Annotated in this window: 50 protein-coding genes and 2 pseudogenes (2 of these 52 only partly in view); 19 read left to right on the forward strand and 33 right to left on the reverse strand. The window is 72.0% G+C overall.

Annotated elements, in window-relative coordinates:
• Positions 1-1,328, reverse strand: partial view of an SMI1/KNR4 family protein gene (locus tag ACIO9J_RS39205; RefSeq protein WP_402009949.1) — the 5' portion only. 553 nt of this gene lie to the left of the window's left edge; only the first 1,328 of its 1,881 coding nucleotides appear in the window; it begins with the start codon at positions 1,326-1,328; its stop codon lies off the left edge, out of view.
• 184 nt (positions 1,329-1,512) lie between these two features.
• Here ACIO9J_RS39205 and ACIO9J_RS39210 point away from each other — a divergent pair, with 184 nt between their 5' ends.
• Positions 1,513-2,319: an ATP nucleotide 3'-pyrophosphokinase gene (locus ACIO9J_RS39210; protein WP_402009951.1), complete on the forward strand. Its 807-nt coding sequence runs from the start codon at positions 1,513-1,515 to the stop codon at positions 2,317-2,319.
• Positions 2,320-2,378: 59 nt separating this feature from the next.
• Here the strand turns inward: ACIO9J_RS39210 and ACIO9J_RS39215 are convergent, their stop codons facing one another.
• A complete protein-coding gene (locus ACIO9J_RS39215) occupies positions 2,379-2,945 on the reverse strand; it encodes a TetR/AcrR family transcriptional regulator (RefSeq protein WP_402009952.1) in 567 nt (188 codons plus the stop codon).
• 92 nt (positions 2,946-3,037) lie between these two features.
• On the opposite strand from ACIO9J_RS39215, the gene ACIO9J_RS39220 reads away from it, so the two are divergent.
• Together ACIO9J_RS39220 and ACIO9J_RS39225 are read left to right on the forward strand one after the other, a co-directional pair.
• A complete protein-coding gene (locus ACIO9J_RS39220; protein ID WP_402009953.1) occupies positions 3,038-4,528 on the forward strand; it encodes an MFS transporter in 1,491 nt (496 codons plus the stop codon).
• 58 nt (positions 4,529-4,586) lie between these two features.
• The gene (locus ACIO9J_RS39225; protein WP_402009955.1) at positions 4,587-5,783 is read left to right on the forward strand and encodes an FAD-dependent monooxygenase; all 1,197 of its coding nucleotides are present in this window, start codon (positions 4,587-4,589) and stop codon (positions 5,781-5,783) included.
• Here ACIO9J_RS39225 and ACIO9J_RS39230 read toward each other — a convergent pair.
• Positions 5,773-5,910 (reverse strand): hypothetical protein, encoded by a 138-nt coding sequence (locus ACIO9J_RS39230; RefSeq protein ID WP_402009957.1) that lies wholly within the window; start codon positions 5,908-5,910, stop codon positions 5,773-5,775. The two genes, ACIO9J_RS39225 and ACIO9J_RS39230, sit on opposite strands and share 11 nt — an antisense overlap.
• A 539-nt stretch (positions 5,911-6,449) precedes the next feature.
• On the opposite strand from ACIO9J_RS39230, the gene ACIO9J_RS39235 reads away from it, so the two are divergent.
• Positions 6,450-6,602, forward strand: a complete 153-nt coding sequence (locus tag ACIO9J_RS39235; protein ID WP_402009959.1) for a hypothetical protein — start codon at positions 6,450-6,452, stop codon at positions 6,600-6,602.
• Positions 6,603-6,672: 70 nt separating this feature from the next.
• On the opposite strand, the gene ACIO9J_RS39240 is transcribed toward ACIO9J_RS39235, so the two are convergent.
• Positions 6,673-7,572 (reverse strand): LysR substrate-binding domain-containing protein, encoded by a 900-nt coding sequence (locus tag ACIO9J_RS39240; RefSeq protein ID WP_402009960.1) that lies wholly within the window; start codon positions 7,570-7,572, stop codon positions 6,673-6,675.
• Positions 7,573-7,713: 141 nt separating this feature from the next.
• Between ACIO9J_RS39240 and ACIO9J_RS39245 the strand changes: the two genes are divergently transcribed.
• On the forward strand, positions 7,714-8,127 hold the full coding sequence (locus ACIO9J_RS39245; RefSeq protein WP_402009961.1) for a nuclear transport factor 2 family protein: 414 nt from the start codon (positions 7,714-7,716) through the stop codon (positions 8,125-8,127).
• Between the two features lie 35 nt (positions 8,128-8,162).
• Positions 8,163-9,101, forward strand: a complete 939-nt coding sequence (locus ACIO9J_RS39250) for a zinc-binding dehydrogenase (RefSeq protein WP_402009962.1) — start codon at positions 8,163-8,165, stop codon at positions 9,099-9,101.
• Positions 9,102-9,141: 40 nt separating this feature from the next.
• Here the strand turns inward: ACIO9J_RS39250 and ACIO9J_RS39255 are convergent, their stop codons facing one another.
• Positions 9,142-9,552 (reverse strand): VOC family protein, encoded by a 411-nt coding sequence (locus ACIO9J_RS39255; protein ID WP_402009964.1) that lies wholly within the window; start codon positions 9,550-9,552, stop codon positions 9,142-9,144.
• 122 nt (positions 9,553-9,674) lie between these two features.
• Between ACIO9J_RS39255 and ACIO9J_RS39260 the strand changes: the two genes are divergently transcribed.
• Complete coding sequence (locus tag ACIO9J_RS39260; RefSeq protein WP_402009966.1) at positions 9,675-11,249, forward strand: amidase family protein; 1,575 nt, start codon at positions 9,675-9,677, stop codon at positions 11,247-11,249.
• A 143-nt stretch (positions 11,250-11,392) separates the two neighbouring features.
• Positions 11,393-11,773, forward strand: coding sequence for a VOC family protein (locus ACIO9J_RS39265; RefSeq protein WP_402009967.1), 381 nt, complete (start codon positions 11,393-11,395; stop codon positions 11,771-11,773).
• A 68-nt stretch (positions 11,774-11,841) separates the two neighbouring features.
• Here ACIO9J_RS39265 and acnA read toward each other — a convergent pair whose 3' ends face one another.
• On the reverse strand, positions 11,842-14,556 hold the full coding sequence (acnA, locus tag ACIO9J_RS39270; protein WP_402009969.1) for an aconitate hydratase AcnA: 2,715 nt from the start codon (positions 14,554-14,556) through the stop codon (positions 11,842-11,844).
• 186 nt (positions 14,557-14,742) lie between these two features.
• A complete protein-coding gene (locus ACIO9J_RS39275; protein WP_402009971.1) occupies positions 14,743-15,804 on the reverse strand; it encodes a LacI family DNA-binding transcriptional regulator in 1,062 nt (353 codons plus the stop codon).
• 95 nt (positions 15,805-15,899) lie between these two features.
• Here ACIO9J_RS39275 and ACIO9J_RS39280 point away from each other — a divergent pair, with 95 nt between their 5' ends.
• Positions 15,900-17,831 (forward strand): amidohydrolase, encoded by a 1,932-nt coding sequence (locus tag ACIO9J_RS39280; RefSeq protein ID WP_402009972.1) that lies wholly within the window; start codon positions 15,900-15,902, stop codon positions 17,829-17,831.
• Positions 17,832-17,924: 93 nt separating this feature from the next.
• Entirely contained in the window at positions 17,925-19,454 is a 1,530-nt protein-coding gene (locus ACIO9J_RS39285; protein ID WP_402009974.1) for a helix-turn-helix domain-containing protein, read from the forward strand.
• Positions 19,455-19,536: 82 nt separating this feature from the next.
• Here the strand turns inward: ACIO9J_RS39285 and ACIO9J_RS39290 are convergent, their stop codons facing one another.
• The 3 genes from ACIO9J_RS39290 to ACIO9J_RS39300 all read right to left on the reverse strand — a co-directional run bounded on the left by ACIO9J_RS39290 (position 19,537) and on the right by ACIO9J_RS39300 (position 22,009).
• Complete coding sequence (locus tag ACIO9J_RS39290) at positions 19,537-20,277, reverse strand: hypothetical protein (protein ID WP_402009976.1); 741 nt, start codon at positions 20,275-20,277, stop codon at positions 19,537-19,539.
• 105 nt (positions 20,278-20,382) lie between these two features.
• Entirely contained in the window at positions 20,383-20,781 is a 399-nt protein-coding gene (locus tag ACIO9J_RS39295; protein WP_402009978.1) for a RidA family protein, read from the reverse strand.
• A 112-nt stretch (positions 20,782-20,893) separates the two neighbouring features.
• On the reverse strand, positions 20,894-22,009 hold the full coding sequence (locus ACIO9J_RS39300) for an acyl-CoA dehydrogenase family protein (RefSeq protein ID WP_402009980.1): 1,116 nt from the start codon (positions 22,007-22,009) through the stop codon (positions 20,894-20,896).
• Positions 22,010-22,118: 109 nt separating this feature from the next.
• Here ACIO9J_RS39300 and ACIO9J_RS39305 point away from each other — a divergent pair, with 109 nt between their 5' ends.
• Both ACIO9J_RS39305 and ACIO9J_RS39310 read left to right on the forward strand, forming a co-directional pair.
• Entirely contained in the window at positions 22,119-23,804 is a 1,686-nt protein-coding gene (locus tag ACIO9J_RS39305) for an AMP-binding protein (protein WP_402009981.1), read from the forward strand.
• A gap of 9 nt (positions 23,805-23,813) precedes the next feature.
• Positions 23,814-24,635 (forward strand): PaaX family transcriptional regulator C-terminal domain-containing protein, encoded by an 822-nt coding sequence (locus ACIO9J_RS39310; protein WP_402009983.1) that lies wholly within the window; start codon positions 23,814-23,816, stop codon positions 24,633-24,635.
• Positions 24,636-24,639: 4 nt separating this feature from the next.
• Here the strand turns inward: ACIO9J_RS39310 and ACIO9J_RS39315 are convergent, their stop codons facing one another.
• Complete coding sequence (locus ACIO9J_RS39315; RefSeq protein ID WP_402009984.1) at positions 24,640-26,949, reverse strand: bifunctional salicylyl-CoA 5-hydroxylase/oxidoreductase; 2,310 nt, start codon at positions 26,947-26,949, stop codon at positions 24,640-24,642.
• A complete protein-coding gene (locus ACIO9J_RS39320; RefSeq protein ID WP_402009986.1) occupies positions 26,934-27,761 on the reverse strand; it encodes an enoyl-CoA hydratase family protein in 828 nt (275 codons plus the stop codon). The genes ACIO9J_RS39315 and ACIO9J_RS39320 overlap by 16 nt, the downstream gene beginning before the upstream one ends.
• 387 nt (positions 27,762-28,148) lie before the next feature.
• Between ACIO9J_RS39320 and ACIO9J_RS39325 the strand changes: the two genes are divergently transcribed.
• On the forward strand, positions 28,149-28,586 hold the full coding sequence (locus ACIO9J_RS39325; RefSeq protein ID WP_402010038.1) for an ATP-binding protein: 438 nt from the start codon (positions 28,149-28,151) through the stop codon (positions 28,584-28,586).
• Here the strand turns inward: ACIO9J_RS39325 and ACIO9J_RS39330 are convergent.
• The 17 genes and pseudogenes from ACIO9J_RS39330 to ACIO9J_RS39410 form a co-directional block, all read right to left on the reverse strand.
• Complete coding sequence (locus ACIO9J_RS39330; protein ID WP_402009988.1) at positions 28,558-30,006, reverse strand: amino acid permease; 1,449 nt, start codon at positions 30,004-30,006, stop codon at positions 28,558-28,560. The two genes, ACIO9J_RS39325 and ACIO9J_RS39330, sit on opposite strands and share 29 nt — an antisense overlap.
• Before the next feature lie 117 nt (positions 30,007-30,123).
• A complete protein-coding gene (gene argF, locus ACIO9J_RS39335) occupies positions 30,124-31,122 on the reverse strand; it encodes an ornithine carbamoyltransferase (RefSeq protein ID WP_402009990.1) in 999 nt (332 codons plus the stop codon).
• Positions 31,123-31,277: 155 nt separating this feature from the next.
• The gene (locus tag ACIO9J_RS39340; RefSeq protein ID WP_402009992.1) at positions 31,278-32,510 is read right to left on the reverse strand and encodes an arginine deiminase; all 1,233 of its coding nucleotides are present in this window, start codon (positions 32,508-32,510) and stop codon (positions 31,278-31,280) included.
• 62 nt (positions 32,511-32,572) lie between these two features.
• Positions 32,573-35,185 (reverse strand): polynucleotide kinase-phosphatase, encoded by a 2,613-nt coding sequence (locus ACIO9J_RS39345; protein WP_402009994.1) that lies wholly within the window; start codon positions 35,183-35,185, stop codon positions 32,573-32,575.
• Positions 35,182-36,657, reverse strand: coding sequence for a 3' terminal RNA ribose 2'-O-methyltransferase Hen1 (locus ACIO9J_RS39350; protein ID WP_402009996.1), 1,476 nt, complete (start codon positions 36,655-36,657; stop codon positions 35,182-35,184). The genes ACIO9J_RS39345 and ACIO9J_RS39350 overlap by 4 nt, the downstream gene beginning before the upstream one ends.
• 189 nt (positions 36,658-36,846) lie before the next feature.
• Entirely contained in the window at positions 36,847-38,091 is a 1,245-nt protein-coding gene (aroA, locus tag ACIO9J_RS39355) for a 3-phosphoshikimate 1-carboxyvinyltransferase (RefSeq protein ID WP_402009998.1), read from the reverse strand.
• Entirely contained in the window at positions 38,088-38,828 is a 741-nt protein-coding gene (locus ACIO9J_RS39360) for an HAD-IB family hydrolase (protein ID WP_402010000.1), read from the reverse strand. The genes aroA and ACIO9J_RS39360 overlap by 4 nt, the downstream gene beginning before the upstream one ends.
• Positions 38,829-38,915: 87 nt before the next feature.
• Entirely contained in the window at positions 38,916-39,194 is a 279-nt protein-coding gene (locus ACIO9J_RS39365; protein ID WP_402010001.1) for an acyl carrier protein, read from the reverse strand.
• A 90-nt stretch (positions 39,195-39,284) separates the two neighbouring features.
• Positions 39,285-40,304, reverse strand: coding sequence for a beta-ketoacyl-ACP synthase III (locus ACIO9J_RS39370; protein ID WP_402010003.1), 1,020 nt, complete (start codon positions 40,302-40,304; stop codon positions 39,285-39,287).
• 40 nt (positions 40,305-40,344) lie between these two features.
• The gene (locus ACIO9J_RS39375) at positions 40,345-41,370 is read right to left on the reverse strand and encodes an AvrD family protein (protein ID WP_402010005.1); all 1,026 of its coding nucleotides are present in this window, start codon (positions 41,368-41,370) and stop codon (positions 40,345-40,347) included.
• A 96-nt stretch (positions 41,371-41,466) separates the two neighbouring features.
• Complete coding sequence (locus tag ACIO9J_RS39380; protein WP_402010007.1) at positions 41,467-41,850, reverse strand: nuclear transport factor 2 family protein; 384 nt, start codon at positions 41,848-41,850, stop codon at positions 41,467-41,469.
• A gap of 127 nt (positions 41,851-41,977) precedes the next feature.
• Entirely contained in the window at positions 41,978-43,414 is a 1,437-nt protein-coding gene (locus ACIO9J_RS39385; RefSeq protein ID WP_402010009.1) for an FAD-dependent oxidoreductase, read from the reverse strand.
• On the reverse strand, positions 43,411-44,337 hold the full coding sequence (locus tag ACIO9J_RS39390) for a DMT family transporter (RefSeq protein ID WP_402010010.1): 927 nt from the start codon (positions 44,335-44,337) through the stop codon (positions 43,411-43,413). Before ACIO9J_RS39390 ends, ACIO9J_RS39385 begins: the two co-directional genes overlap by 4 nt.
• Before the next feature lie 57 nt (positions 44,338-44,394).
• Positions 44,395-44,823 carry a nuclear transport factor 2 family protein gene (locus ACIO9J_RS39395; protein WP_402010040.1) on the reverse strand — a complete coding sequence of 143 codons (429 nt, stop codon included), beginning with the start codon at positions 44,821-44,823 and terminating at the stop codon, positions 44,395-44,397.
• A pseudogene (locus ACIO9J_RS39400) lies at positions 44,800-45,381 on the reverse strand (flavodoxin family protein); the annotation flags it as partial. The pseudogene ACIO9J_RS39400 and the gene ACIO9J_RS39395, both read right to left, overlap by 24 nt.
• Before the next feature lie 87 nt (positions 45,382-45,468).
• Positions 45,469-46,176 carry an ATP-binding protein gene (locus ACIO9J_RS39405; protein WP_402010012.1) on the reverse strand — a complete coding sequence of 236 codons (708 nt, stop codon included), beginning with the start codon at positions 46,174-46,176 and terminating at the stop codon, positions 45,469-45,471.
• A 485-nt stretch (positions 46,177-46,661) separates the two neighbouring features.
• Positions 46,662-47,324 carry a ScbR family autoregulator-binding transcription factor gene (locus ACIO9J_RS39410; protein ID WP_402010013.1) on the reverse strand — a complete coding sequence of 221 codons (663 nt, stop codon included), beginning with the start codon at positions 47,322-47,324 and terminating at the stop codon, positions 46,662-46,664.
• Between the two features lie 392 nt (positions 47,325-47,716).
• Between ACIO9J_RS39410 and ACIO9J_RS39415 the strand changes: the two genes are divergently transcribed.
• The 5 genes from ACIO9J_RS39415 (at position 47,717) to ACIO9J_RS39435 (ending at position 52,930) form a co-directional block, all read left to right on the forward strand.
• Positions 47,717-48,844 (forward strand): AfsA-related hotdog domain-containing protein, encoded by a 1,128-nt coding sequence (locus ACIO9J_RS39415; RefSeq protein WP_402010015.1) that lies wholly within the window; start codon positions 47,717-47,719, stop codon positions 48,842-48,844.
• The gene (locus ACIO9J_RS39420) at positions 48,838-49,974 is read left to right on the forward strand and encodes an acyl-CoA dehydrogenase family protein (RefSeq protein ID WP_402010017.1); all 1,137 of its coding nucleotides are present in this window, start codon (positions 48,838-48,840) and stop codon (positions 49,972-49,974) included. The genes ACIO9J_RS39415 and ACIO9J_RS39420 overlap by 7 nt, the downstream gene beginning before the upstream one ends.
• Positions 49,971-50,795 carry an HAD family hydrolase gene (locus ACIO9J_RS39425; protein ID WP_402010019.1) on the forward strand — a complete coding sequence of 275 codons (825 nt, stop codon included), beginning with the start codon at positions 49,971-49,973 and terminating at the stop codon, positions 50,793-50,795. The genes ACIO9J_RS39420 and ACIO9J_RS39425 overlap by 4 nt, the downstream gene beginning before the upstream one ends.
• A gap of 209 nt (positions 50,796-51,004) precedes the next feature.
• The gene (locus ACIO9J_RS39430) at positions 51,005-51,649 is read left to right on the forward strand and encodes a TetR family transcriptional regulator (protein ID WP_402010021.1); all 645 of its coding nucleotides are present in this window, start codon (positions 51,005-51,007) and stop codon (positions 51,647-51,649) included.
• A gap of 165 nt (positions 51,650-51,814) precedes the next feature.
• On the forward strand, positions 51,815-52,930 hold the full coding sequence (locus ACIO9J_RS39435) for a hypothetical protein (protein ID WP_402010022.1): 1,116 nt from the start codon (positions 51,815-51,817) through the stop codon (positions 52,928-52,930).
• A gap of 129 nt (positions 52,931-53,059) precedes the next feature.
• On the opposite strand, the gene ACIO9J_RS39440 is transcribed toward ACIO9J_RS39435, so the two are convergent.
• Entirely contained in the window at positions 53,060-53,983 is a 924-nt protein-coding gene (locus ACIO9J_RS39440; RefSeq protein ID WP_402010024.1) for an LLM class F420-dependent oxidoreductase, read from the reverse strand.
• Between the two features lie 248 nt (positions 53,984-54,231).
• On the opposite strand from ACIO9J_RS39440, the pseudogene ACIO9J_RS39445 reads away from it, so the two are divergent.
• Positions 54,232-54,417 (forward strand): annotated as a pseudogene (locus ACIO9J_RS39445) (hypothetical protein); the annotation flags it as partial.
• Positions 54,418-54,572: 155 nt separating this feature from the next.
• On the opposite strand, the gene ACIO9J_RS39450 reads toward ACIO9J_RS39445, so the two are convergent.
• The 3 genes from ACIO9J_RS39450 to ACIO9J_RS39460 all read right to left on the reverse strand — a co-directional run.
• Complete coding sequence (locus tag ACIO9J_RS39450) at positions 54,573-55,055, reverse strand: DUF6099 family protein (RefSeq protein ID WP_402010026.1); 483 nt, start codon at positions 55,053-55,055, stop codon at positions 54,573-54,575.
• Positions 55,056-55,236: 181 nt separating this feature from the next.
• Positions 55,237-55,569 carry a nucleotide pyrophosphohydrolase gene (locus ACIO9J_RS39455; RefSeq protein ID WP_402010027.1) on the reverse strand — a complete coding sequence of 111 codons (333 nt, stop codon included), beginning with the start codon at positions 55,567-55,569 and terminating at the stop codon, positions 55,237-55,239.
• On the reverse strand, positions 55,566-56,691 hold the 3' portion of the coding sequence (locus tag ACIO9J_RS39460) for an ATP-binding protein (RefSeq protein WP_402010029.1). It continues 44 nt past the right edge of the window; the window shows 1,126 of its 1,170 coding nt (coding positions 45-1,170); its start codon lies beyond the right edge, outside the window; the stop codon is at positions 55,566-55,568. The genes ACIO9J_RS39455 and ACIO9J_RS39460 overlap by 4 nt, the downstream gene beginning before the upstream one ends.

The raw sequence follows: 56,691 nt of genomic DNA on the forward strand, positions 1-56,691 counted from the left end.
AGCTCCTCGGGACCTACGCCCTCCACCAGCACGAACCGGTACATGCCGCGCCGGACCGCGCCCCGGGGGTGCTCGTCGGCCAGCCATCCGAGCCCGTCGCGCCCCGGCCGGCGGGCGGGGGCGGGGGCGGGGCCGGTCTCCGGCGGGGCGTGTCCGGCCCGGGGCTTGGTCAGCAACCGCCGCGCCCGCTCCGGCGTGACGAGCGGCCCGAGCAGTGGATCCCCGAGCAGGCCGAATGGCGCCACGTGGTCGTCCCGGTAGGGCTCCCAGCGCGGGACCGCCGCCGCGACGACCCGCCAGGCACCCTCCGTGTCACCCCAGCGCGCCAGCCCCCTGGCCTCCTCGACGGCCCGCCCGAAGGCGCCGGGCGCCGCGTACTCGTACGTCGCCGCTCTGATCTCCCGCACTACGGCCTCGGCGCGCTCCCTGTCCGTCGAGCCTTCGCCCGCGCCGGAGCCCCCCGACGGGGCCCCGGCGTCCTCGGGCCGGTTCACCTGTCCGCGCACCTTCAGGGGCAGCACCTCGGCGGCGTACAGCGGATCGCTCATGTCCGGGTCGACCGGCACCCAGCCCTGCCCGCCGTCGAGCAGCACGCTCAACTGCGAGGCGAGCAGCCGGGCGCGCGGCCTGCCGAACCGCCAGGCCTCGGCGAAGACGTCGAGCGCGTGCTCCAACTCCCCGCGCAGGCAGGCGATCCTGGCCCGCTCCACCCGGGCGTCGAGGTCACGCGTCACCGCGTTCACGAACCCGGGGCGGTCGCCGCCCAGGCTGTAGAACTCCTCGTACATGCCCTCCATGAACGCCCGGAACGAGGCGTACCGCGTCGGTTCCTGGCCGCCCCACCCGTGGTACACGTACACCGCCCACTCCCCGTCGGCGGCCACGTCGCCCGGGTCGAGCAGCACATCGGTCATGTCCGAGTCGAGCGACAGCTGGAGCGCCCGTCCCCACATCCCGGCCAGCAGCACTTCCTCGGCGGCCGAGTCCTCCGTCAACTCCTCCTCGTACACGTCCCGCAGGTCGAACGGGTCTCCGTACGGCTCGATGCCCGCCGCGCCGGCCAGGAGCTGGACGAACCCGCCCGCGTGGCGCCAGCCGTCCGTCGTCCGCAGGAAGGCGCGCAGGGACGGCGGCAGCGGCGCCGCTATCCCCCACTCCGCAAGCCGCCCCTCCAGATCCGCGAGGCGCGCGGGGTCCGCCGGGCCGAAGCCGAGCCAGCGCTCCCGCACGGACTCCTCGTCCGCCTCGGCGAACCCCTCGGCGGTCCCCGCCTCCACCCACTCCTCGCTCCACCGCTTGAGGAACGGCCCCCACGCCACGTTGTCCATGCTCCCCATCGTGGCACCCACCACTGACAAACGATCATGAACTCCGCCCCGGCCGGGTGCACCACCCGCACCAGCGCCACCCGCACCTCCCCTTCTCCGTCGCCGTTGTACCGGCGACATGCCCCACCTGCGCCGTCGCGCCGCATCGGTGCCGGCGCACCCCGAGAAGGGACACCTCCCGCACATGACCCCGCAGTTCCGAACGGGCCGTGGCGCCGCCGTACTGGCCGCCGCCCTCGCCGCAGTCGTCCTCCCGAGCGGGATCGCCTCGTACGCCGTCGAGAAGCCGAGCACGCACGCCGCCGCCACCCCCACGCGTGCGGACGAGCCGGGCGACTGGACCGGTGACGGGCTCCACCTGAACGCGGCCGACAACAAGAAGGTGGACGCCTATCTCGTCCGGGCCCGCCGGGCGGAGCGGACCATCAGCCCCCAGGTGCGGGCCGCGGCCAGGATCAGCGACGCCGAACTGGTCGCCTTCGACCATCGCCTGAAGTCCCCCGACTCGCTCAAGCGGAAGGTCGCGACGGACCTCAAGGAGCACCCGCAACAGCGCGTCGAGGACGCCCTCGCCCACCTCAACGACGCGGTCCGCTACACCTTCCAGTGGCCCGACGGCGACTACACCAGGGGCGTCACCATCGCCTCCGACACGCTGGCCCTGTGGGGCAACGCGAACACGAAGTGGACCAACACCTGGGGCCGCGAGCTCGGTTACAAGGGGCTCAACACGGGCTGGCGCGAGCCGCGTCTCGGGCAGAAGTACGAGGTGCAGTTCCACACGCCGTCGAGCAAGCACGCCCAGGAAGTGACCCACAAGCTGTACGAGGAGCTGCGCCTGCCGACCACCACCGCGCGGCGCAAGGCGGAACTCCAGCGGGAGCAGCAGGAGATCTTCGCCTCGGTGCCCGTCCCTGAAGGCGCCGCCGGGCTCGCCCCGCCCGCCGGGGCCCCGGAAGCGGGCGACGGCGCACTCCAGGACGCCGCGTAACGCGCACCGGAGACGCCGCGTAACGCGCACAGGACCCGCCGGCGGACCAGCGGCCCCGGCTAGCGGACCAGCGGCAGGAAGATCGTGTCGACGATCTCCTCGATCACCTCGGGCGGGACCGGCCGCATCGTCATCATCGCCTCGCCCCGCAGCAGGTCGAACGGGAGCGAGGCGATCCGGGGCGTGAGCCTGGCCGGGTCGATCTCGCCGCGGGCGATGGCGCGGTCCATGATCTCGTCGCGTCCCGAGCGGCGTCCGGCGAGGATCATCTCGCGCAGCTCCGCGTAGCTGGAGTCGGTCTCGGCGAAGTAGCCCGCGAGCAGCAGGCTGAGCTGGGCGAGGAACGGCCCGCGCCGCTCGCCCAGTTCACCGAGCGTGGCGATCAGGTCGCCACGCAGGGACCCGGTGTCGGCCGGGGGGATCTGCTGGATGACGTTGCGGCGCACGACCGCCGCCTCGACCAGCTTCTGCTTGTCCGCCCAGCGCCGGTAGAGCACCGGCTTGCTGGTGCCCGCCCGCCGGGCGACGGAGTCGACGGTCAGGTTCGCGTAGCCCCGCTCGCTCAACTCGTCCCAGGCCGCTTCGAGGATGGCCGCCTCGAGCGCTTCGCCGCGCCGTCGCTCCACAACACTCCTAAGAACCTTTGACGTTTCTTATCGGCACAGCTTACTCTGACGAATAAGAAACCAATCCGTTTCCTACGAGTCAAGGAGTTCCCATGCGGCAGAGCGGGATCGGAAGCACGGACATCGGACCGCACTCAAGATGGAGCGGGCGGCTCATCGGCCTGGTGGCCGTCCTGGCCCTGGTGAACTTCGTGGTCGACTCGGCCATCACCGCGCCGCTGGTCGTACTCCCCGAGATGCTCGACCACTTCGGCACCCACCAGACCGCGTGGCTCAACGCCACCGCGATGCTCGCCGGAGTGATGTGGGCGCCCCTGCTCGGCAGGAGCGCGGACATCTACGGGAAGCGCCGGGTGCTCGTGGCGACGCTGCTCCTCAGCTGCGCGGGCGCCCTGTTATGCGCGGTGGCGCCGAGCCTCTGGCTGTTCGTGCCGGGGCGCATGCTCCAAGGAGCGTCGCTGGCCGCCGTGTTCCTCTCCGTGGCCATCGTGCGCGGTGCCTGCGCGCCGCGGATCGGGATGATCGTCGTGGGCATCGTGACCTCGGGATCCGCCGTGCTCAACATCGCGTCGCGCTTCGTCATCGAGAAGCTGGCCACGCAGTTCGGCTTCCAGATCCTCTTCCTCCTGTCGGCCTTCGTCGCGGCCGTGATGGCGCTCTGCGTGCGCCGCTTCATCCCCGAGTCGCCGGTCAGGACGCCGGGCAGGATCGACGTCAGCGGCGCCGTGCTGCTCGGCGTGGGCCTCGGCGGGGTGCTCGGCTACGTGAGCCTGGCGTCGGACCTCGGCTGGGTCGCCGCCGGTCCGCTGGCCCTCCTCGTCGTCGGCGGCGCGGCACTGGCCAGGTGGTTCCTGGTGTCGAGCCGGAAGCCCGAACCGCTGATCGACATACGGGACATCGGCAGGCCACTGCTGCTCACGCTGCTCGTCGTCTTCCTCGCCGCCGGTTCGTACCAGAGCATGCTCCAGCTCATCCCGCTCATCGGTGACGTCTCGGCGGGCGACGACCTCGGGTACGGCCTCGCCGACCAGGGGTCGGTGGCCCTGCTCCTCGCGGCGCCCGGACTCGGCGTCACGCTCGGCGGACCGGCGTCCGGCTGGCTCGCCGCGCGCATCGGACCGGCCCGCACGCTGGCCGGGGCCGTCACGCTCGGCACGGTGGTGACTCTCGGGATGTTCCTCGGGGCCTCCCAACTGCCCGCCGCGCTCTGCTGCGGCTTTCTCCTCGGCGTCACCGTGGGCGCGCTCGGCACGTCCGGCTTCAACATGGCGGGGAGCCTGGCCTCCCCCGAACGGCAGGGCATCGTGTCCAGCCTGGTCATGGTGATGGTCTCGATCGGCTCCGTGGTCCTGGACTTCGTGGGCGCGGCCGTACTGAAGTCGACCAGCGTGGTCGTCGACGGCGACACCGCCAACTCGGCCACGGGCGTGTTCAGTTACATCGGCATCGCCTCCGGCGCGTTCGCGATCGCCCTGACGCTGGCCGTCGTCCTCGTACGGACGACCCGCTCCGGCGGCGACCCCGCCCCGCCGGGACCGCGACACGAGGCGCCGTCGCCCGGCCTCCAGCGCGACAGAGCGTGACGGTTCACCGAACGCCTCATATCACCTACCTCACAACGGACTTGGGAGCTGACGACACATGGACATGAGAAGTACGACGCAGCGAACGGCGCTGATCTCCGGCGCGAGCATCGCGGGCCCTGCCCTCGCCTTCTGGCTGCGGCGCTACGGCTTCGCGGTGACGGTGGTGGAGAAGTCCCCCGCCCCGCGCGGCGGCGGATACCCGATCGACATACGCGGCACGGCGGTCGAGGTGGTCCGCCGGATGGGCATCCTGCCGCGCCTGCGGGAGGCGCACATCGACTCGCGCCGCCTCACCTTCCTGGACGCCGACGGCGGTACGACGGCGGTGCTCCCTCCGCACGTGATGGCGGGCGGGGCCGAGGGACACGACGTCGAGGTGCCCCGCGGGGTGCTTGCGGACATCCTCCACGGGGCCGTCCGGGACGACGTGGAGTTCCTGTTCGACGACTCCATCGACACGCTCACCGACCACGAGCACGGTGTCGACGTCACCTTCCGCGGCGGCACCCGGCGCACCTTCGACGTGGTGCTCGGCGCGGACGGGCTGCACTCGCACACCCGGGGGCTCGTCCTCGGTCCCGAGCGGCGCTTCCACCGCTATCTCGGCTACTGCTTCACCATCTTCACCATGCCCAACACCCTGGGCCTCTCCCACGAAGTACTCATCTGGAACACCCCGGGAAGAGCCGCCGCGCTCTACGCGGTGGGCGACAGCCCGGAGCTGTACGCGTTCCTCAACTTCGCCCGCCCCGAACCGACTTGCGAACTCCTACGCGACCCCGAGGCCCAACGCGACCTGGTGGCCGCCACGTTCGCCGACGACGGCTGGGAGATCCCCGCCATGGTCGCCGCGATGCGCGGCGCGGCCGACCCGTTCTTCGACACGGTGAGCCAGATCCACCTGCCGCGCTGGTCCAGCGGCCGGGTCGCGCTCGCGGGCGACGCCGCCCACGCCCCGTCGTTCCTGACCGGGCAGGGGTCAAGCCTCGCCCTCGTCGGCGCCTACATGCTCGCCCGCTCGCTCGCGGCCCACCGCGACCACGCCACGGCCTTCGCCGCCTACGAGAGCGACACCCGAGGCTTCGTCGAACTGAACCAGGCCCAGGTCGGCAAGGGCGACGCGGCCCTCTTCCCGACCACCGCGGAGGCCCTCGAACGACGCAACACCAGACTCCGCACCCTCATCGCCTCACCCCCGCGCACGGGCCGCCCCGCCCACACGGCGCTGACCCTGCCCGCCCCTACACGGTGAAGCCGTTGACCCGCTCCGGGGCGACCCGGACGACCAGACGGACCTCCGACGCCTTCTCGTCCGGCGGATCCTCCCCCGGATAGCGCTGCGAAAGCCGCTTCGGCAGCGCCTTGTCGGGGTCGGGCAACAGCTCGGCGGTGCCCCGGATCTCCGCGGAGCGGTAGGGGTTGGCCAGAGAGTGTCATGTCGCGTGACAACGGTGGACCGTCGCGACATCTTCCCGGCGCCGGACGCGCTGCCCCCCGTATGCCGTGGCCCCGCTCTGCGCCGGCGCCTCGCGGGTGCCTCGCTGCTACTGCGCCTCACGCTCGCGACTGGGCAGCGCGTCCGCGCCATGCACGTCTACGTCCCCCTGACGTGGGGACGGCGCGGCGCCTCGGCCGGCGCGACGGCGCGCGGGGTCTCGCCTCCAGCGCTACTACCTGCACACCGGCGGCGCCTGCCCCGAGGCACACCGCCGGTGAACTGCCCTGCGGCACACCGCCGGTGACCTGCCTTCTACGGCGCGCCGACCAGAGTGCCAAAAACCGCAGACGGTGTTGAACAGGTGCGCGCCATGACGGCTAGGGGGTCGGCGGTTCCAGGGTTACGTCGCGCAACGGCGCGCGACGGGAGTCATGGATGCGTACGGCCCCGATGCCGCCTGATCAGAGAGGGACACGCACCATGACGACGCCCCACACGACTCGCAGCGGTCATCCGCAGTTCGAACTGCGGTGCGGTGGGCTGCACATCACGGTCCAGCCCATCCCCGCACGGCTGATCGGGCTCATCACCACTACAGGTGGCGCGGCCGTGACGTGGTGGACCAGCCACTAGTCAACTGGTGTCTCAAGCCCCACTCGGCGGACACCTTCAAGCTATCGACGGACCCGCTGTAGACACTGGTTCAGGCGCGTAGCCAGCCCTGTTCGCGGGCCGCTGCCGTGGTCGCGCGCAGCAGGTGGGACACGGCGGGGCGCGGTGCGTTGCCGCGGGTGAGCAGATGGATCTCGATCGTCTCGGCCGGGACGAGGGGACGCCAGACGAGGCCCGCAGGGAGGCCCGGCAGGGTGGAGGCGCCGACGACGGTGACGGCCTGGCCCTGGGACACCGGTGTGTGCGCGATGTCGAAGAGGCGACGCGGGCGCAGATCGGGGCTGATGCCGGCACGCGCGAAGATGGCGGTGATCGCGTCGTAGTGGCCGGGGTTGGCCTCTCGGGGATGCAGCAGGACCGTCTCCCCGGCCAGTGCGGACGCCCGCAGCTCGCCCTCGGCGGCGAGCGGATGCCCGGCGTGCATGAGGACGCCTTGCGGCTCCAGGCGTACCAGGGTGCGGACCAGCTGTGGGGTGGGCGGCGGGCAGCGCAGCAGACCCGCGTCGAGGGTGCCGTCGGCGACGGCGGCCAGGATCTCGGCGGTGGACAGCAACTTGGTGTCCACGGTGAGGCCGGGGTGGGTCTCGGCCAGCCGCTCCAGCAGGGCGGGCGCGGTCTCGTAGCCGGTGCTGGCGCTGTAGCCGAGGGTGAGGACGCCCTGGGCGCCGTCGGCGAAGCCGCGGATGTCGCGCCACAGCCGGTCCGCCTCGCCGACGAGCGCCTGGCCGCGCTCCATCAGCATCTGCCCGGCCTCGGTCGGCTTGACGTACTGCGTGGTGCGCTCCAGCAGCTTCACGCCCAAGTCCTTTTCCAGCTCGCGTATCTGGCGGCTGAGAGCGGGCTGGGCTATCAGCAGCCGGGCGGCGGCGCGGGTGAAGTTCCGCTCCTCGGCCACGGCAAGGAAGTACCGAAGACGACGAAGTTCTGCCATGCGACGCATCCTACGGCGGCGCTGAACAGCGCTTATGCCGGATCGTTCTGAGGTGAGCGAGGACAGGTCTTTCCCCTCGTCAGCGCCGCGGCCATACGTTCAGGACATCGGAGGAAGCACCCCACGAAGAAGGCAGGAAACATGAGCGTCCAGGACCTCACCGCCACCAGCAAGGCCGTCGTCCAGGCCTACATGGACACCCTGATGACCGGTGACATCGACGCCCTGCGCGGCTTCTTCACCCCTGAGTCGACCTGGACCCTCGCCGGCGACCTGCCGCTGTCGGGCACGTGGACCGGGCCGGCGGAGATCCTCGACGAGTTCGTGCCGCGGATGGTCGCCCGACTGCGGCCGGAGACGATGGAGTTCAGCTTCATGGGTCTCATCGCCGAAGGCGACCGGGTGCTCGCCGAGTGGAACACCCGGGCCCTGGCCAAGACCGGCGGCCACTACGACCAGCACTGCCTCGCCGTCTTCACCGTTCGCGACGGCAGGATCGCCTCGGTTCGCGAGTACCTGGACACCCTGCACGCCAAGACCGTCGTCTTCGCCTGAACGCCACGTCACCCAGCAGAAGGAGCCCCGACCCCATGAAGGCGATCCTCCCCGGCACGCCCGGCGATACGGTCAAGCCCGTCGTCCTCGGCGAGGCCCCGGAACCCGAGCCCGCCGCCCACGAAGCCGTTGTCGCGGTCGAGGCCTTCTCCGTCAACCGGGGCGAGACCTTCCAGCTCGACGGTGGCCTCGACCGCCGCTGGGCGGGCTGGCGGCCGGGCAAGGATGTGGCGGGCACGGTGATACGGGCCGCCGCCGACGGCAGCGGCCCGGCCTCCGGTACGCGGGTGGTCGCCCACCCGCCCGCCTACGGCTGGGCCGAGCGGGTCGCCGTGGCCACCACCGACCTGGCCGAACTGCCCGACACCGTCGACGCCGTCACCGCTGCCGCCCTCCCCCTCGCCGGCATCACCGCGCTGCGGTTGCTGCGCACAGCGGGCCCGCTCCCCGGACGCAGAGTGCTGATCACCGGTGCCAGCGGCGGCGTCGGGCACTACGTCACCGAACTGGCCGCCGCCTCCGGCGCCGCTGTCACCGCCGTCACCGCGACCGCCGAACGCGGCGCGAAGCTCCTGGAGCTCGGCGCCGCCGAACTGGTCACCTCCGTGGAGGATGCCGCGGGCCCCTACGACGTCGTGCTGGAATCGGTCGGCGGCGCGAGCCTGCCCGCCGCGCTGGCCAAGCTCTCCCCCGGCGGGCTGCTGGTGTGGTTCGGCCAGGCCAGCCGCGAGCCCGTCACCCTGAACTTCTTCGACTTCTTCAAGGGCGCCAACCAGGCCCGGATCGCGCACTTCGACTACACGACGTCGGACGCCGCCTACGGCCAGGACCTCGCCGCCCTGGTCCGCCTGGTCGCCGGAGGCCGGCTGCACCCGGAGATCGGGGTGATCCGGGGCTGGGCCCGCACCGCCGATGCCATCGCCGACCTCCGCGGCCGCCGCGTACGTGGCAACGCGGTCCTGACCGTGGGCTGAGCCGGCGTCGGCAGGGACGGGCGAGGGAGCCCGGCACGCGCTAGCCGCGCTCGGGCCAGACCGGTCCCTGGTCGGTCCAGACGACGCCCTTGTTGCGGCACAGGCAGAAGGGGTGGCCGATCGGGTCGGTGTAGACCTGCCAGCCGTAGCCTTCGGGGCCGATGAAGTCCTGCTTCAGCGTCGCGCCGAGGGCGAGGAGGCGGCTCTGTTCGGACTCGATGTCGTCCACTTCGAAGTCGAGGTGGAACTGCTTGGGGTGTTCGGTGTCGGGCCACTGCGGAGCGCGGTAGTCGTCCACCCGGATGAACGCCAGCTCGATCTCGCCGAACTGGATGCCGGCCCAGTCCGCGGAACTGCCTTCCTTGACCGGGCGGCCCGTCACCTCGGAGTAGAAGGCCGCCAGCTTCATCGTGTCCGGACAGTCGATAATGAAGTCGGTGAGTCGCAACATCCTGCGATCTTGACACGAGCCCACCCGTCCAAACGTCACGTTCTCGCATCGTCTCCACGACCGGCCGAAACGCTGCTGACGGCCCTTGCGCCGGAAGGTGACCCTGTAGTCGGCTGAGCCGCATGGGAAAGAGAAGCATTGCCGCACTGACCGCCGCCCTCGTCGCGGGGTCCCTGCTGATGGGCGCACCACACGCCGGTGCGCGGACCGGCGCGCAGGGCGCCGGGCCCGGGTTCGATCTGGACACCGTGACGATCCCGGAATTACAGGCACGCATGGCCGAAGGATCGCTGACCTCCGCGTCGCTGACCCGGACCTATCTGCGCCGGATCGAGAAGGTCGATCCCCGTATCCACGCGGTGCTGCGCACCAGCCCGACGGCCCTGCGCCAGGCGGCGGCCAGCGACGCCAGGCACCGGCACGGCAAGACCCTCGGGCCGCTGGACGGCATCCCGGTCCTGCTCAAGGACAACGTGGACACCCGTGACATGCCGACGACGGCCGGGTCGCTCGCGCTCGCCGGGAGCCCGCCCGACGCCGACGCCGAGCTGGTCACCCGGCTGCGGCGCGCGGGGGCCGTGATCCTCGGCAAGACCAACCTGTCCGAATGGGCCAACTTCCGTGGCGCCAAGCCGACTTCGGGATGGTCGGCGGTGGGCGGACAGACCAACAACCCGTACGTGCTCGACCGCAATCCGTGCGGCTCGTCGGCGGGTTCGGGAGCCGCGCTCGCCGCGTCGCTCTCACAGGTGGCGATCGGCACCGAGACGGATGGGTCCATCGTGTGCCCGGCGGGGATGAACGGCGTCGTCGGGCACAAGCCGAGCCTCGGCCTGGTCAGCCAGTCGGGCGTGGTGCCGATCTCCGCCGAGCAGGACACCGCCGGACCCATGGCGCGCAACGTGACCGACACCGCGCTCACGCTCTCGGTGCTCAGCGGCGGCCGCGCGGGCGCGCGCGGCGACATGAAGGGCTTCGCGGACGGCGCCGCCCGGACCGACGGCCTGCGCGGCAAGCGGATCGGCCTGTGGCGCCTGCCCTCGCTCGGCTCCGACGTGGACGCGGTGATGACGCGTACGGCACGGAAGCTGCGCGCGGCCGGGGCCACGGTCGTCGAGGTGACGCCCCCGTACCAGGACCGGCTCGCCGAACTCGAATTCCCGGCGCTGCTCAGTGAGTTCCACCGGGACATCGACGCCTACCTCGGCACGCGCACGGGTCCCGCCGACCTCGCGGGTCTGATCGAGTTCAACCGCAGCCACCCGGCGGAACAGACCTGCTTCGCGGGCCAGGAACTGTTCGAGCAGGCTCTCGCGGCGCCGCCCACCACCGACCCGAAGTACCGTGCCATGCGCGCCGAGTTGAAGGACCTCTCGCGCCGCTCCATCGACGAGACCATGGCCGCCCACGACCTGGACGCCATCGCCTCGCCCACCAACCCGCCCGCCTGGACGACGGACTGCGCCCGCGGCGACAACGACGTCATCCCGTCCTCCACCCCGGCGGCCGTCGCCGGCTACCCGTCCCTCTCGGTGCCCGCGGGGTCCGTAGGGGAACTGCCGGTCGGCGTACTCCTGATGGCCGGCGACCACCAGGACACCGCCCTGCTGTCCCTGGGCGCCGCGGTGGAACACCGCCTGAACGCCTGGCGCGCCCCGCGCTACCTGCCGACGACGGACTCCCCCGGCCACTCCTGATCCACGGCCCCTTCACGACGGGGCGGACGCACAGGGCTCGACACCGCGTTGTCGCCACGCCTAAGATCCACGGCGACATCGCGTGTCGGTCACCGGCTGGGTGAGGCATGGAGGTGTCGGGAGATGCCTTCTGGAGGCATTCCTTGTCAGTCGAGTTGAACCACACGATCGTCCACGCCCGGGACAACCGGGAATCGGCCGCCTTCTTCGCGGACCTGCTCGGACTCGAAATCACCGGTGAGTGGGGCCCGTTCATCGCGGTGGCCCTGAGCAACGCGGTCACCCTTGACTTCGCCACCATCCCCGCCGCATCGATCACGCCGCAGCACTACGCCTTCCTCGTCTCCGAGGCGGAGTTCGACGCGGCGTACGCGAAGATCGGCGAGCGCGGCATCACGCACTGGGCCGACCCGCACCAGAAGCAGCCCGGTGAGATCAACCGGAACGACGGCGGGAAGGGCGTCTACTTCCTGGACCCGGCGGGCCACGCGATGGAACTGATCACGGTCCCGTACGGCGGCTGACCTGGCAGAGGTAAGGGCCCGCACCCCCAACCCGGGGTGCGGGCCCTCAACTACCAGCTGTGGCAGACCTACTTGCTGATCAGGCTGCGCAGCACGTACTGCATGATGCCGCCGTTGCGGTAGTAGTCCGCCTCACCGGGGGTGTCGATGCGGACGACCGCGTCGAACTCCACGCCGGTGTCGGTGGTGACCTTCACCGTGCGGGGGATCGAGCCGTTGTTCAGCTCGGTGACGCCCGTGAAGGAGAAGGTCTCCTCGCCGGTCAGGCCGAGGGAGTCGGCGTTCTGGCCCTCCGGGAACTGGAGCGGCAGGACGCCCATGCCGATGAGGTTCGAGCGGTGGATGCGCTCGTACGACTCGGTGATGACGGCCTTCACGCCGAGCAGCGCGGTGCCCTTGGCGGCCCAGTCACGGGACGAGCCCGAGCCGTACTCCTTGCCGCCCAGGATGACGAGCGGGGTGCCCTGCTCGATGTAGTTGCGCGAGGCGTCGTAGATGAACGACACCGGCGCGTCGGCCTGGGTGAAGTCGCGGGTGTAGCCGCCCTCGGTGCCCGGCGCGAGCTGGTTGCGCAGGCGGATGTTGGCGAACGTGCCGCGGATCATGACCTCGTGGTTGCCACGGCGCGAGCCGTAGGAGTTGAAGTCGCGGCGCTGCACGCCGTGCTCCGTGAGGTACTTGCCGGCCGGGGTGTCGGCCTTGATCGCACCGGCCGGGGAGATGTGGTCGGTGGTGACCGAGTCGCCCAGCTTGGCCAGGACGCGGGCGCCCGAGATGTCCTCGACGGGGGACGGCTCGTGCGCCATTCCCTCGAAGTAAGGGGGCTTGCGGACGTACGTCGACTCGGCGTCCCACTCGAAGGTGTTGCCGGTCGGGATCGGCAGCGCCTGCCACTGGGCGTCGCCCGCGAAGACGTCGGAGTAGGACTTGTTGAACATGTCCTCGCCGATGGAGTTGGCGACGACGTCGTTCACCTCGGCCTCGGACGGCCAGATGTCGGCGAGGAAGACGGGCTTGCCGTCCTGGTCCGTGCCGAGCGCGTCCTTGGTGATGTCCACCTTCATGGAACCCGCGATGGCGTACGCGACGACCAGCGGCGGGGACGCCAGGTAGTTCATCTTGACGTCGGGGTTGATGCGGCCCTCGAAGTTCCGGTTACCGGAGAGGACGGACGTCACGGCCAGGTCGTGGTCGTTGACGGCCTTCGAGACCTCCTCGGGCAGCGGGCCCGAGTTGCCGATGCAGGTGGTGCAGCCGTAGCCGACGAGGTTGAAGCCGACCTTGTCGAGGTACGGGGTCAGACCCGCCTTGTCGAAGTAGTCGGTGACGACCTTCGAGCCCGGAGCGAGGGTGGTCTTGACCCACGGCTTGCGGGTCAGGCCCTTCTCGACGGCCTTCTTCGCGACGAGCGCGGCGGCGACCATCACGTACGGGTTCGAGGTGTTGGTGCAGGAGGTGATGGCCGCGACCGTCACCGCGCCGTGGTCGATCTCGTAGGTCGAGCCGTCGGGGGCGGTGACCGTGGTCGGGTTCGACGGGATGCCGTTGGTGGCGGCCGGGGCGTCGGACGCCGGGAAGGACTCCTTGCCGGCCTCCTCGTCGTCGGAGACGTAGTTGCGTACGTCGACGGCGAACTGCTGCGCGGCGTTGGCCAGGACGATGCGGTCCTGCGGACGCTTGGGACCCGCGATGGAGGGGACGACCGTGGCGAGGTCGAGCTCCAGCTTCTCGGAGAAGTCCGGCTCGGCGGCCGGGTCCAGCCAGAGGCCCTGCTCCTTGGCGTACGCCTCGACGAGCGCGACCTGCTGCTCCGAACGGCCGGTCAGCTTCAGGTAGTTCAGCGTCTCGCCGTCGATCGGGAAGACCGCGGCGGTCGAGCCGAACTCCGGCGACATGTTGCCGATGGTGGCGCGGTTGGCGAGCGAGGTGGCGGCGACGCCCTCGCCGTAGAACTCGACGAACTTGCCGACGACGCCGTGCTTGCGCAGCATCTCGGTGATCGTGAGCACGAGGTCCGTGGCGGTGGTGCCCGGCTTCAGCTCGCCGGTCAGCTTGAAGCCGACGACGCGCGGGATGAGCATGGAGACCGGCTGGCCCAGCATCGCGGCCTCGGCCTCGATGCCGCCGACGCCCCAGCCAAGCACGCCAAGGCCGTTGACCATCGTGGTGTGCGAGTCGGTGCCGACCAGCGTGTCGGGGTAGGCCTGGCCGTTGCGGACCATGACCGTGCGAGCGAGGTGCTCGATGTTGACCTGGTGGACGATGCCGGTGCCCGGGGGGACGACCTTGAACTCGTCGAAGGCGGTCTGGCCCCAGCGCAGGAACTGGTAGCGCTCCTTGTTGCGGCCGTACTCCAGCTCGACGTTCTGGCCGAAGGCGTCGGCGGTGCCGAACTTGTCGGCGATCACGGAGTGGTCGATGACCAGCTCGGCCGGGGCCAGCGGGTTGATCTTCGCCGGGTCGCCGCCGAGCTCCTTGACGGCCTCACGCATGGTGGCCAGGTCCACGACGCAGGGCACGCCGGTGAAGTCCTGCATGATCACGCGGGCCGGCGTGAACTGGATCTCCTGCGCGGGCTGGGCCTGCGAGTCCCAGCTGCCGAGGGCACGGATGTGGTCGGCGGTGATGTTCGCGCCGTCCTCGGTACGGAGCAGGTTCTCCAGCAGGACCTTCAGGCTGTAGGGAAGGCGTGCGGAGCCCTCGACCTTGTCCAGCTTGAAGATCTCGTACGACTCGTCGCCCACGCGCAGCGTGCTGCGGGCGTCGAAGCTGTTCGCCGACACGACAGTCTCCTTCATATATGTGCGCGTTCCGTCACATCCTGCCGCCACGACTCCTCGTCGATCCGCTAAGGTAAGGCTTAGTTAGGTAACCCTTACCGAGTGGCGGCTTCTGGTGCGCCTCGGCAGATATCTCGATGTCGAGATAACTCTAGTACATGACCCGGCGTGACGACGAGGTGCGCCCGCTCACAGTCCGGCATGCCCCGCTCCGGGCGGCCCCGGCACGCGCGCGTGCCGGGGCTTCGACGACGCGGGCTTCGACGACGCGCGCACGATCAGCCTCGCAGGCACCACGACCGGTGCGCGCCCCGCCCCCGGTGCCACCGCGCCGCCCTCCACCAGATCCACGAGGAGGCCCACGGCGGCCCGCGCCGTGCGTTCCGGGTCCAGGGTCACCGTGGACACCGGCGGCTCGGTCGACGTGTACCCGGGGTCCTCGCTCGCACACACCACGCGCAGCTCGTCGGGGACGCGCAGCCCCGCCCTCGCCGCGGCGGCCAGGAGCTGGCGGCCGCCCGGGTCGTACGCCGCGTACACGGCGTCGGTGCGGTCCCGGCCGCGCAGCAGCGCGTCGAAGCCGTGCCCCGGGTCGTCGGACACGTCGAAGGGCACGACGAGCGCGGGCGCGCCGCGCTCCGCGCACCACCGCTCGTACGCCGCCGTGACCGCGCGCGCGTAGTGCTCGTCCCCGTTGCCCGACTGGAGGGCGACGCGGCGGGCGCCGGAGGCGGCGAGGTGGTCGAGGACCTCGCGGGTGGTCGCCTCGTGGTCGTTGTCGACCCAGTGGTCGCCAGGGCGCGGGTCGCCGGGGACGCCGTCGAAGACGAGCGGGATGCCGCGGGCGCGCAGCGCGTGCACCATCGGGTCGCCGCGCGGGCTGTCCATGATCAGCATGCCGTCGACGGCGAGGCTGTGCCAGGAGTCGTCGGCGGCGCGGTCGGCGGGCAGCGTGGTCAGGGCGTAGCCGCGTGCGTGGGCCGCCGAGGTGGCCGCCGTGAGGGCGCGCGAGAAGTAGGCGACCTCCGCGTAGTTCCAGGCGGTGGCGAAGGTGGTGACGGCGATGCCGAGCGTGCGGCTGCGCGGCGGCCCCGGGGTGCCGTAGCCGAGCCGGGTCGCGGTCTCGCGGACCCGGCGCCGGGTGGCTTCGCCGACCCTGCCGGTGCCGTTGAGGGCGTGCGAGACCGTCGCGGTCGAAACCTCCGCGGCGCGGGCTATGTCGGCGAGAGTCGGGCCTGGCACGCGGCACATCGTACGGAATCCGTCGTCGGCGGCGGGTTCTGGTTAACGGATTACTCGTCGAGGGTTCCACCCACCCGTCACCGCTACGCGTTGGAGTGTGGTCCATGTCCCCGTCGTCGAACGTCCCGCCGCTCCCCCCGTCCGACACGCCCCCCGCGGCCTCGGGACCGCTCTCCCGGCGGGGGCTGCTCGCCGCCGCGGGAGCCGCGGGCGCGGCCGTCGCCGTCGGTACGGCGGGGACCGCCGCCGCCTCGTCGCCGCGCAGGTCCGCCGCGCTCGTGGTGCACAACGCCCGTGTCTTCAGCGGCACTTCGGGGCACGCGCGGGCCGAGGCCGTCGCCGTCGGGCGGGACGGGCGGATCGTCGCCGTCGGCTCCGACGCCGCGGTGCGGCGGCACATCGGGCGGGACACCGAGGTCGTGGACGCCAGGGGCGGCACCGTCATGAGCGGTGTGCACGACGGGCACGCGCATCCGATGGACGCGGCGAGCAGGTCGCTGCGGCCCTCGCTGGCCGGCGCCGAGCAGACCGTCGAGGAGCTCCAGAAGACGCTGACCGGCTTCCTGAAGGACTCCGCGGAGCAGGAGCCCGACGGATGGCTGGTGGTGGAGGACTGGAACCCGGTCGGGCTCCTTCCGCACGGCACCGCCCCGCACCACGCCCTGCTGGACGCCCTGCCGACCCGCCGCCCGATCGCCCTGCGCGGCGGCGACGGACACAACCTGTGGGCCAATCAGCGGGCCCTGGACATCGCGAAGATCACCTCGTCGACCCCCGACCCGGTCGGCGGAAAGATCGTCAAGGGCTCGGACGGCAAGCCGACCGGAGTGCTCAAGGACGACGCCCAGCCGCTCGTGTCGCGGCACATCCCCGAGCCCGACGAGACCCGGTTGGCGGATGCCGCCGCGAGAATCCTCGCGGAGGCCGCCGCGTCCGGTGTCACCACCTTCATGGAAGCCGTCGTGGGGCGCGGCGAACTGAAGCTCTATCAGCGTCTGGCCGAGTCGGGGCGGCTGCTCCAGCGCATCGTGCCCGCCCTGCGCGTGGAGACCGACCTGACCAAGGACCCGGCCGCCGCGCTGGCCTACGTCAAGGGCCTGCGCGCCGACTTCGAGGACGTGCGCGGGCTGCGCTTCGGCACGGTCAAGGTCTTCCTCGACGGCGTCATCGAGTACCCGGCGCAGACCGCCGCGCTCCTGAAGCCCTACCTCGACAAGGACGGCAGGCCCACGGACAACCGCGGCGACCTGTACGTGTCGGCGGCCGACTACGGGCGGCTCGCCGCGGCCCTCAACGCCGAGGGCTGGCAGCTGCACGCGCACGCCATCGGCGACCGCGCCGTGCGCACCTCGCTGGACGGCTACGCGTACGCCCTGCGCAAGACGGGCCGCCGTGATCTCCGCAACACCACGGCCCACCTCCAGCTGGTCGACCCCGCCGATCTGCCGCGCTTCGCCGAACTCGGCGTCGTCGCCTGCATGCAGCTCCAGTGGGCCGCCCGCAACACCTGGACGATGGACGCACTGCTGCCCTACATCGGCGCCGCACGCCACCGGTGGCAGTACCCGGCGCGCAGTCTCCAGAAGCGGCGCGCGGCGCTCGCGGGTGGCTCGGACTGGCCGGTCGACCCCCTACAGGTCTGGAACCAGATCCGTACCGCCGTCGACCGCGAGGGGATGGAGGGCGGGGGCGACCTCTATCGCGCACAGGAAGGTCTCAGCCGTACGTCTTCCCTGCTCATGCACACCGCGGGCACCGCGCGTCAACTTCGCATGGAGCATGTCACCGGGACCGTGGAGAGGGGAAAAGCAGCCGACCTCGTGCTGCTCGACAGGGATGTGACGCGGTGTCCGGTGGCTGATATCAGTTCGGTCGAGGTGCGCCTGACGCTCGTCGGAGGCACAGTGGTGCACGACGCCGAGTCGTCGGCAGGTCGCGCGGCCGCCGCCCGAGTGACGCGGGCGGCGGCGGGGCCCCGGCCCACGTCGTACGCGTCGGTGCACGGCGGACGGCACGCCTCGTGCGGCTGCGGCTGAACTCCCGTGCGGGAAAGGCCCCCCGAACGGCCGCTCCTCATATGGCCTACCCCAGCGCGTGTGTCATCTCATATCTGAGATAACCTACGACGCATGGCAGACGACTACCTCGTACGCATCGGCAAGCTCATCCGTGACGCCCGGCAGCACAGGGGCTGGACACAGACGCAGCTCGCCGAGGCGCTCAGCACCAGCCAGAGCGCCGTCAACCGCATCGAGCGCGGCAACCAGAACATCAGCCTTGAGATGATCGCCCGGATCGGCGAGGCGCTCGACAGCGAGATCGTGTCGCTCGGCTATGCCGGGCCCATGCACCTGCGGGTGGTCGGCGGCCGCCGGCTCTCCGGCGCCATCGACGTCAAGACGAGCAAGAACGCGTGCGTGGCGCTGCTCTGTGCGTCCCTGCTGAACAAGGGCCGCACGGTGCTGCGCCGCGTCGCCCGCATCGAAGAGGTCTACCGCCTCCTGGAGGTGCTCAACTCCATCGGCGTGCGCACCCGTTGGATCAACGACGGCGTCGACCTGGAGATCGTGCCGCCCGCCAAGCTCGACATGGACGCGATCGACGCGGAGGCGGCCATCCGCACCCGCTCGATCATCATGTTCCTCGGTCCGCTGCTGCACGTCATGGACCGTTTCAAGCTGCCCTACGCGGGCGGCTGCGACCTCGGCACCCGCACGATCGAGCCGCACATGATCGCGCTGCGCCGGTTCGGTCTGGACATCGCGGCGACCGAGGGGCTGTATCACGCCGAGGTCGCGCGCGACGTCTCCCCCGACCGCCCCATCGTGCTCACCGAGCGCGGGGACACCGTCACCGAGAACGCGCTGCTCGCCGCGGCCCGCAGCGCCGGTACGACGGTCATCCGCAACGCCTCGTCGAACTACATGGTCCAGGACCTGTGCTTCTTCCTGGAGGCGCTCGGTGTCAAGGTGGAGGGCATCGGCACCACGACCCTGACCGTGCAGGGCGTCCCCGACATCGACGTCGACGTCGACTACTCCCCCTCCGAGGACCCGGTCGAGGCCATGAGCCTGCTGGCCGCCGCCGTCGTCACGGAGTCCGAACTCACCGTGCGCCGCGTGCCGATCGAGTTCCTGGAGATCGAGCTGGCGGTCCTGGAGGAGATGGGGCTCGACCACGACCGCACGGCGGAGTACCCCGCCGACAACGGCCGCACCCGCCTGATCGACCTCACGGTCCGGCCCTCCAAGCTGGAGGCGCCGATCGACAAGATCCACCCGATGCCGTTCCCCGGCCTGAACATCGACAACGTCCCCTTCTTCGCGGCCATCGCCGCGGCGGCGCAGGGCAAGACGCTGATCCACGACTGGGTGTACGACAACCGGGCGATCTACCTGACGGACCTCAACCGGCTCGGCGGGCGCCTCCAGCTGCTCGACCCGCACCGCGTCCTCGTCGAGGGCCCCACCCGCTGGCGCGCCGCCGAGATGATGTGCCCGCCCGCGCTGCGGCCCGCCGTGGTCGTGCTGCTCGCGATGATGGCCGCGGAGGGCACGTCCGTGCTGCGCAACGTCTACGTGATCAACCGCGGCTACGAGGAGCTGGCGGAGCGGCTGAACTCGGTGGGCGCGCAGATCGAGACGTTCCGGGACATCTGAGCCCCCTGGGATCCCGCGTCACCCTGAACGTGCGCCGCCCGCACCCCGCACCGGGTGCGGGCGGCCGTTCCGGTCCGGCCGCCTACTGGCCGGAGGCCGCGAGTTCCTTCATGTCCACCGTCTCGTCCTTGCCCGGCACCTCGGGCTTCACGGGCTTGCCGTAGTCGCTGAACGTCGCCTCGTTGGGCTTGTCGCCGCCCTTGACCGAGGTGCGCAGGATGTAGGGCTTGCCCTCCGTGGCGACGTAGATCGTGTGGGTCTCGCCGCCGGTCTTCTTCGTCAGGGCGATGGCTTCCTTGCCGTCGATGGACGTCGTGTCGCCCTTCTTCAGCCCCTTGCGCTCCGACTTGTTCTCGTCCATCGACGCGACCAGGCCCTGCTTGTCGCACATCCCGGCGGTCGAGGCGTCGTCGGCGGGCATCTTGACCCACTTGTCGGTGACCTTGGCGAGCACCTTGTCCGCACCGGGCTTGTTCTTCAGCGCGGCCTTCCAGTACTGCTCGTTGCCCCTCAAGTAGAGCGCGGCGTCGGTGTGCCGCACATCGGCCTTGGCCCCGTCCGTGTCGATGGTGCCCTCGCAGTTCTTGGCCTGGTCGACCGCGAGGTCCATGCTCACCGACTTGCCCGACTGGCTCATGTCGCCTTTGAGGCGCATGGATTCGGCGCCCTTGGTGGCCTCGACCGCCTTGGCCGCGATCTGGTCCGCGCTGTCCTCGGCGAACGGCTTGTCCGAGCCGCCGTCGCCGTCGTCGCCGCAGCCGGTCAGCAGAGCCGCCGACAGCAGCGTGATCCCGATGACACCCGAAATCTTGCTGGCGCGCACGTGGTCACCCTCCAGGGGAACGCTTGGACGTCCCGATTCCCCGCGACCCCGATGGCCGCGGTCGTCATCAGGTACCCAGCAATTCACCGGTCTCACATGGCCCGTTCAGTCGAGCACGGCCACGCCGTCCAGCTCCACCATGGCCTGCTCGTCCCAGAGGCGGACCGTGCCGATCACCGCCATCGCGGGATAGTCGCGTCCCGCCAACTCCCGCCAGATGCGGCCGAGTTCGGGCGCGCAGGCGCGATAGTCGGCGACGTCGGTGGCGTAGACGGTGACGCGGGCGAGGTCGGCGGGGGTGCCGCCGGAGTGCCGCAGCGCGGTCAGGAGATTGGCCAGCGCCACCTCGAACTGCTCGGGCAGGGTGGCACCCGTGACCTTGCCCGCCTCGTCGAGAGCGGTCTGCCCGGCGAGGAAGACGAGCCGGGACCCGGTGGCCGCGACGGCGTGCGAGAAGCCGGTGGGCGGGGAGAGCTCGGGGGGATTGACGCGGTGCAGGGACATTCACTGAACTCCTGGGCAGGCACGGTACGGACAGGGGCGCGGGGCTCTGACATGTGCGGCTCCGCCGCGTAGGCGCGACCGGCCGGGGACGGCCCGCGGTCGCGCGACAAGTTCAGCCATACAACTCCTTCGCGATGATGGACCTCTGCACCTCACTGGCCCCCTCATAGATCCGGGGCGCCCGCACCTCCCGGTACAGATGCTCAAGGAGATGTCCCCGGCACAGCGCACGCGCCCCGTGCAACTGGACGGCCGCGTCGACGACATACTGCGCGGTCTCCGTGGCGAGCAACTTCGCCATGGCGGCACGGCGTGCGATCCCCGACGCCCCCGCGTCATACGCGGACGCCGCCGCGTACACCATCAGCCGGGCCGCCTCCGTCCGCGTCGCCATCTCGGCGATCTGGTGGCCGACGGCCTGGAGGTCCTTCAACTTACCGCCGAACGCGTCCCGTTCGGCGGTGTGCGCCAGCGTCGCGTCGAGCGCGGCCTGCGCCATGCCGACGGCGAACGCGCCGACGCTCGGCCGGAACCGGTTCAGGGTCGTCATGGCCACCCGGAAGCCGCGGTCGACCTCGCCGAGCACGTCGTCGGGGCCGACCCGCACGCCGTCGAAGGCGAGCGCGCCGATCGGGTGCGGGGAGAGCATGTCGAGGGGGGTGCCGGTCAGGCCCGCGCGGTCGGCGGGGACCAGGAACGCGGTGACACCGCGGGCGCCCGCGTCCGGTGCCGTACGGGCGAAGACGGTGTAGAAGTCGGCCTCGGGGGCGTTCGAGATCCAGCACTTCTCCCCGGTCAGGCGCCAGTCGCCCGAGGCGCCGTCGGGTGCCGCCGCGAGGGCCAGGGCCGCCGCGTCCGAGCCGGCGCCCGGCTCGGAGAGCGCGAAGGCGGCCACCGCGTGCCCCGAACGGACCTGCGGCAGCCAGCGCTCGCGCTGCGCCCGGGAGCCGTGCGCGTGCACCGGATGGGCGCCGAGGCCCTGGAGGGCGAGGGCGGTCTCGGCCTCCGTACAGGCGTAGGCGAGGGATTCGCGCATCAGGCACAGGTCGAGGGCGCCGGAGGTGAACAGGCCTTCCAGCAGGCCGAGTTCGCCGAGCGCCGCGACCAGCGGGCGGTTCACATGGCCGGGATCGCCCTTCTCCGCCAACGGGCGCAGCCGCTCGGCGGCCAGCGTGCGCAGCTCCGCACATCGGGCGGTTTGGTCAGGATTGAGCGAGAATGCCGTCATCCCGGGCCCCTCCTTTATCGCGCACCGTTGACTGTCGTCACCATCACGATACGCTCGTGGGGCGAGCCCACCACAGCGCCCGACCGGCAGGCAAGGGGGCACCCCCGCCATGGCATCCATCGGCATCCCAGGGCTGACACCGTCCGGACACGTCGACACGTTCGCCCGGGACCATCTCCCGCCGCGCGAACAGTGGCCCGCCCTCGTCCACGACCGGCCCGAACTGCACTACCCCGCCCGGCTGAACTGCGGCGCGGAGCTCCTGGACCGCACCGTGGAGCGGCACGGCGCCGACCGGCCCGCCTTCCTCGCGCCGGACGGCACGGCCTGGACGTACGGGCAGCTCCAGGACCACGTCGACCGCGTCGCGCACGTGCTCACCGACGAACTGGGCGTACTGCCGGGCCAGCGGGTGCTGCTGCGCGGGGCCACCACGCCCTGGCTCGCGGCCTGCTGGCTCGCGGTGATGAAGGCGGGCGCCGTCGCCGTGACCGTGCTGGCCCAGCAGCGCGCGCAGGAGCTGGCCACGATGTGCGAGATCGCCGAGGTGCGGCACGCGCTGTGCGACATCAGGGCGGTCGACGACCTGATCAAGGCGGGGATACCGGGGCTCAGCATCACCACGTACGCCGGTGAGGGCCCCGACGACCTGCTCGTGCGCGCCGCCCGGCAGCCCGCCTACTACGAAGCGGTGGACACCGCGGCCGACGACGTCGCCCTGATCGCGTTCACCTCCGGCACCACGGGCCGCCCCAAAGGGTGCATGCACTTCCACCGCGACGTGCTCGCCATCGCCGACACCTTCGCGCGCCACGTGCTCAAGGCGGGCCCCGACGACGTCTTCACCGGCAGTCCGCCGCTCGGCTTCACCTTCGGGCTCGGCGGTCTCGTCATCTTCCCGCTGCGCTTCGGCGCCGCCTCGCTGCTGCTCGAACAGGCGGGCCCCAAGCAGCTGTTGCCCGCGATCGCCGAGCACGGCGTGACGGTCCTGTTCACCGCGCCGACCGCGTACCGCACGATGCTCGACCACCTCGACGCGTACGACATCTCCTCGCTGCGCCGCTGCGTGTCGGCCGGCGAGAACCTGCCCGCGGGCACCTGGCAGGCCTGGAACCAACGCACCGGGCACCGCATCATCAACGGTATCGGCGCCACCGAGCTGCTGCACATCTTCATCTCCGCCGCCGACGAGGCGATCAGGCCCGGCACGACGGGACTGCCCGTGCCCGGGTGGCACGCGCGCGTGGTGGACGAGTCCGGGGCGCCGGTGCCCGACGGCGAACCGGGGCTGCTCGCCGTACGCGGCCCGGTGGGCTGCCGCTACCTCGCCGACGCGCGCCAGCAGGTCTACGTACGGCACGGCTGGAACGTCACCGGGGACACCTACGTCCGCGACACCGACGGCTACTTCCGCTATGTCGCACGCGCCGACGACATGATCATCTCCGCCGGATACAACATCGCGGGCCCCGAGGTCGAGGAGGCCCTGATGCGCCACCCGGACATCGCGGAGACGGCGGTGGTGGGGCGCGCCGACGAGCTGCGCGGGCAGATCGTGGTGGCGTACGTCGTGCTGCGCGCGGGGGCGGCCAGGGACCCGGACCGGCTTCGCGACTTCGTGAAGGCGGAGCTCGTCCCCTACAAGTGCCCGCGCGCCTTCGTCTTCCTGGACGCGCTGCCGCGCACGCCCACGGGCAAGCTCCAGCGGTTCCGGCTGCGGGCGCAGCCGCCCGGGGAGGCGGCGCCCGCTGTGGCGCGGGACACGGCGCCGCCGAAGGACCCCGGTCGCCCGTAGAGTGATCACGTGTCCGAGCAGCACACTCCACGATCCCTGATCGTCACCTTCTACGGCGCCTACGGCCGGGCGGCACCGGGCCCGGTGCCGGTCGCCGAACTGGTGCGCCTCCTCGCGCCGGTCGGCGTCGACGCGCCGTCGGTGCGCTCGTCGGTGTCCCGGCTCAAGCGCAGGGGCCTCCTGGTGCCCGCCCGCACCGCGTCGGGCGCGGCGGGCTACGACCTGTCCCCCGACGCCCGCCAGCTCCTGGAGGACGGCGACCGCCGCATCTACGGCGCGGCCCCCGACGCGGCGCGCGCGGGCGGCTGGGTCCTCGCCGTGTTCTCCGTGCCCGAGTCCGAACGGCACAAGCGGCACGTGCTGCGCTCCCGCCTCGCGGGCCTCGGCTTCGGCACGGCGGCCCCGGGTGTCTGGATCGCCCCCGCGCATCTCTACGAGGAGACCAGGCACACCCTGGAACGCCTCCAACTCGCCCCGTACGTCGACCTGTTCCGCGGCGAGCACCTGGGCTACGCACCGACCACGGAGGCCGTCGGGCGCTGGTGGGACCTGTCCGCCATCGCCAAGCAGCACGAGGCGTTCCTCGACCGGCACGAGCCGGTGCTGCGCTCCTGGGAGCAGCGGCGCGGCGCTCCCCCTTCGCCCCAGGAGGCGTACCGGGACTATCTGCTCGCGCTCGACTCCTGGCGCCAACTGCCGTACGCGGACCCGGGACTGCCCCCTGAGCTGCTTCCCGACGGCTGGCCGGGCGCCCGCTCGGCCGCGGTGTTCGCGGAGCTCGACGGGTGGCTGCGGGAGGCGGGCGCGGCGTTCGTGACCGCCGCGCCCTGAGGCGTCAGCTTCCCAGCGTCAGGCGCTGCTTCGGTGCGTCGGTGCGGCCGGTCTGCGGGCGGCGGCTGCCCGCGCCGTACGGGGTGGGCCAGGTGGCGCCGGGACCGGTGTAGCCCTGTTCGGCCGCCGCGTGCAGGGTCCAGTGGGGGTCGTAGAGGTGCGGGCGGGCCAGGGCGCAGAGGTCGGCGCGGCCGGCCAGGATCAGGGAGTTGACGTCGTCCCAGGAGGAGATCGCGCCGACCGTGATCACCGGGATGCCCGTCTCGTTGCGGATCCGGTCGGCGTACGGGGTCTGGTAGGAGCGGCCGTACGCGGGGCGTTCGTCGGCGACCACCTGACCGGTGGAGACGTCGATGGCGTCGGCGCCGTGGGCCGCGAAGGCGCGGGCGATGCCGACCGCGTCCTCGGCCGTGGTGCCGCCGTCGGCCCAGTCGGTGGCGGAGACGCGGACCGTCATGGGCTTGTCGCGCGGCCACACCTCCCGTACCGCGTCGAAGACTTCGAGGGGGAAGCGGAGCCGGTTTACGAGCGGGCCGCCGTAGGCGTCCGTGCGCCGGTTGGCCAGCGGGGAGAGGAAGCCGGAGAGCAAGTAGCCGTGGGCGCAGTGCAGTTCGAGGAGGTCGAAGTCCGCGTGCGCGGCGCGGCGGGCCGCCGCGACGAACTGTTCGCGGATCTCGGTGAGTCCCGCGCGGGAGAGTTCGTGCGGGGTCTGGCTGTCGGGGCGGTACGGCAGCGGGGACGCGGCCGACAGCGGCCAGTTGCCCTCGGGCAACGGCTCGTCGATGCCCTCCCACATCAGTTTCGTGGAGCCTTTGCGGCCCGAGTGACCCAGCTGCACGCCGATCGCGGTGCCGGGTGCCTGGGCGTGCGCGAAGCCGGTGATCCGCCGCCAGGCCTCGGCCTGTCCGGCGGTGTAGAGCCCGGCGCAGCCCGGGGTGATGCGGCCGTGCTCGCTGACGCAGACCATCTCGGTCATCACCAGGCCCGCGCCGCCGAGGGCCCGCGCGCCCAGGTGGACGAGGTGGAAGTCGCCGGGGACGCCGTCCACCGCGGAGTACATGTCCATCGGCGAGACCACGACGCGGTTGCGCAGGGTCAGACCGCGCAGGGTGAAGGGCGTGAACATGGGCGGCGTGCCCTCGGGGCAGCCGAAGTCGCGCTCGACGGCGCGGGTGAAGCCGGCGTCGCGCAGCCGGAGGTTGTCGTGGGTGACGCGGCGGCTGCGGGTGAGGAGGTTGAACGCGAACTGGCGCGGCGGCTGGTCCAGGTAGTCGGGCAGCCGCTCGAACCACTCCAGGCTGGCGCGCGCGGCCCGCTGCGTGGAGGCGACGACGGGGCGGCGCTCCGCCTCGTACGCGGTGAGCGCGGCCGGGATGCCGGGCTGCTCCTGGAGGCAGGCGGCGAGCGCGAGGGCGTCCTCGACGGCGAGCTTGGTGCCGGAGCCGATGGAGAAGTGCGCGGTGTGCGCGGCGTCGCCGATGAGGACCGTGTTGCCGTACGACCAGTGGGAGTTGACCACCGTACGGAAGTTGATCCAGGCGGACTTGTTGCCTCGCAGGGAGCGGCCGCCGAGCGCGTCGGCGAAGATCTTGGCGCAGCGCTCGGTGGACTCCTGCTCGTCGAGCCCGTCGAAGCCCGCCGCGCGCCAGACCTCCTCGCGCATCTCGACGATGACGGTGGACTCGTGCGGCGAGAACGGGTAGCCGTGCAGCTGCATGACGCCGTGCTCGGTCTCGGCGATCTCGAAGCGGAACGCGTCGAAGGCGAAGTCGGCGGCGAGCCAGATGTAGCGGCAGCGGTGGGTGGTGAGGTCGGGGCCGAAGGCCTCCGCGTGTGCGTCGCGGGTGGCGCTGTGCACCCCGTCCGCGGCGACGACCAGGTCGTACGCGGCGGCGAGCTCGGCCGCGGGCGGCGCCTCGGTACGGAAGCGGAGCTCGACGCCGAGGTCGCGGCAGCGCGTGTGCAGGATCTCCAGGAGCCTGCGCCTGCCCAGCGCGGCGAAGCCGTGGCCGCCCGAGGTGTGCCGGGTGCCGCGGTGCACGATGTCGATGTCGTCCCAGCGCACGAACTCGTCCCGCAGCGCGGCGTAGACGACGGGGTCGGCGTGCTCGATGCCGCCGAGCGTCTCGTCGGAGAGGACGACGCCGAAGCCGAAGGTGTCGTCCGGCGCGTTGCGCTCCCAGACGGTGATCTCGCGGTCCGCGTCGAGCCGCTTGAGCAGCGCGGCGGCGTAGAGCCCGCCGGGGCCGCCGCCGACGACGGCGATCCGGTGCGCGGGTCCCCGGCCCGCCGGGGCGCTCACCGGCCCTGCCACTTCGGCGGGCGCTTCTCGGTGAAGGCCGCGTGGAACTCGGCGTAGTCCTCGCCGTTCATCAGGAGGGCCTGGGTCGCCGCGTCCAGTTCGACGGCGGCGGCGAGCGGCATGTCCAGTTCGGCGGTGAGCAGCGCCTTGGTCTGGGCGTACGCGAGGGCGGGCCCGTCGGCGAGCCTGCGGGCGAGGGTGGCCGCGGCCTCCGCGGCCTTGCCTTCCTCCGTCAACTCGCTGATGAGGCCGATCCGTTCGGCCTCCGGGGCGCGGACGGGCTCGCCGAGCATCAGCAGGCGGGTGGCGTGGCCGAGGCCGACGACGCGAGGCAGCAGATAGGCGGCGCCCATGTCGCCGCCGGAGAGGCCGACGCGGGTGAAGAGGAAGGCGAACTTCGCGGACGGGTCGGCGACCCGGAAGTCGGCGGCGAGGGCGAGGACGGCGCCCGCGCCCGCGGCGACGCCGTGCACGGCGGCGACCACCGGGAAGGGGCACTCGCGGAGGGCGCGGACGACCTGGCCCGTCATCCGGTTGAAGTCGAGCAGCTGGGCGGTGTCCATGGCGAGCGTCGCGCCGATGATCTCGTCGACGTCGCCGCCCGAGCAGAAGCCGCGCCCCTCGCCGCCGAGCACGAGGGCCCGCACGGACTTGTCGCGGGACAGCTCGGCGAGCAGGTCGCGCAGGTCGGCGTAGGCGCCGAAGGTGAGCGCGTTGAGCTTGTCGGGACGGGCGAGGGTGACCGTGGCGACGCCGTCCTCGACGGCCAGGCGCAGATGCCGCCAGTCGGGGGTGCGGGTCGCGGAGCCGGTGAAGGGACTCATGAGGGTGCGGCCTCCTCGGCCTGGGGCGGGGTCCTCCGGAGTTCGCTGCATTTCGAAGGTATCACTCCTCCGTGACTGTCGTCACGAGTACGCGATACGTGGGACATGCCGCGCCATGCCGTCCTACGACTGTGGGTGCGTCGGGGCTTGTCCGCGCCCACGCGGCGAAGCCGCACATGTCACAGCCCCGCGCCCCTTTGGGCGCCCGGCGACTTTGGGCGCCCGGCAACCCTGCCCGCCGAAAAGGGAACGCACATCCCGGTATGCGCGTCTTGTCTCACGGGTCGCATCAGGGCCGGACGTCCCGGAAATGCCCGACCGTCGCCCCTGTCGACATAGCGCTTAAGATTCGTACGGTTGAAAGCAGGACCAGGACCGCCTGCTGCCCTGAACGGACCCGCCTTGCACGAACCTCCTTCTCCCGCCTCCTGGCGCATCGCGCTGCCCCACACCACGGCAGCCGTGCCCGTCGCGCGCGCTCTGGTCCGTACGGCGCTCACCGACATCGAGTCGTCCGCCGACACCGACACCGCCGAGCTGCTCACGGCCGAGCTGGTCGCGAACGCCGTCGAGCACACCGCGGGGCAGGACCCCATAGAGCTGGTCATCGAGCTGCTGCCGACCGGCTGCCAGGTCGAGGTCCACGACTCCAATCCGCTGCCGCCCGGCGATCTGACCGACCCCCTGGCGGGCGAGCCCGACCCCTGGCAGGAGCACGGGCGCGGGCTGCTGCTCATCCGCACCCTGAGCTCGTCCTGCGGTCACCGGCCCACCGAGTCCGGCAAGGCCGTCTGGTTCACGCTCCCCGGGACGCACCGGCACTGACCGGCGCCTCTCCCCTGCCGAGCCGCGAGTGACCGCGGCCGTAGAGGGCGTAGACGACGGCGCCGACCGCGACGAACACCGCGAACTGGAGCCAGGTCGACCAGCCGGTGCCCCAGATCAGATACAGACAGAAGCCGACGCCGAGGACCGGGCTCAGCGGGTAGAACGGCACCCGGAAGGTGCGCTTGAGACCCGGGCTCGAACGCCGCAGCGCGATCACCGCGACGTTCACCACGACCATGATCGCCAGGGTGCCGATGGTGGTCAGGTTGACCACCACGTCGAGCGAGGAGAAGGCGGCGGGGACCGCGACGACGGCCGCGACGATCCAGGTGTTGGCCACCGGCGTGGACGTCTTCGGCGAGACGCGTTCGAAGACGCGCGGCATCAGGCCGTCGCGGGACATCGACATCAGGATGCGGGTCTGGCCGTACATCACGGCGAGCACCACCGAGGCGATGGCGACGACCGCGCCGAAGGCGATGATGCCGCCGCCGACGGTCGAGTCGGTGACCTGGTTGACGATCAGGGAGAGCGCGGCGGGCTTGTCGGCGACCGCGTCCGAGCCGATCGCGCCGATGGCCGCGAGCGCCACCGCGACGTAGAGCAGGGTCACGACGCCGATGCAGATCATGATCGCGAGCGGGATGTTCCGCCGCGGGTTCTTGACCTCCTCGCCCGCCGTGGTGACCGCGTCGAAGCCGATGAAGGAGAAGAACGCGAGGGAGGCGCCGGCGGTGATGCCGGAGACGCCCGCGCCCATGAAGGGCGTGAGGTTGCCGTCCTCGAACGCCGAGAAGGCGATCGCGAGGAAGAGCAGCAGGATGCCGATCTTCAGAACGGCCATCGCGGCCGTCGCGCCCGCGCTCTCCCGGATGCCGCGCACCAGGAGGGTCGCGGCGAGCAGGATGACGACCACGGCGGGCAGGTTCACGACGCCGCCCTCGCCGGGCCCTGCGGACAGGGCGGTGGGCAGCTCCCAGCCGGTGAGGCTGTTCAGGAGTTCGTTGAGGTACTGGCTCCAGCCCACCGCGACGGCGGAGACCGAGACGCCGTACTCCAGGAGCAGGCACCAGCCCACCAGGAACGCGGTGCGCTCGCCCAGCGAGGCGTACGCGAAGGAGTACGAGCTGCCGGAGACCGGGATGGCGCCGCCCAGCTCGGCGAACGAGAACGCGGTGAAGATGCAGGTCACGGCGGCCAGGACGTAGGAGATGGCGACGGCGGGGCCCGCCTCGGCGACGGAGTCGGAGAGGCCGACGAAGATCCCGGTGCCGACGATGGCTCCGACGCCGAAGCACACGAGCTGGAAGAGCCCCATGGTGCGCTTGAGGCCGTGGCCTTCGAGGTCCGCCCCCGATTCGGCGACGAGCTGCTCGGGGGACTTGATGCGAAGCCCGGTGGTACTCGTGGGGCTCATGGGGTGGTTCTCGTTTCTGGTGGTGCTGGGGCGGCCGGGGGTGGGGCCGCGTGCCAGTGGGGCCGGATGTGGTGTTCCGGCCCCACCAGTGTCTGCCGAATACGGGGTTGTCGCAGGTCAGGACAGCGTCGCGACGAGGATCGCCTTGATGGTGTGCAGCCGGTTCTCGGCCTCGTCGAAGACGACGGAGTGCGCCGACTCGAAGACCTCGTCGGTGACCTCCAGGGACTCCCTGCCGTACGTCTCGTGGATCTCGCGCGCGACCGTGGTGCCCAGGTCGTGGAAGGCGGGCAGGCAGTGCAGGAACTTCACGTCCGCGTTCCCGGTGGCGCGCAGCACGTCCATCGTCACCGCGTACGGCGCGAGGGCCGCTATGCGCTCGGCCCACATCTCCTTGGGCTCGCCGATCGACACCCAGACGTCGGTGATGACGAAGTCGGCGCCCCCGACGCCCTCGGGGACGTCCTCGGTGAGCGTGATGCGGGCGCCGCTGGTCTCCGCGAGCTCCCGGGCCTTGGCGACGATCTCCGCGGGGGGCCAGTACGCCTCGGGGGCGACGATGCGGACGTCCATGCCGAGCAGCGCGCCGGTGATCAGGTAGGAGCTGCCCGTGTTGAAGCGGGCGTCACCGAGGTAGGCGTAGGTGATCCCGGTCAGCGGCTTGCCGCTGTGCTCGGTCATCGTGAGCACGTCGGCGAGCATCTGGGTGGGGTGCCACTCGTCGGTCAGGCCGTTGTAGACGGGCACGCCCGCGTGGGCGGCGAGCGTCTCGACTGTCTCCTGGGCGTCCCCGCGGAACTGGATCGCGTCGAACATCCGGCCGAGCACCCGGGCGGTGTCCTTGGCGGACTCCTTGGTGCCGATGTGCGAGCCCGCCGGGTCGATGTAGGTCGTCGAAGCGCCCTGGTCGGCGGCGGCCACCTCGAAGGCGCAGCGCGTGCGCGTCGAGCTCTTCTCGAAGATCAGGGCCACGTTCCTGCCGCGCAGGAGCTGCGTCTCGGTCCCGGCCTTCTTGGCCGCCTTCAGCTCGGCGGCCAGGTCGAGCAGGCCGCGGAACTCGTCGGCGGTGAAGTCCAGCTCCTTGAGGAAGTGGCGGCCGGTGAGGTCTGTGGCCATGGGGCGCTCCTGGGATGCGGATACGGGGACCTTGAAACTATATACGACGCTCCACATTTATATACAGGCGCCAGAGTCCGCGCCTGGCAGCCGACGGCGCGACCCCTGTTCCGGAGGCACGCCCCCCGTTCCGGAGGCAGCCCCTGATCCGGAGGCTACGCCCCGGGTACCGGGTCCCGCTCGACCGGACAGCTCATGCACCGCGGCCCGCCCCTGCCGCGCCCCAGCTCGCTCCCCCGGATCTCGATCACCTCGATGCCCTGCTTGCGCAGATGCGTGTTGGTCGTCGAGTTCCGCTCGTAGGCGACGACGACGCCCGGCTCCACCGCGAGGACGTTGCAGCCGTCGTCCCACTGCTCGCGCTCGGCCGCGTGCACGTCCTGGGTGGCGGTCAGGACCCGGATCTCGCTGAGGCCGAGCGCCGCGGCGATCGCCCGGTGCATGTGCTCGGGCGGATGGTCGGTGACCTTCAACTCCCGCTCGCCGACGCCCGGTTCGATGGTGTACGAGCGGAGCATGCCGAGCCCCGCGTACTGCGTGAAGGTGTCGCCGTCGACCATCGTCATCACGGTGTCCAGGTGCATGAACGCGCGCCGCTTCGGCATGTCGAGCGCCACGATCGTCTTCGCCGAGCCCGCCGCGAACAGCTTGTGCGCGAGCATCTCGACGGCCTGCGGCGTGGTCCGCTCGCTCATGCCGATGAGGACCGCGCCCCTGCCGATCACCAGGACGTCGCCGCCCTCGATGGTGGAGGGGTAGTCCGCCTGCCCCTGCGACCAGACGTGGAAGCCCTCGCCGCGGAAGAGCGGATGGTGCCGGTAGATCGCCTCGAAGTGCACGGTCTCGCGCTGCCTCGCGGGCCAGCGCATCGCGTTGATGGAGACCCCGTCGTAGATCCAGGCCGAGGTGTCGCGCGTGAACAGGTGGTTGGGCAGCGGGCCGAGCAGGAAGTCGTCCAGGTCCATGCAGTGGAAGCGCACGGACGTCGGTTCCGCGTTGCCCGCGAGGAACTCGCGCTTGGTCATCCCGCCGACCAGCGCCTCGGCGAGCTGGGCGGACGGCAGCGTCTCGAAGGCCATCCGCAGATGGCCGGTGGCCAGCGGCCCGTACTCCTTCTCGTCGAAGACCCGGTCCAGGACGAGGAGCCGCGCCTCTGGCACCTCCAGGGTCTCGGTCAGCAGATCGCCGAAGAGATGGACCTCGACGCCCCGGTCGCGCAGCACGTCCGCGAATCCGTCGTGCTCCTGGCGGGCCCTGCGCACCCACAGGACGTCGTCGAAGAGCAGGGCGTCCTTGTTGCTCGGAGTCAGCCGCTTGAGCTCCAGATCGGGGCGGTGCAGGATGACGCGGCGCAGCCGCCCGGCCTCGGAGTCGACATGGAATCCCATGGGTTCCATCTTTCCCCGGCCGGACGGCCTACGCGCGGTCAATCGCGCACCCCGTCACGGCCTCAGAGCCGCGGGTCCACCGGCTCCGACTCCAGGGCCAGGACGGCGAACACGGCCTCGTGCACCCGCCACAGCGGCTCGCCGTCCGCGAGGCGGTCGAGTGCCTCCAGGCCCAGCGCGTACTCACGGGTGGCGAGCGAGCGCTTGTGCCCGAGGAACCGGCCGCGCAGCTTGGCCAGGTTCTCCGGGCGCGTGTACTCCGGGCCGTAGATGAGCCGCAGGTACTCGCGGCCGCGGCACTTGATGCCGGGCTGCACGAGCCGCCCCTTGCCGTCGCGGACCAGGGCACCGACCGGCTTGACGACCATGCCCTCGCCGCCGCGGCTGGTCATCTCCAGCCACCAGTCGACGCCCGCGCCGACCGACTCCGCGTCGCCCGTGTCGACGTACAGCCTGCGCGTCGTCTGGAGCAGTCCGGTGCCGTCGTGCTCCACCATGCGGTCGATCAGGGCCAGCTGCTCGTCGTGCGGGAGCGCGGCGAGACTGCGGCCCTGGACGGCCAGGAGCTGGAACGGCGCGAGCCGCACCCCTTCGAGGCCGTCCGTCGGCCAGCAGTAGCGGCGGTAGGCGTCGGTGAACGCGGCGGCGTCCGCGGCCCGTTCGCGCTGCCCGGCCAGCAGCGCGCCGGTGTCCACGCCGCGCTCCCGCGCCGCTTCCAGGGCGGCCAGCGCGCCGGGGAAGACGGCACCGGACGCGGCGCCCACGGCCGCGTACTGCGTGCGGAGCAGCCCGGATGCCTTGAGCGACCAGGGCATCAACTCGGCGTCGAGCAGCAGCCAGTCCGTGGCCAGCTCGTCCCACAGGCCCGCCGCGGTGACGGCCTCGCGCACCCGGGCGAGTATCTCCTCGGTGACGGCCGCGTCGGAGAAGAAGGGGCGTCCGGTGCGGGTGCAGAGCGAGCCGGTGGGGCCGTCGACCCCGAACCGCTCGCGCGCCGCGTCCGCGTCACGGCAGACCAGGGCCACCGCGCGCGATCCCATGTGCTTCTCCTCGCACACGACGCGGCCGACACCGTCCGCCGCGTACGAGGCGAACGCCTCGGCCGGGTGCTCCAGGTAGCCCTCGCGCTGCGACGTCGCGGTCGGCGCCATCGTCGGCGGCAGGTAGGGCAGGAGCCGCGGGTCGACGGCGAAGCGGCTCATGACCTCAAGGGCCGCCGCCGCGTTCTCCTCGCGCACGGCGACGCGGCCCGCGTGCCGGGTCTCCACCGCGCGGCGGCCGTGCACGTCGGCCAGGTCAAGCGGGCGCCCGTCGTGCCCGCCCGGCGCCTCGGTGCGCAGCGGCTTCGACGGCTCGTACCAGACCCGCTCGGCCGGTACGTCGACGAGCTCGCGCTCCGGCCAGCGCAGCGCGGTGAGGCGGCCGCCGAACACCGCGCCGGTGTCCAGGCAGATGGTGTTGTTCAGCCAGGTCGCGGTGGGCACCGGGGTGTGGCCGTAGACCACGGCGGCGCCGCCGCGGTACTCCTCCGCCCACGGGTAGCGCACCGGCAGGCCGAACTCGTCGGTCTCGCCTGTCGTGTCGCCGTACAGCGCGTGCGAGCGCACCCGGCCCGACGTGCGGCCGTGGTACTTCTCGGGCAGCCCCGCGTGGCAGACGACGAGCCGGCCGCCGTCCAGGACGTAGTGCGAGACGAGTCCGTCCACGAACTCCCTTACCTGCGCGCGGAATTCATCGCTCTGCGCGGAGAGCTGCGCGACGGTCTCGGCGAGGCCGTGGGTGTGCTGGACGCTGCGGCCCTTGAGGTGACGGCCGAGCTTGTTCTCGTGGTTGCCCGGCACGCACAGCGCGCTGCCGCCCGCGACCATCGACATCACGCGACGCAGCACGCCCGGGGTGTCGGGGCCGCGGTCGACGAGGTCGCCGACGAACACGGCCGTACGGCCCTGTGGGTGGACGCCGTCCGCGTAGCCGAGCTTGCCGAGCAGGGTCTCCAGCTCGGCGGCGCAGCCGTGGATGTCGCCGATGATGTCGAAGGGTCCGGTGAGGTGGGACAGGTCGTTGTAGCGCTTCTCGGTGACGATCTCTGCGGACTCGACCTCCGTGACGCCCCGCAGGACGTGCACCTTCCTGAACCCCTCGCGCTCCAGGTTCCGCAAGGAGCGGCGCAGTTCGCGCTGGTGGCGCTGAATGACGCGGCGCGGCAGGCCCGCCCGGTCCGCGCGCGCGGCGTTGCGCTCGGCGCAGACGTCCTCGGGCACGTCGAGCACGATGGCGATGGGCAACACGTCGTGCGCCCTGGCCAGTTCGATCAGCTGCTTGCGGCTGTCGCTCTGCACGCTGGTCGCGTCGACGACGGTGCGGCGGCCCGCGGCGAGGCGCTTGCCCGCGATGTAGTGCAGCACGTCGAAGGCGTCGCGGCTCGCGCCCTGGTCGTTCTCGTCGTCGGCGACGAGCCCGCGGCAGAAGTCGCTGGAGATGACCTCGGTGGGCTTGAAGTGCCGCCGCGCGAAGGTGGACTTGCCGGATCCGGTGGCGCCGACCAGGACCACGAGGGACAGGTCGGTGACGGGGAGCGTCCGGCGCGGACCCCGCGCCTCGGTGCCGGTGCCGGTGCTGCTTTCGGTGCCGGTGCTGCTGTCGGTACTGCTGTCGTTGTCGCTGTCGTTCGTCATGCGGCCCGCACCTCCTTCGCGTTCTTGTCGTTCCGGGTGAAGACGGCCATCTGGGTCGGCGGTCCCACCTCGGGGTCGTCGTCGCCGACGGGCTCGAACCGGACGTCGTAGCCGTGCCGTTCGGCGACCGGCAGGGCCCAGGCGCGGAACTCCTCGCGGGTCCACTCGAAGCGGTGGTCGCCGTGGCGCACATGTCCCGCGGGGAGCGTCTCCCAGCGCACGTTGTACTCGACGTTCGGCGTCGTCACCAGGACGGTCCGGGGCCGCGCGGAGCCGAACACCGCGTACTCCAGGGCGGGCAGCCGCTCGATGTCGAGGTGCTCGACGACCTCGCTGAGCACGGCGGCGTCATACCCCTTGAGCCGCTTGTCGGTGTACGCGAGCGAGCCCTGCGTCAGCGTGACGCGCTCGGCCCTGCGCTCGCCCATGCGGTCCAGCTTCAGCCGCCGTGCGGCGACGGTCAGCGCGCGCACGGACACGTCCACGCCGACGATCTCGGTGTAGCGGACGTCCTTGAGCAGCTCCTGCACCAACTGGCCCTGCCCGCAGCCCAGATCGAGCACCCGGCCCGCGCCCGCGGCGGCCAGCTCGGCGAGGATCGCCTCGCGGCGCCGCACGGCGAGCGGTACGGGCTTGTCCTCCGTGTCGCTCTCCTCGTCGACGGCGTTGTCGATCTCGTCGACGTCCGTGTCGTCCGCGTCGGCGAGCCGCACCAGTTCGAGGCGCTGCATGGCCTCGCGGGTCAGCGACCAGCGGCGCGCCAGATAGCGGCTGGTGATGACCTTCTGCTCCGGGTGGTCGGCGAGCCAGCCGTCGCCCGCGCGCAGCAGCTTGTCGACCTCGTCGGGCGAGACCCAGTAGTGCTTGGCGTCGTCGAGGACCGGCAGCAGGACGTAGAGGTGCCGCAGCGCCTCGCCCAGCGTCAGCTTCCCCGCGGGCACGTCGAGCACGAGGCGCACGTACCGCGACGCGCCCCACTCCGGGAACCGCTCGTCCAGCGGCACGGGCGTCGCCGTCACCGTCCAGCCCAGCGGCTCGAAGAGCGCCCGCACCAGCTCCGCGCCGCCCCGCGCGGGCAGCGCGGGCACCTCGATCCGCAGCGGCAGCGGCTGCGCCGCCCGCTCGGGCCTGGCGTTGCACACGCCGCGCATGGCGCTGGAGAAGACCGCGCTCAGCGCCACGGCGAGCAGCGACGACGCGGCGTAGGGCCGGTCGTTCACGTACTGCGCGAGCGCCGCGTCGGGCGCCCCGCCCTTGCCCTTGCCCTTGCCCCGCCGCACGAGCGCGACGGGATCGATCTCCAGGAGCAGCGCGGCCGTGCAGCGCTCGTCGCCCGCCTCGGGGTAGAAGACATGAGCGGTGCCGTACGAGGTGGAGAACGCCTGCGTCTTCTCCGGATGCTTGTGCAGCAGGAAACCGAGGTCGGTCGCGGGGCGTTCGGGGGTGCCGGTGGTGCTGATCGTCAGGAACACGGGGTTGGCCTCGACTTGGATGTGGACTGCTGGGCGCGGGCAGGTGGAGGCGGCCCGGAACCCGGGCCCTGACGCACCACGACAGTGGGAAACGCGGCGGTCAGCCGCCTGCGGACGCCGTCACGCGGCGCGCCTGAACAACGTACAGCGAACGCCGGGGAGGCACCCGGGGATTTCCGCCCGGTCCGCTCAGGCCTCGCCCCACGCCGCGCGCAGCCCGGCCAGCGCCCGGTGGAAACCGGGGAAGGTCTTCTTCACGCAGCCGGGGTCGTCGAGCGTGATGCCGGGCGTCCTGAGCCCGGTGACGCTGAACGCCATGGCGATGCGGTGGTCGCGGTGGCAGGCGATGGGCGCGGGCCGGGGCGCGGCGGGGCGGATCTCGATCCAGTCGCGTCCCGTCTCGACCGGCACGCCGAGCGCCCGCAGGTTCTCCTCGCACGCCGCCAGGCGGTCGCACTCCTTGATCCGGGTGTTGTAGACGTCCTCGATGCGCACGGGCCCTTCGGCGAACGGCGCGATGGCGGCGAGCGTGGGCACCGTGTCGGAGATGTCGCGCATGTTCACCGAGACGCCGCGCAGCCGTCCGCCCTCGGCACCGGTGACGGTCACCGCGTCCTCGCCGATCCGCACGTCGGCGCCCATCTCGCGGAGTACGTCGACGAACCCCAAGTCGCCCTGCAACGCGCCGGAGCCGAGACCGGGCACCGTGACGGAGCGCCCGGTCACGGCGGCGGCCGCGAAGAAGTAGCTGGCCGTGGAGGCGTCCGGCTCGACCTGGTAGTCGCGGGCCCGGTAGATCGCCGCGGGCACCCGGAACGTGTCGCCGGTGCGCCGCACCTCGACGCCGAAGGAGCGCATCATCGCGAGCGTGATCTCGACATAGGGCACCGAGACCAGGTCGGTGACCGTGATGTCCAGCCCCTGCTCGGTGAGCGGCCCCACCAGCAGCAGCGCCGTCAGGAACTGGGACGACAGGCCCGCGTCGAGTACGAGACGGCCGCCCTTGATGCCGTCGGCGCCGATGACGAGCGGGTGGTGGCCGGGCGCGCCCTCGAAGGCGATGTCGACGCCGAGCTCCTGGAGCGCGTCCGTGAGCGGGCCGAGCGGCCGGGCCCGCATCTGCTCCGACGCGTCGAAGCGGAACCTGCCGCGCCCCGCGGCGGCGAGCGCGGGCAGGAACCGCGCGGTGGTGGCGCCGTCCCTGCAGTACACATCGGCGGTGTCGACGCCGGGCCCCTGCGGACGCCCCGTGACGGCCCACTCGCCGGGCCGGGTCTCGACCTCGTACCCCAGCGCGCCGAGCCCCTCGGCGAACCCCTCGGTGTCGTCCGACCGCAGCGGCGCGCCCAGCACGGTCGTGCCCCGCGCGGCGGCCGCGAGGAAAAGGCCGCGCGCGGTGATGGACTTCGAACCGGGGATCTCCACGACAGTCACGCGCCGAGTCTAGTGACCTGGTCGACGAGCCGGCCTGGCACGGGCAGCGGGAGCGGATCGGGGGCCGGGGCGCCGGGCAGCAGCCGCCAGCAGCGGCGCCGGGCGAGCGCGCGCAGCGCGGCATCGCCGCCGACGACCGCGGCGGATCCGGTGGCCTCCAGCATGGGCAGGTCCGAGGCGTGGTCGCCGTACGCGACGCAGTCCGCGGGCGCCACCCGGTGCGCGGCGGCGGCCAGTCGCACGGCGTCGGCCTTCGCGCGGCCGATCATGGGCGGGCGGACGAGCCTCCCGGTGTAGCGGCCGTGCGCGATCTCGGGCGAGGTGGACCACACCTCGTGGGCGCCGACGTGCTCGGCGAGCGGCGCGAGGCAGGCGGCGAACGAACCGGAGACGAAGACGATCCGGTCCCCGGCGGCCCGGTGCCCGCGCAGGGCGTCCAGGGCGCGGTCGTTGAGGAATCCGCCCTGCCCGAGTTCGGCGGCGAACCAGTCGCGGGCCAGCGCGGAGACGCGCGCGGCGTCGGCGCCCGCGAAGTTCTCGAAGTACGCGAGGTTCGTGCGCTCCCTCGGGACGCCGATCTCCGTCATGGCCTTGAGCCGCTGGCGCCGCCGGTCGTACTCGTGGGGCTCGTGGCCCTCGGCGGCCAGGTAGTGGCGCAGGAACCGGAAGAGGGTCGTCGCCGTGGTCAGGGTGCCGTCGACGTCGAAGAACGCCAGCCGGGCGCGGTCGCGGTGCATCGGTTCTCCTTCAAGTGCGGGCGGGCAGCGGCCTGTTGGGGGTCGGCCGCCGCCCCGCTCGGCCCGCGCGGTCCGTGCGGTGGGGGTTTAGGCGGGCACGCCCTTGGCGCGCAGGAGCTCGATGGTCCCCGCGATGTTCCCGGCCTCCTGGAGCTCCTCGTCGGTGACCTGCACGCCGAACTGCTTGGTCAGCGCGACGGCGAGCTCGACCAGCACGAGGGAGTCGAAGCCGAGCATGTCGTACGCCGTGTCGGCGGTGGTGCCCTCCGGGGCCTCGTACTCGGTGGTCAGGATCTCCATCAGCTCGTCGGAGAGCGAGGTGGAGCCGACGGGGGCGTCGGACGGGGTCAGGGTCTGCGTGGTCATGTCGTGTCGCTTTCTGTTCCGTGGTTGCTGAGGTCGGTGCGGAAGTCGGTGCGGAAGTCGGTGCGATGCGGCCGGAAGGCCGTCGGTCCGTCAGGCCGGGGTGACGTCGGGCCAGGTCAGCGCGACCGAGCCCCAGGTGAGCCCGCCGCCGAACGCGGTGAGCAGGACGCGGGAGCCCGGGGTGAGCGTGCCCTCGGCGGCCGCGTGGGCCAGCGCCAGCGGGATGGAGGCGGCCGAGGTGTTGCCGACCCGGTCGAGGTGGACGACGGCCCGTTCGTCGGGGATGCCGAGCTGCCGGGCGAGCGCCTTGAGGATGCGGGCGTTGGCCTGGTGGCCGACCAGGTGGTCGACCTGGTCCGTGGTCCAGCCGATGCTGTCGAGCACGGAGGTGGACGACTCCGCCATCCTGGCGACGGCGGCGGCGAACACCTTCTTGCCCTGCATCGTGAAGTACCGGTCGTCGGGGTCGGGTTCGCCCGGCGTGGAGCGCTGCCGGGAGCCGCCGGCCGGGATGCTGATGAGGTCGCGGTGCAGACCGTCGGAGCCCAGGTCGACGCCGAGCAGGACGCCCGGCTGCGCCGGGTCGGCGGCCGCCGCGAGGACGACGGCGCCCGCCCCGTCGCCGAAGATCACCGAGGTGGTCCGGTCGGCGGGGTTGATGATGGTCGAGTAGGTCTCGGCGCCGATCACCAGGATGCGTTCGGCCTGTCCCGCGGTGATCTGCGCGGATGCGGTGGCCAGGGCGTAGAGGAATCCGGAGCACACGGCCGAGATGTCGTACGCCCCGATGGGACCGAGCCCCAGGCGGGCCGCGACGTCGGGCGCGGTGGCCGGGCACGGGTGGTCCGGCGTGGTGGTGGCGAGGACGACGGCGTCCACGGCCCCCGGTTCCGCGTCGAGCCCGGCGGACTTCAGGGCCCGGTGCCCGGCCTCCACGGCGAGGTCGCCGGTCGAGGTGCCGGGCGAGACCCGGTGGCGGGCGCGGATGCCGGTCCTCGTGGTGATCCACTCGTCGGTGGTGTCGAGTTCGGCCGCGAGGTCCTCGTTGCTGATGACCCAGGGCGGTAGGTAGCTGCCGAGTCCCATGAGCGCGGCAGGTCGGTACGCCATCGCGTGGCCTTCCTTTCCTGTTGCGGAGTGTGGTGGTCGGTCAGGGCAGGAGGTGGGCGACGTTGCAGGAGAGGCTCAGGCCGCCGTACGTCGCCTGGATCCGCGCGGCGCGCCAGGTGCCCTCGGCGGTGGGCAGTTCGTTCGGGCGGGCCAGGACGACGCGCAGGCGCCGGTCTGCGGCGGGCCGCTCGGCGGGTTCTCCGGCGGGTTCTTCGGCCGGGGCGATGGTGGTGCCGCGCATCCAGAGCGTGTTGGACGTGGCGCGGTCGAGGCCGTCGAGCCGGTAGAGCAGCACCTGGCCGAGCTGGAGGGAGGCCACGAAGAGGTCGACCATCGTCGGTTCGAGCGGCTCCGGCGCCGCGCCGTCGAGGGCGTCGGGCGCTTGGAGCGCTTCGGTGATCCGCAGTTCGGCATCGGCCGACAGGGAGTCGGCGGCGCCCGCCACGTCGAGGAGGTACTGGTGGCGGCCGTGGTGGGAAGCCCCGTACGGCGCGTCGTTCCAGACGCCCGGCAGATACTCGGGGTGGGCGTAGGAGCCCTCGGTCCGCACGGTCGCGGCGGAGCCGGAGTGCTCGGCCTCGACCCGGACGGTCATCGAACCGATCCGGCAGTCCATGGTCGTCAACAGGCGGTCGGTACCCGGGAGTTCACGGGTCGACTCGTGCAGCGCGGACACCGGGAAGCGGTCGAGGGACTCCTCGTCGGGCGTACAGCCCGCCTTGATGCACAGCGACCGTACGACGAAGTGGCCGGTCGGGGGAAGCTCGTGGACGTGGGCCGCGTAGAGGCCGGTGAGCTGGGCCGCGAACTGCATGGCGTCGATGGTCGACAGGTGCGGGCGCTGGTGCGACTCGCCCTTGCGGGACCAGACGCCGGGGATGCGGATCCCCGCGTCCGCGTCGACGGTGCCCGGCGCCGAAGCGCCGGCGGGCCGGACGGTGATGGCGCTCAGGCCCTGCGTGACGCGCTTGAAGCCCTCGCCGAAGAAGCGTCCTTGACGGTCGCCGAGCGCGTCGTCGACGGAGTCGAGACGGAATCTCTCCCTGGTGATGGTGGTGCCCTGCATGGTTGTCCCCCTCTTGTGTTGCCCTGGATCGGGCCCTCCCCGCCCGCACGGGCGGGGAGGGGCTGCGCGGGGGCGGCGCGGCGGCCGCCCGCCGCGTCAGTGCTCGCTGTCGCCGAGCTGCGCGGTGAAGACGCCGTGGTGGAAGTAGGCCCAGAGCTCGGCGATCAGTCCGTCCTCGTCGAGGCGGAAGACCGAGATGCCCGACCAGTTGACCGGCTTGCCGTCGGTGGTGACGACGGCGCCGCGCCAGTGCACGGCCGTCTGGCCGCCCGTGGTGTAGGCGTCGACGGGCGTGATGCCGAGGAAGGGGTCGAACTGGGGGATCACCTTGCGCAGCCGGGCGAGGATCGCCTCGCGGCCGCTGATCGGCTCGCTGCCGACCGGGTCGTGGAAGAGACCGTTCTCGGCGAAGGCCCCGGCCCAGAGGTCGGCGTCGGCGGCCTGCGAACCGGCGTAGAACTGGTGAACGGCCTTGGGCATGGCGGGAAACGTCATCGTATTTCTCTCTTTCTTGTGCAACAGGGTGTTCGCAACGGGGTGTTGCGAGGCATGTGTGGGTGGGGATGTGGTGGTGGGGATGTGCGGGTGGAAGCGTGGTGCCGGTCGTTCAGGAACCGATGACCTCGGCGACCAGCCGGTCCGGCCGCACGAGGAGTCCCCTCGCGCCGTCCGGCACGGTGACGCGGCCGCCAGCCGGCCGGGCGACCCGGCGCACCTCCCGTACCGGGGGAAGCGGCAGATCGCTCGTCACCGACGCGGGCTCCGTGTCGTCGAACCACAGCAGCGTGCAGGCGTCGATCCGGTCGCTGGGAGGGAGGAACGGCGCCAGCCCGCCGTCGGCACCTCTGACCCAGGTGGGCACACGCGCCCCCGGAGTCAGCTCGTAGCGGTCGCCGCGCTGGTTCCCGTGGTCCGGATAGAGCTGGCTCCAGCTCAGCGCGAGGTCCGCCAACTCCCCTCGTACGGAAGGGTCGTCGATGTCCCGCGCGGTCCGCATCCGGTCGATGAGCGGTGCGAGGAACGTGGTCCGGCCGACCTGCGCCGCATAGGACCGCCGTTCGGCCTCGTACCCCGCGAGCACGCCCGCGTCGCCGTGGTCGAGGGCCGCGCGCAGCCGCCAGGCCAGGGCCAGCGCGTCGCCGATGCCCAGGTTCAACCCCTGCCCCCCGGCAGGGGTGTTGAGGTGGGCGGCGTCCCCGGCCAGGACGACAGCACCGGCGACCCAGCGGTCGGCGACCCTCAGGTCCACGGAGTAGTGGCTGGTCCGCAGGGCCTCCGCCAGCTTCAGGCGGCTGCCGAACCCCAGGGTGTCGATCGCGTCGGAGATCCGGGGCCAGGGCACCGACTCCCCCCGGTCCAGGGTGAGTCCGTTGACCACGGGCCCCGCCATGAGCACCTGGTCGCCGGGGATCGGCATCATCGTGACCATGCCGTTCGCCCCGACGTGCACGCCGACCTCGTCGCGGCCGACGAGCTCCTGAGGGACCCCTTCGATGAGCAGATAGCTCGTGGAGAGGCTGCGGCCCGACATCGGGATGCCCAGGGACTCCCGCACCGCGCTGCGCGGTCCGTCGCTGCCGACCAGGTAGGAGCAGCGGACGTCGTCGTGGCCGTCGAAGCGGACCACGGTCCCGGAGCCGTCCGCGGGACTCTCGTGGGACAGGTAGCTGACGCCGTACTCGATCCGGGCACCGTATCCGAGCGCGTACTTTTCGAGCAGCCCTTCCAGGACCGGCTGCGGCATGTTCCGGTAGCCGTCCCTGTCACTGTCCATGCCCGTCATGCCGACGGTGAAGGACCCGGTGCCGTTGAGGTGGAAGGCGAACCGTTCGAGCGGGATGCTGCGGTCGAGCACCTCGTCCAACAGGCCGAAGGAGTCGAGGAGTTCGAGCGTCGGCGCGTGCAGGACGACGGCCTTGGGACGGTCGCCGCGGTCGATCCTGCGCTCCACGACGAGGACCTTCACCCCGGCCCGGGACAGCAGGCCCGCGAGGACGAGGCCGGTGGGTCCTGCGCCGACCACGACGACATCGACGTCCTTCATGCCACCGACACCGGCTTCGACTGCTCCTCGGCCACCGGCTCCGGTGCGGGCTCGGCCTTGTTGAAGAACCTGCCCAGGATGTCCGGGTTGGCCACCAGGATGATCGCGGCGCAGACGAGCACGCCGCCGAGGAGCTGGAGCGGGGTGAAGCGTTCGCCGACCGCCAGCCAGCCGAGGATCGCCGCGGTGACCGGGTTCATCAGGGTGAGCGGCGCGGTCAGGGAGACCGGCAGGCGCTGGACGCCGGAGAGGTAGAGGGCGAAGCCGAGCGCGCCGACCACGAACGCGGCCCAGACCAGACCCAGGAGCTGCTTGCCGGTGAAGCTCGGCGGCGCGCCCTCGAAGACGAACGCGAGCGGCAGCAGGAAGACGGCGGCGCCGAGCAGGGTCCAGCCCGCCGTGGTGAGGCTGTGCACACCCTCCGGGCGCCCCCACTTGCGGGCGAGTACGGTGCCGACGCCCATGCTGGACGCGGAGCCGATGCCGGCGAGGACGCCGATCGCGTCGAGCGTCGCCGAACTGCGCAGCACGAGCAGCGCGACACCGACGACGCCGATGAGGCAGGCGACGTAGTGGTGCGGCCTGATCTTCTCCTTGAGCACCACCGAGGCGACCGCGATGGCCACCAGGCTCGACATGGCGTTCAGGGTGGCCGCGACGCCGCCGGGCAGGCGCTGCGCCGAGATCAGCAACAGGACCGTGAACAGGCCCATGTTGAGCGTGCCGAGCACGAGCGACTTCCACCACCACGCGCCGCGCGGCAGGCCGAAGCGGATCGCGAGGAGCAGCAGGCCGGCCGGAAGGACCCGGAAGAAGCCGTCCCAGTAGGGCGTCGGCGGCAGGTAGTGGGCGGCGACGAAGAAGAGGGTGCCGCCGATGGCCGGACCGAGTCCGGTGCGGACGAGCAGGGCTGAGTTTTTCATCTGGTGAGCTCCGTGGAAGGTACGGCCAAGGGCGCCGGGTCCTGGGTCATGCGCGGGTCAGGCGGCGAAGGCCTCGGCGATGGCGTGGCTGTCCTCGTACATGTGGTAGCGGCTCACGCGCCCGTCGGAGACCGTGAAGTGCAGCGCGTAGTGGTTGGTGAACTTCCGTCCGGTGGCAAGGACCCCGAAGACGCACCGGGCCGTCACGACGGCGTGCTCGCCCTCGGTCACGCGGCCGGTGAGCTCGAAGGACTCCGGCATGGTGAGGACCTGGCCGAACGTGCCGAAGAACTCGGCGAGTTCACCCTTGCCGGAGCGCGTGCCGGTCCACGGGACCTCCGGCGCGCCGCTGACGCGGAAGTCCACGTCGTCGGCGAAGAGCGCGACGGTCCCGTCGACGTCACCGGAGCCGAAGGCGCCGAAGAAGGCGTCGACGACCGTGTCGGTGACGGTGGTCGACGCGGCGGCGCGCCCGGCGAGGACGATCGCGGTCTGCTCGGCGACCCGGGCACCGAGGTACTCGGCGGTGGCGACGTCCGCCTTGGACACGTCCTGGGGCGGCAGGTCGGCGGGGGTGCTGGCCGCGGCGCCGTTGAAGTACCCGAGCCGGTTGAGGTCGTTCTCCGACTCGGTGCTCGTGTGCCAGCCCGGGTGCAGGCCCAGGTTGACCCAGTTCATCTGGTGCTGCGCGCCGAGCGTCGCGAAGTAGGCGAGCGTGGAGTGCTTGTCACCGGCCTTGCAGGCCGCGTTGGTGAAGCCGGCACCCAGCTTGTCCCGCCAGACCGCGCCCGCCCACCGCTTGCTCGTGGACTCCGCGAACACATGGAACTTGCCGGCCGCCGAGCCCATGTACGTGGGCGATCCGAAGACGATCGCGTCGGCGTCGTCGAGCACCTGCCACTGCTCGTCGGTGATCGTGTCGACGCGCACCAGGGTGACCTCCGCACCGGCGTCGGTCGCACCGTCGGCGACGGCCTGCGCCAGCACGTCGGTGTGGCCGTAACCCGAGTAGTAGGCGATCGCGACGGTGGGCTTTCTGGACATGAAGAGGTTCCTCCGATGAGGGTCAGGTGGTGGTAAGTGCCGGGATACGGCGGGGAGTTGACGGAGCGTCGGAGCAGGTGGCGGGGCTCAGGCCGCCGCGGCGCGCTCGGTCTCCATGCGGAAGTCCTGGCGGCCGTAGTCGAGCCACGCCAGATCGATCGCTTCCGCGGTGCTCATGACGGGCTCCAGACCGAAGATCCCCGCGATGGTCTCCAGGCGCTCCGGCATGGAGCCGCTGACGACGTGGTACGGGATCTCCAGCTCGTCGAGCGTCCGCAGGAGCATCGAGTCGATGGTCGCGCGGAACGCCTCGTTCATCGGGCGGTGCCCGTCGGCGGCGATGGGCAGCTCGTGCTGGAGGTGCACGTAGGCGTCGTAGGTGTCCTTGACGTGCTGCTTCAGTGCGTGGCCGTACTGGTCGACGACCTGGCCGAAGAACCGCATCTCCGCGGAGAGTTCGGTGACCTTGCCGCCCTCGTTGCCCGCCGTGGCGTTGGGGTTCATCCCGTGGATGACGCGGCCCGCGCCGTACAGCCACTCCTGGAGCGAGGAGCCGTCGGAGATGAAGTGCTCGCCGAGCATGGCCTCCTGGGCGACGCGGCCCGAGTGCCTGCGCAGCATCAGCTGGAGGAACTCGTGCGGAGCCACCTCCGAGAGCGCCTTGCCGGGGAACGTCTCCGGCAGGATCTCCCGGATGGTGCGGGCCAGCGTGCGCGGTACGCCGGTGTAGTGGGCCAGCGCCATCACGGTCGATGTCTTGCCCGCGGAGTAGGTGCCGGATATGGCGATCTTCATGCGTAGGGGCCTTTCGGCTCGGAGAAGGGGGCGCGCTCGGCGCGCGCTCGGCGCGGAACGAGCCGAGGGTCGTCGTGCTTGTGCTGCGTCGTGCCGTGGCGCTGTGCCGCGCTCACACACACGGGGCGGGTAACGAGGCGGGGAGACACCCGGTACCTGCGATGCGGATCCTCACGAGCGTCTCCCCCTTCCGTCCTGCGTGACCGGCGTCGTCCGCCGCTGCCTCGGTGGCGCAGACAGGAACTTAGGAAAGGGCGGCCGTGAGCGCGAACGATTCGGCCGGGCCCCGAAACCATGGGGCGGGACGGCGCATCATTTCGAGGACGGCCGAAAAGCATCGGCGCCGAGAGTGCCCTGCCTGGGCCCGTTCGAAGCCCGGCCTGGGCGCCAACTCCCCCGAAAACGCCGCAGGGAGGACCGTGTGACACGGTCCTCCCTGCGTCCCGCTCGCCGAGCGGGCGTCTGCGATCTGGCTGTGATCCGCCTCAGGGCCGCAGCGCCCGGAGGAACAGATCGCGCGTCTCCGCCCAGCGGTCGGTGATGTCGGCGCGGCCGTGCAGTACGTCCGAGACGTGCTGCACGCCGAAGAACGCGGAGACCAGGGACCGGGCGACGGCGGCCGGATCGACGTCCTGCGCGAGCTGCCCCTTGTCGTACGCGTCGGCCAGGAGCGAGCGCAGCAGCTCGGTCCAGTCGACGTACGGCGTGGGGAGTTCGGCGTCGATGTGCGGGCGCTCGATCTGCAGCCGGGCGCCGCCGCGCACGACGACGTTGTCACGGAAGGCGAGCGCCGCACCGTCGAGCATCGCCAACGCCGTGTCCAGCGCGGGGAGTTCGCGCTTCTGCACCTCTTCGAGCAGCCGGGGCCAGTACGCGTAGTGCCCCTCGACGACGGCGACGGCGAGCGCCTCCTTCGTCGGGTAGTGGAAGTACACGGCGCCCTTGGTCATCTCGACGGCCTCGGCGATGTCCTTGACGGACGTGTGCCGGAAGCCGCGCGTGGCGAACAGCTCCGACGCCACGTCGAGGATGACGGCCTTGGTGCGCGCCGACCGGTCCTGCCGTGGCTCGGGGCCGCGTGCGGTGGTGATTTTCCTGGCGTTGAAGGCCACCGAGGCGGTTCCGTCGGCGGAGGTGGGTCGTGGCATGAGGCGTCAGCTCTCCGGGTGCGGGCCGAGTCGACGAGGGGGGTCGACGTTGAGGCTTGAAAGATACCTTCCTGTAGGTATATTTTCGACCCCGCTGATCAACGGATCAAGAGACGCGCTGTTCAGAGCATTCCTGCGGCCGTCTCACGGGGTTGCTTGATCGGTGTCCGGAGGGGGGGTCTGAACCTCCGGGCGCCGACGGGGAGGGATTCGAGATGACTGTGCATGCCTTTTCCGCTGGGGAGCGGACGAGTACGCATGAGGAAGCGCCGGGCGGAAGACGCCCGGCGCCGGAGGGTGAGAGACGGGGCGGGGCCGAACCACCGAGCACACGCGTGCCGCGACAGGGCGGTCGCGCGCCACGGCAGAGCGCCCACGTACCGAGGAAGCTGGTGCACAAGGCCGCGGACGGCGAGGTGCTCCTCCAGGACGCGGTACGCACCGGCGAGAACCGGTTCACGGTGGCGGTGCGCATGCCGCGGAACCACTTCCTCGGCCAACGGGGGGCGGCGTCCACGCCGGCTTCGACTTCCACGTCCGCTTCCGAGTCCGCGTCCGCTTCCGCGGGCACGGGCACGGGCACGGGCACGGGCACGGCCACGGGCATGACCGCAGGCGATCCGCTGCTGCTCGCCGAGGCGGTGCGCCAGTCCGCGATCTACCTCTCGCACCGCTTCTACGGCATCCCCGAGGGCCACGCCTTCATCCTGTCGGCGCTCGACTTCGCACTGGACGAGCCGCTGCCGGTCGGCGGCCCCGACGCGGCGCCGCTGGTCCTGGAGATCACCTGCGTCACGGCCCCGCGCGGCCCGCGCCGACTCGGGGCGACGCTGGAGGCGGAGGTCCACCGCGACGGCCGCCGCATCGGGCGCGCCGGAGCACGGTGGCAGGCGGTGGACCGCCGGCAGTACGCGACGCTGCGGATGCGGGGCGGCGGCACCACGCTCCTCCCTGAGGCGCCGGCGGCGCCGCACGCGCCGAGCACGCTCCTGACACAACCTCACCCTCCTTACACGGACGAGGTGTTGAAGCCCATTCCGGGCGTGGAAGGCCAGTGGCAGGTCCGTCTCGACCTCGGCCACCCCGTGCTCTTCGACCACCTCAGCGACCACATACCGGGCATGGTCCTCCTGGAGGGCTTCCGCCAGGCGGCCCTGCCGACGGACACGACCCTGTCTGCGGACACGGTCCGGTCGGCAGACACGGACGGCCCTCTCGCGGCGGCCGTCTCCTTCCACGCCTTCGGTGAACTGACGGACCCGCCCGTGCTGGTCGTCCGGCAGAACGGTGCGGAGTACGCGAAGGGCGCGGACCGCGACGCACACCACTTCACCGCGGTCCAGGGCGGCCGCACGATCGCTTCGTGCACGGTGTCGGTCGCCACGGACCGGGTCGCTACTGACCGGCTCGCGACGGACCGGCTCGCTACGGACCGGCTCGCTACGGACCGGGTCACCCAGGACCGGACCGCCACCGCCCAGGTGACGGCCTCCCTCCTCGATGGCGGCCCCGCATGCTGACCGCCGACCTCACCCCCCTCACCGCCCTCCCCGACCACACCTCCGTCGCGGCTCTCGCGGACGGTGAGCGCGGCGCGATGGACGGGCGCAGATCGCTCTCCGTACCGCTCGCCGACGCGCTCACCCGGGCCGGGTTCCCGCGCCACTTCGTCCCCTCCGAACACGGCGGAGCCGCCGGTACCTTCGGCGCCCTGCTCGACTCGGTGGCGGGCGTGGGCGAGACCTGCGCCTCGACCGCCTGGGTCGCCGCGCTCTACGCGGCGCACGGCCGGCTCGCCTCCTACCTGCCCCGCGCGGGCCGCGACGACCTGTGGCGCGGGACCCCGGACACCCGCATCGCCGCGTCCGTGATCCCGCCGCGCGGCGAGGCCGTCCCCGCACCGGACGGCTGGCGCCTGACCGGGACCTGGACACTGGCCAGCGGCGTGGACCACGCCGAGTGGGTGCTCCTGGCCAGCCGGACCCCCGGCGAGGGCGAAGCGGGGCACCGCGTCTTCGCCGTACCGCGCGAACGCGTCTCGGTCCGCGACACCTGGAACTCCGTCGGCCTGCGCGGCACCGGCAGCAACTCGGTGGTGGTGACGGGTGAGTTCGTGCCCGCGTACCGCACGTTCACGCTCGCGGACCTCGGCCGGGTACGGCCGGGCGCGGCGCGCTGCCACCGGGTTCCGTACGCGATGGTGGCCTCTCTGATGTTCGCGGCACCCGCCCTCGGCTCCGCGCTGGGCGCCCTGCGCGACTGGCGGATCCGGATGACGGCGAAGGTACGGGCCGACGGACGCCCGGCCCTCGCGGGCGGCGCCGCCCAGCAGTTGATGGCGCGCGCGTCGGCCCAGATCCACTCCGCGCAGCTGCTGCTGCGCCAGGCCGCCTGGCAGGCGGACCACGCCGACGCGACACCGCTCGCCGTCGCGTCGAACCGCAGGGACGCGGCGCTCGCCGTCGAACTCTGCTCGGGCGCGGTCGACAGCCTCTGGCGGTCCATGGGCGCGAGCGGTCTCGCGGAAGGCGACCCGGTGCAGCGCCGTTGGCACGACATCGCGGCCGTGGCCTCGCACGCCGCGGTCAGCTTCGAACCGGCCGCCGAGGCGTACGCGCGGGCCGCGCTGGAAGCGGAGGGCCTGGCATGACGCCGACGGCAACGATCGCGATGACGACGGCGATGACCACGACGACCGCGGCAGCCGGGTCGGGCACGGGCGCGGCGGTGACCGCGGGGACGGAACCGCGCCGCGCGGCGTTCTTCGACGTGGACGAGACGCTGCTCGCGGCCAAGAGCATGCTCTCCTTCTGGGACCACTGGCTCGCGCGGGGCGGCAGGGACAGCGCGGGCGGCACGAACGTCACGGACGCCAAAGTCCCCGGGGCCGGGACCGGGACCGGGGCCGATGCTCTCGTCACCCCCGGAACCGCCCCGCCCGACCGCGCCGCCCTCAACCGGGCCTACTTCAGGCGCTACCGGGGCGCCCGCCCCGACGAACTCGGCACGGCGGGCCAGGAGTGGTACGCCGCCTACCGCGCCGCCCCTTCCGCCTTCGTCACCGCGTCGCTCGCGGCCCTGCGCCGGCACCGGGCGGCCGGGCACGCCGTGGTCCTCGTCTCCGGTTCGGCGAGCCCGATGCTCCGTCCGCTCGCCGACGACCTGGGCGCCGAAGCCGTACTCTGCACCGAACTGCTCGTCGGCGAGGACGGCCTGCTCACCGGCGACGTCAAGCGCCCGATGATCGGCGGCGCCAAGGCCGCCGCCGTCGCCGCCTACCTGGCCGAGCACGGCATGTCCGCCGACGACAGCCACGCGTACGGCGATCACGCGAGCGACCTGGACATGCTGCGCACCGTCGGGCACCCCGTCGTGGTCGGCGACGACCCGGAACTCACCCACTGGGCCGTGCGCGAGGGCTGGACCCGACTGCCCGCCGCCACGGGCCCGGCCGTCCGACGGCCGCGGTGACGATCCAGCTCCCCGCTCCCTCGCCCGCGCGTGCTGTCGGCACCCGCGGGCGAGGGAGCGGGAGCACCCGGAGCCAGGAACAGAACCCCAGGCAGAGAAGGGAATCGACGAACATTCGGAAAACATACCTTTGCGAAGGAATTTTACGCGAGGATGGGCAGGCGGCCGGCAACGCGACGACGGCGTCGCACCGGCGGAAGGAGTCACACATGGTCCAGCAGGAAAGGGCCCGGCGCACCAGAGAGCGCATCCTGAACCTCACGGCCGAGGGCATCGCGACCCAGGGGTTCACCCGCACCAACCTCAAGGACGTGGCCAAGGAACTCGGCATGACCACCGGTGCGCTCTACGGGCACTTCACCAGCAAGGAAGCGATCGCCGACACACTGGAGCGCGCGGCCACCGAACGGTGGGCCCTGCTGCGCGACGCCGCCGACTCCCCCACCCTGCCCCCCGAACAGGCCCTGGACAGCGCGGTCTTCGGCCTCGTCCGCGCCATGGCCGACCCCCGCATGCGCGCCGTCGTCCGCCTGGCCGCCGAGGGCCCGCCCCGCGCGGCCGCCGTACCGAACCTCCTCGACACCGTGGCCGCGTTCCTGCTGTCACAGCTGCGCCGCGCCTGGCACCACGACGAGGCGGGCCCCGCCCGCACCTGGCGCCCCGAGCCCGTCACGCAGATCCTGCTCGGCCTCATCTGCGGCGCCGTCTTCACCCGGCGCGGCGCCACGGAGGAGGAGTCGCAGTCGGACTGGGAGGAGGCGGCCCGCGTCCTGCTCGGTGCGCTACGGGAGGACCGCGGGAAGGACCACCTTGCCCCCGCCCCGGCCTACACCGGCCAACTCCCCCTGCCCTGACGCCTGACACCCACCCGTCGGCCAGCACCCAGCGGCCACCTCTCCCCCGTTCCACCCCGTGAGTTCGTTCGCTTCCGACCGGACCCACCCGACCTCAAAACATACCTTTGCAAAGGTTTTTTTCTTCGTCTCCGTCCGTCACACCACCACCCTGAAAGGCCCGTCGTGACCATCGCCGACTTCCGCACCACCGTCCCCAGTCACCGCCTCCGCACCCCGATGGCCCCGCGCGCCACCGCGACCCCCTTCCCACCCGCCACCACGCCCACGGGGATGGCGGCCCCGTCGTACCCCGCCGTCGTCCTGGACGGCCCCGCCCTCTCCCGCACCCGGTTCATGATCTCCCCGCTCAACGAGACCCTCGCCGAAGCCACCCGCTACGCCGGCTCCGCCGCCCCGCACCCCACCCGCCTCTACCGGCACCGGGCCGCCGTGCGCACCGCCCATGCCGACGCCGTCCTGCGGGCCCTGTCGGAGGCGCTGCGCGCGACCCGGTGGCCGAAGGCCGGGCTCCTCTCGCCCGCCCGGCTCACCGGCATCACCTGCCCCGACTTCGACCAGGAGTTGGGCGCCCTGCACGGCAGGCTGCTCGACGCGGACGCCGACACCGCAGACGTCACCGTCCTGCTCGACGCCCTCCGCGCGGCCTACGAGTTGTGGCTCGCCGACGACTGGCCAGGGAGGCTGAGATCCCTAGAGGACGACCTCGCCTACCGCGCCCACCTGTTGATCCGGTACGGCGCCGAACAGGTCATCGACTCCCTGCACGAACAGGTCAGCTACGCCGACCAGTTGCTGTACGTCACCCCTCCCCCGACCGCCCTCACCGGAGCGGCCGAGCCCCACTACGTCCCGCAGCGCGCGGCCGAGGGACTACTCATCGTGCCCAGCTGGACCGCCCAGCACCCGGCCCTGCTCTGCGGCGGCGAACTGCCGGTGCTGCGCTATCCCGCCCGCAACGGCTTCGACCTGCGGGCCGAGAGCGAGCGCTCCGCTCCCCGGCCGCAGGCGATCACCGCCCTGATCGGCCGGGCCCGCTCCCACGCACTGGCCTCCATCGGCACCGGATGCAGCACCACGGAGCTCGCCGACCGGCTCGGCGTGGGAGCCGCGACCGCATCCAGCCACGCCACGGCGCTGCGCCGCGCGGGCCTGATCGTCACGGTCCGGCGCGGCAAGCGCGTGGAGCACCTGCTCACCGACCTGGGCTCCCGTCTCCTGAACGCGGGCAGCGACAACGCGGGCGGCGATACGGGTGACCGGCCGGGCGGCCCGGCGTAGGCGCGGGGGCCTACGCCGGGCCGCCAGAAGGGCCCTAGGGCCTGATGCAGGTGACCGCCGGGCACCGGAGGGGTGAGCCCGGCGGTCACGTTCGGGGCCCGGACGGTGAGGTCCGGGCAGTGGGGTCGCCTAGGAGAGCTGCGACTGGACCTGGGAGGAGATCAGCTCCAGGTGGTCCAGGTCGGACAGGTCCAGGCACTGGAGGTAGATGCGGCTCGCGCCGATCGCCGCGTACTTGCCGATCTTGTCGACGACCTCGGCCGGGGACCCTGCCAGCCCGTTGGCCTTGAGCTCGTCCACGTCGCGTCCGATGACGGCCGCCCGGCGGGCGACCTCCGCGTCGTCCTTGCCGACGCAGGCCACGAGCGCGCTGGAGTACACCAGGTCGTCGCCCTTGCGTCCGGCCTGCTCGGCGGCCGCGCGGACCCGGCCGAACTGCCGCTCGCTGTCCTCAAGGGAGGCGAAGGGAATGTTGAACTCGTCGGCGAACTGGGCGGCGAGCCGCGGGGTGCGCTTCGCCCCGTGCCCGCCGATCAGCACCGGCACCTTGGCCTGCGCGGGCTTGGGCAGGGCCGGGGAATCGGTGAGCTGGTAGTGCTTGCCGTCGTGCGAGAAGGTCTTGCCGGTCTCCGTCGCCCACAGACCGGTGACGATCTGGAGCTGCTCCTCCAGGCGGGCGAACTTCTCCTTGGGGAACGGAATGCCGTACGCCTTGTGCTCGTCCTCGAACCAGCCCGCGCCCAGACCCAGTTCGACCCGGCCGCCCGACATCTGGTCGACCTGCGCCACCTGGATGGCGAGGACGCCGGGCAGCCGGAACGTGCCGGCCGTCATCAGCGTGCCGAGACGGATCCGCTTGGTCTCACGGGCGAGCCCGGCCAGGGTGATCCAGGCGTCCGTGGGTCCCGGCAGACCGTCGGCGGAGCCCATGCGGAGATAGTGGTCGGAGCGGAAGAAGGCGTCGAACCCGAGGTCCTCGGTGGCCTTGGCGACGGTGAGCAGGGTGTCGTAGGTGGCCCCTTGCTGGGGCTCCGTGAAAATTCGAAGATCCATGGCTCCATCCTGCACGGTCGAACGCCCGTCAACCCCGCTGGTCCCGCCGATCCCCCGCCGCCCCGGTCGGGTGAATATCCGTCAACACGGCGCTCGGCGTGTGCCCGCCCCAGTGACCCCGCCCGTCCGGTGATCGTTGGCTCGGGCGGAGCCGGACCGCCCGGCACCCGCGCCGGCGGCCGCAGCCGGGGCGTCGCTTGTGTCAACTGCCCTTCCCCCGTGGAAGGGCGAGGGCCGAGGAGGCCGTCATGTCCCAGGAAGCCGTGCCCGAGCAGGAGGCCGCGCACGATCCGTCCGTGCCTGCCCAGCAGGGCGCACCCAAGGGCCTGCTGCAGCAGATGGAGGAGTTGATGGCCGCGCTCAACGCGGATCTGACCCAGCTCGACGCCGATCTGCAGCAGTCCGGGCCGCCGGGTGCGGCGTCCCCCGACTCTCCGGACACCACGTCCACCGGCACCACGTCCACCGGCACCACGCCCTCGGGCGCCGGATCCGGGGGCGCGGCCGGGTCCGACCGCCTCTGACGGCACCGGCGCAGCCCCCGCTCCTCCGCGACCCTGCCCTCCGGCGGGGTCGGCCCGGAGCCACCTCATGATTGCCCCGCCGCCGAGTCGGGCTCGGGCAGGCCCTGTTCGCGCACCGCGAGCCTGCGCAGCATCTCGATGACCCGGTCCCTCGACTCGTCGGCGGCGTCGATCGCTTCCATGCACTGCCAGTACACCCCCTCCTCGGCCGCGCCCATGGCCACGCCGACGAGCGCGATCCCCACCTCGCCGAGCAGCCTGCCGAGTCCGAGAAGGACCTCGTGGGCGTCGCCCGTGTCCGTCAGCCGCGCCGCCCGTATGTCCTCCGTCCCCAGGTGTGGGGCGTCGAGCACCCCGCAGGCTCTGCCCCCTACTTCGCTCAGGCCCAGCGCCTCGCCGCGCAGCTCGGGAGGGCCCGCCACCGCCAGGCGGCTGCCGATCGCCTGCGCGAGTGCCTGCGACTGCCAGACCTCCGCGACGATGTCGGCGGGGTCCTGACTCCGTGCCAGAGCGCGCCTGTTCGCCTCGATGAGCCGCATCGCGTTCATGCGCAGCCCCCCTTCCCTCCCGCACGCGCCCGCCGCACGTCGCCCCAACTCCGCTGTCCACTACCCAGAGTGATACTCATCCGGGCGAAAAGCCAGGGGAAGCCGGAAATCTGTGGACAACTAATCAAGTTTGGACAAGCCATCCACTCCGGAGAGTGACGAAAATGCGGGAGAGGGGGTTCTACGGGCCCTCGGCCACCGGAAAACGCCCCTCGTTCCGGTCGATCTTCGCGGCCAGCGCGGCCAGCGCGTCGACCCCGAGGACCTCGCAGAACTGCAGGAGATAGGCGAGGACATCGGCGACCTCGTCCTGCACGCGATGGGCGGATTCCGGGTCCGCCATCACCCGCGCCGACTGCTCGGGCGTCAACCACTGGAAGATCTCGACCAGTTCGGACGCCTCCACGCTCAGCGCGGCGGCCAGGTTCTTCGGGGTGTGGTACTGCTCCCAGTCGCGGGCCGCCGCGAACTCGGCCAGCCTGCGCTGCAGTCCCGCCACATCAAGTTCTGTCACGGTTCAAGGTCTACCACCACCGCGGCACCGGCAGCGGCGGCCGCCCACACGGTGTCCCGCACCGCCCCCACCAGGCGGATGTGCCCGCGGGCGCAGCAGCGGGCGGCCAGTTCGGCGAGGGCCAGCGACTGCCGCGGATCGAGGCGGCGGTCGAGGCCGTCCACCAGGAGCGTGAGCGTCTGGTACGCCTCGGGGACCTCGGCCACCGGGTCGCCCGCGAGGACACCGGGCCCGGTCAGGAGCACCAGCGCGAGGGCCACGTACCTCAACTCGCCGTCGCCGAGCCTGGCCAGCGGCGTCCGCACCCCGTCGCCCCGGTCGATGAAGGCGTGCACCGCCCCGTCCTCCGCCTCCTCGGCCAGCACGTCGACGACGGGTCCCGCGCAGCCGGTGCGCACCGCGGAGACGAACAGTCCGTGGCGTACCGCGCACTCCGACCGCGTGCGCCACAGCACTTCGGCGAGGTTCTCGCAGCCGCCGAGGAGCCGGCCGGCGCCGACGAGTCCGGCGGGGACCGGGGCGCGCATGCGGCTCGGCCGCGGGTCGCATGCGAACGCCGAGCGCAGCGCGACCACCACCTGTTCCGCGGCGGCGAGCACCAGGCGCTGGCCCGCCGTCTTGCCCGCGACGCGCAGCGGGACGAGCGCCGTACCGAGCCGGTCGTCGGGCATCGGGGCGCGGGTCACGGGCGCCGGGCCCGCCGTGTGCCAGGCCGCCTGCACCATGCGGCGGCCGGGATCGCGCAGCGCCGTCTCCAGGAGCGTGAGGCCGCCGATGCTCAGGCGCTCGCCCACGACGCGCAGTTCGGGCTCGGCCTGGACGGCGAGTTCGAGCCGGACCGGACCGACCGCCCCGTCGACCGTGCAGCCGATGCGGAAACCGCGGCGCTGCTGGTCGTCGGCGCGGGCGCGCTCGGGCACGCACGAGACGGGGTCCGCGAAGACGTCGACGAGTTCGGCTCCCGCGCTGAGCCGCGCCAGCGCCTCGTACGCCCGCAGCGCGCTGGTCTTCCCGCTGCCGCTCGGCCCCGTGACGAAGGTCAGCGGGCCGAACGGGAGCACCGAGCTCCGGTGCCCGGCGAAGGCGGACAGCCGCAGCTCGGTCACCTGCGGCCGCCCGCGA

It is taken from the genome of Streptomyces sp. NPDC087300 (assembly GCF_044744425.1).
GTDB lineage: Bacteria > Actinomycetota > Actinomycetes > Streptomycetales > Streptomycetaceae > Streptomyces.

Bases quoted from the DNA above. Each gene is read 5' to 3' on its own strand.
- ACIO9J_RS39210 (WP_402009951.1), top strand. From the start codon at position 1,513: ATGACCCCGCAGTTCCGAACGGGCCGTGGCGCCGCCGTACTGGCCGCC.
- ACIO9J_RS39220 (WP_402009953.1), top strand. From the start codon at position 3,038: ATGCGGCAGAGCGGGATCGGAAGCACGGACATCGGACCGCACTCAAGA.
- ACIO9J_RS39225 (WP_402009955.1), top strand. From the start codon at position 4,587: ATGGACATGAGAAGTACGACGCAGCGAACGGCGCTGATCTCCGGCGCG.
- ACIO9J_RS39235 (WP_402009959.1), top strand. From the start codon at position 6,450: ATGACGACGCCCCACACGACTCGCAGCGGTCATCCGCAGTTCGAACTG.
- ACIO9J_RS39240 (WP_402009960.1), bottom strand. From the start codon at position 7,572: ATGGCAGAACTTCGTCGTCTTCGGTACTTCCTTGCCGTGGCCGAGGAG.
- ACIO9J_RS39245 (WP_402009961.1), top strand. From the start codon at position 7,714: ATGAGCGTCCAGGACCTCACCGCCACCAGCAAGGCCGTCGTCCAGGCC.
- ACIO9J_RS39250 (WP_402009962.1), top strand. From the start codon at position 8,163: ATGAAGGCGATCCTCCCCGGCACGCCCGGCGATACGGTCAAGCCCGTC.
- ACIO9J_RS39255 (WP_402009964.1), bottom strand. From the start codon at position 9,552: ATGTTGCGACTCACCGACTTCATTATCGACTGTCCGGACACGATGAAG.
- ACIO9J_RS39260 (WP_402009966.1), top strand. From the start codon at position 9,675: ATGGGAAAGAGAAGCATTGCCGCACTGACCGCCGCCCTCGTCGCGGGG.
- ACIO9J_RS39275 (WP_402009971.1), bottom strand. From the start codon at position 15,804: ATGTGCCGCGTGCCAGGCCCGACTCTCGCCGACATAGCCCGCGCCGCG.
- ACIO9J_RS39280 (WP_402009972.1), top strand. From the start codon at position 15,900: ATGTCCCCGTCGTCGAACGTCCCGCCGCTCCCCCCGTCCGACACGCCC.
- ACIO9J_RS39285 (WP_402009974.1), top strand. From the start codon at position 17,925: ATGGCAGACGACTACCTCGTACGCATCGGCAAGCTCATCCGTGACGCC.
- ACIO9J_RS39295 (WP_402009978.1), bottom strand. From the start codon at position 20,781: ATGTCCCTGCACCGCGTCAATCCCCCCGAGCTCTCCCCGCCCACCGGC.
- ACIO9J_RS39300 (WP_402009980.1), bottom strand. From the start codon at position 22,009: ATGACGGCATTCTCGCTCAATCCTGACCAAACCGCCCGATGTGCGGAG.
- ACIO9J_RS39305 (WP_402009981.1), top strand. From the start codon at position 22,119: ATGGCATCCATCGGCATCCCAGGGCTGACACCGTCCGGACACGTCGAC.
- ACIO9J_RS39320 (WP_402009986.1), bottom strand. From the start codon at position 27,761: ATGAGTCCCTTCACCGGCTCCGCGACCCGCACCCCCGACTGGCGGCAT.
- ACIO9J_RS39330 (WP_402009988.1), bottom strand. From the start codon at position 30,006: ATGAGCCCCACGAGTACCACCGGGCTTCGCATCAAGTCCCCCGAGCAG.
- argF (WP_402009990.1), bottom strand. From the start codon at position 31,122: ATGGCCACAGACCTCACCGGCCGCCACTTCCTCAAGGAGCTGGACTTC.
- ACIO9J_RS39340 (WP_402009992.1), bottom strand. From the start codon at position 32,510: ATGGGATTCCATGTCGACTCCGAGGCCGGGCGGCTGCGCCGCGTCATC.
- ACIO9J_RS39345 (WP_402009994.1), bottom strand. From the start codon at position 35,185: ATGACGAACGACAGCGACAACGACAGCAGTACCGACAGCAGCACCGGC.
- ACIO9J_RS39360 (WP_402010000.1), bottom strand. From the start codon at position 38,828: ATGCACCGCGACCGCGCCCGGCTGGCGTTCTTCGACGTCGACGGCACC.
- ACIO9J_RS39365 (WP_402010001.1), bottom strand. From the start codon at position 39,194: ATGACCACGCAGACCCTGACCCCGTCCGACGCCCCCGTCGGCTCCACC.
- ACIO9J_RS39370 (WP_402010003.1), bottom strand. From the start codon at position 40,304: ATGGCGTACCGACCTGCCGCGCTCATGGGACTCGGCAGCTACCTACCG.
- ACIO9J_RS39375 (WP_402010005.1), bottom strand. From the start codon at position 41,370: ATGCAGGGCACCACCATCACCAGGGAGAGATTCCGTCTCGACTCCGTC.
- ACIO9J_RS39380 (WP_402010007.1), bottom strand. From the start codon at position 41,850: ATGCCCAAGGCCGTTCACCAGTTCTACGCCGGTTCGCAGGCCGCCGAC.
- ACIO9J_RS39385 (WP_402010009.1), bottom strand. From the start codon at position 43,414: ATGAAGGACGTCGATGTCGTCGTGGTCGGCGCAGGACCCACCGGCCTC.
- ACIO9J_RS39390 (WP_402010010.1), bottom strand. From the start codon at position 44,337: ATGAAAAACTCAGCCCTGCTCGTCCGCACCGGACTCGGTCCGGCCATC.
- ACIO9J_RS39405 (WP_402010012.1), bottom strand. From the start codon at position 46,176: ATGAAGATCGCCATATCCGGCACCTACTCCGCGGGCAAGACATCGACC.
- ACIO9J_RS39410 (WP_402010013.1), bottom strand. From the start codon at position 47,324: ATGCCACGACCCACCTCCGCCGACGGAACCGCCTCGGTGGCCTTCAAC.
- ACIO9J_RS39420 (WP_402010017.1), top strand. From the start codon at position 48,838: ATGCTGACCGCCGACCTCACCCCCCTCACCGCCCTCCCCGACCACACC.
- ACIO9J_RS39425 (WP_402010019.1), top strand. From the start codon at position 49,971: ATGACGCCGACGGCAACGATCGCGATGACGACGGCGATGACCACGACG.
- ACIO9J_RS39430 (WP_402010021.1), top strand. From the start codon at position 51,005: ATGGTCCAGCAGGAAAGGGCCCGGCGCACCAGAGAGCGCATCCTGAAC.
- ACIO9J_RS39440 (WP_402010024.1), bottom strand. From the start codon at position 53,983: ATGGATCTTCGAATTTTCACGGAGCCCCAGCAAGGGGCCACCTACGAC.
- ACIO9J_RS39450 (WP_402010026.1), bottom strand. From the start codon at position 55,055: ATGAACGCGATGCGGCTCATCGAGGCGAACAGGCGCGCTCTGGCACGG.